54 protein-coding genes and 1 tRNA gene (2 of these 55 only partly in view) are annotated in these 56455 nt (G+C 67.5%); 41 read left to right on the top strand and 14 right to left on the bottom strand.

Annotation, left to right across the window (positions count from 1 at the left end; genetic code table 11):
* The 3 genes from ABE473_RS07135 to ABE473_RS07125 form a co-directional block, all read right to left on the bottom strand.
* Positions 1–996: the 5' portion of a polysaccharide biosynthesis/export family protein gene (locus tag ABE473_RS07135; protein WP_346488965.1), read on the bottom strand. Its footprint begins 111 nt before the window's first position; the window shows 996 of its 1107 coding nt (coding positions 1–996); the start codon lies at positions 994–996; its stop codon lies beyond the left edge, outside the window.
* A 92-nt stretch (positions 997–1088) separates the two neighbouring features.
* Positions 1089–1418 carry a hypothetical protein gene (locus ABE473_RS07130; RefSeq protein ID WP_346488964.1) on the bottom strand — a complete coding sequence of 110 codons (330 nt, stop codon included), beginning with the start codon at positions 1416–1418 and terminating at the stop codon, positions 1089–1091.
* Between the two features lie 116 nt (positions 1419–1534).
* Positions 1535–2137: a phosphatase PAP2 family protein gene (locus ABE473_RS07125; protein WP_346488963.1), complete on the bottom strand. Its 603-nt coding sequence runs from the start codon at positions 2135–2137 to the stop codon at positions 1535–1537.
* Between the two features lie 124 nt (positions 2138–2261).
* Here ABE473_RS07125 and ABE473_RS07120 point away from each other — a divergent pair.
* A tRNA-Arg gene (locus tag ABE473_RS07120) sits at positions 2262–2338 on the top strand.
* A gap of 269 nt (positions 2339–2607) precedes the next feature.
* Here the strand turns inward: ABE473_RS07120 and ABE473_RS07115 are convergent.
* Complete coding sequence (locus tag ABE473_RS07115; RefSeq protein ID WP_346489007.1) at positions 2608–2979, bottom strand: hypothetical protein; 372 nt, start codon at positions 2977–2979, stop codon at positions 2608–2610.
* A gap of 156 nt (positions 2980–3135) precedes the next feature.
* Between ABE473_RS07115 and ABE473_RS07110 the strand changes: the two genes are divergently transcribed.
* The 10 genes from ABE473_RS07110 to ABE473_RS07065 all read left to right on the top strand — a co-directional run bounded on the left by ABE473_RS07110 (position 3136) and on the right by ABE473_RS07065 (position 9680).
* Entirely contained in the window at positions 3136–3624 is a 489-nt protein-coding gene (locus ABE473_RS07110) for a YetF domain-containing protein (protein WP_346478044.1), read from the top strand.
* A gap of 92 nt (positions 3625–3716) precedes the next feature.
* The gene (locus ABE473_RS07105) at positions 3717–3956 is read left to right on the top strand and encodes a hypothetical protein (protein ID WP_346488962.1); all 240 of its coding nucleotides are present in this window, start codon (positions 3717–3719) and stop codon (positions 3954–3956) included.
* Positions 3957–4147: 191 nt separating this feature from the next.
* Positions 4148–5311, top strand: a complete 1164-nt coding sequence (locus ABE473_RS07100) for a zinc-dependent alcohol dehydrogenase (protein ID WP_319207935.1) — start codon at positions 4148–4150, stop codon at positions 5309–5311.
* A gap of 1 nt (position 5312) precedes the next feature.
* Entirely contained in the window at positions 5313–6305 is a 993-nt protein-coding gene (locus tag ABE473_RS07095; RefSeq protein WP_346488961.1) for an acyl-CoA dehydrogenase, read from the top strand.
* A complete protein-coding gene (locus ABE473_RS07090) occupies positions 6293–7051 on the top strand; it encodes a PIG-L family deacetylase (protein ID WP_346488960.1) in 759 nt (252 codons plus the stop codon). The genes ABE473_RS07095 and ABE473_RS07090 overlap by 13 nt, the downstream gene beginning before the upstream one ends.
* Complete coding sequence (locus ABE473_RS07085; protein ID WP_346488959.1) at positions 7048–7635, top strand: class I SAM-dependent methyltransferase; 588 nt, start codon at positions 7048–7050, stop codon at positions 7633–7635. Before ABE473_RS07090 ends, ABE473_RS07085 begins: the two co-directional genes overlap by 4 nt.
* Positions 7632–8345, top strand: a complete 714-nt coding sequence (locus ABE473_RS07080) for a glycosyltransferase (RefSeq protein ID WP_346488958.1) — start codon at positions 7632–7634, stop codon at positions 8343–8345. Before ABE473_RS07085 ends, ABE473_RS07080 begins: the two co-directional genes overlap by 4 nt.
* A complete protein-coding gene (locus ABE473_RS07075) occupies positions 8345–8614 on the top strand; it encodes a PQ-loop domain-containing transporter (RefSeq protein ID WP_179459095.1) in 270 nt (89 codons plus the stop codon). Before ABE473_RS07080 ends, ABE473_RS07075 begins: the two co-directional genes overlap by 1 nt.
* Before the next feature lie 169 nt (positions 8615–8783).
* On the top strand, positions 8784–9233 hold the full coding sequence (locus tag ABE473_RS07070) for a PA2169 family four-helix-bundle protein (RefSeq protein WP_019183020.1): 450 nt from the start codon (positions 8784–8786) through the stop codon (positions 9231–9233).
* Positions 9234–9392: 159 nt separating this feature from the next.
* Positions 9393–9680: a hypothetical protein gene (locus ABE473_RS07065; RefSeq protein WP_046272599.1), complete on the top strand. Its 288-nt coding sequence runs from the start codon at positions 9393–9395 to the stop codon at positions 9678–9680.
* Between the two features lie 54 nt (positions 9681–9734).
* On the opposite strand, the gene ABE473_RS07060 is transcribed toward ABE473_RS07065, so the two are convergent.
* Positions 9735–10223 carry a GNAT family N-acetyltransferase gene (locus ABE473_RS07060; RefSeq protein ID WP_346488957.1) on the bottom strand — a complete coding sequence of 163 codons (489 nt, stop codon included), beginning with the start codon at positions 10221–10223 and terminating at the stop codon, positions 9735–9737.
* Positions 10224–10312: 89 nt separating this feature from the next.
* Here ABE473_RS07060 and ABE473_RS07055 point away from each other — a divergent pair, with 89 nt between their 5' ends.
* On the top strand, positions 10313–11002 hold the full coding sequence (locus ABE473_RS07055) for an AraC family transcriptional regulator (RefSeq protein ID WP_346488956.1): 690 nt from the start codon (positions 10313–10315) through the stop codon (positions 11000–11002).
* 66 nt (positions 11003–11068) lie between these two features.
* On the top strand, positions 11069–12016 hold the full coding sequence (locus tag ABE473_RS07050) for a DMT family transporter (protein WP_346488955.1): 948 nt from the start codon (positions 11069–11071) through the stop codon (positions 12014–12016).
* On the opposite strand, the gene ABE473_RS07045 is transcribed toward ABE473_RS07050, so the two are convergent.
* Entirely contained in the window at positions 12013–12147 is a 135-nt protein-coding gene (locus ABE473_RS07045) for a hypothetical protein (protein ID WP_346488954.1), read from the bottom strand. The two genes, ABE473_RS07050 and ABE473_RS07045, sit on opposite strands and share 4 nt — an antisense overlap.
* A 216-nt stretch (positions 12148–12363) precedes the next feature.
* On the opposite strand from ABE473_RS07045, the gene thrA reads away from it, so the two are divergent.
* From thrA to thrC, 3 genes are read left to right on the top strand one after another with little or no spacing between them, the layout of a single operon-like run.
* Positions 12364–14886, top strand: coding sequence for a bifunctional aspartate kinase/homoserine dehydrogenase I (thrA, locus tag ABE473_RS07040; RefSeq protein ID WP_346488953.1), 2523 nt, complete (start codon positions 12364–12366; stop codon positions 14884–14886).
* Entirely contained in the window at positions 14883–15815 is a 933-nt protein-coding gene (locus tag ABE473_RS07035) for a homoserine kinase (protein WP_346488952.1), read from the top strand. The genes thrA and ABE473_RS07035 overlap by 4 nt, the downstream gene beginning before the upstream one ends.
* 31 nt (positions 15816–15846) lie before the next feature.
* Entirely contained in the window at positions 15847–17139 is a 1293-nt protein-coding gene (thrC, locus tag ABE473_RS07030; protein WP_346488951.1) for a threonine synthase, read from the top strand.
* A 49-nt stretch (positions 17140–17188) separates the two neighbouring features.
* Here the strand turns inward: thrC and ABE473_RS07025 are convergent, their stop codons facing one another.
* Positions 17189–17950 (bottom strand): helix-turn-helix domain-containing protein, encoded by a 762-nt coding sequence (locus ABE473_RS07025; protein WP_346488950.1) that lies wholly within the window; start codon positions 17948–17950, stop codon positions 17189–17191.
* Positions 17951–18091: 141 nt separating this feature from the next.
* On the opposite strand from ABE473_RS07025, the gene hisS reads away from it, so the two are divergent.
* The 15 genes from hisS to ABE473_RS06950 all read left to right on the top strand — a co-directional run bounded on the left by hisS (position 18092) and on the right by ABE473_RS06950 (position 31982).
* Entirely contained in the window at positions 18092–19489 is a 1398-nt protein-coding gene (hisS, locus tag ABE473_RS07020) for a histidine--tRNA ligase (protein ID WP_346488949.1), read from the top strand.
* Positions 19486–19779, top strand: coding sequence for a hypothetical protein (locus ABE473_RS07015; protein WP_346488948.1), 294 nt, complete (start codon positions 19486–19488; stop codon positions 19777–19779). Before hisS ends, ABE473_RS07015 begins: the two co-directional genes overlap by 4 nt.
* A gap of 167 nt (positions 19780–19946) precedes the next feature.
* Entirely contained in the window at positions 19947–20267 is a 321-nt protein-coding gene (locus ABE473_RS07010; RefSeq protein WP_346488947.1) for a YerC/YecD family TrpR-related protein, read from the top strand.
* Between the two features lie 11 nt (positions 20268–20278).
* On the top strand, positions 20279–21190 hold the full coding sequence (gene hisG, locus ABE473_RS07005; RefSeq protein WP_121036643.1) for an ATP phosphoribosyltransferase: 912 nt from the start codon (positions 20279–20281) through the stop codon (positions 21188–21190).
* Entirely contained in the window at positions 21187–22482 is a 1296-nt protein-coding gene (gene hisD / locus ABE473_RS07000) for a histidinol dehydrogenase (protein WP_346488946.1), read from the top strand. Before hisG ends, hisD begins: the two co-directional genes overlap by 4 nt.
* Positions 22479–23567 carry a histidinol-phosphate transaminase gene (gene hisC / locus ABE473_RS06995; RefSeq protein WP_346488945.1) on the top strand — a complete coding sequence of 363 codons (1089 nt, stop codon included), beginning with the start codon at positions 22479–22481 and terminating at the stop codon, positions 23565–23567. The genes hisD and hisC overlap by 4 nt, the downstream gene beginning before the upstream one ends.
* Complete coding sequence (gene hisB / locus ABE473_RS06990) at positions 23564–24637, top strand: bifunctional histidinol-phosphatase/imidazoleglycerol-phosphate dehydratase HisB (protein WP_346488944.1); 1074 nt, start codon at positions 23564–23566, stop codon at positions 24635–24637. The genes hisC and hisB overlap by 4 nt, the downstream gene beginning before the upstream one ends.
* On the top strand, positions 24634–25236 hold the full coding sequence (gene hisH, locus ABE473_RS06985; RefSeq protein WP_176989876.1) for an imidazole glycerol phosphate synthase subunit HisH: 603 nt from the start codon (positions 24634–24636) through the stop codon (positions 25234–25236). The genes hisB and hisH overlap by 4 nt, the downstream gene beginning before the upstream one ends.
* Positions 25233–25967 carry a 1-(5-phosphoribosyl)-5-[(5-phosphoribosylamino)methylideneamino]imidazole-4-carboxamide isomerase gene (gene hisA, locus ABE473_RS06980; RefSeq protein WP_346488943.1) on the top strand — a complete coding sequence of 245 codons (735 nt, stop codon included), beginning with the start codon at positions 25233–25235 and terminating at the stop codon, positions 25965–25967. The genes hisH and hisA overlap by 4 nt, the downstream gene beginning before the upstream one ends.
* A complete protein-coding gene (gene hisF, locus ABE473_RS06975) occupies positions 25961–26737 on the top strand; it encodes an imidazole glycerol phosphate synthase subunit HisF (protein WP_346488942.1) in 777 nt (258 codons plus the stop codon). Before hisA ends, hisF begins: the two co-directional genes overlap by 7 nt.
* Positions 26727–27365, top strand: coding sequence for a bifunctional phosphoribosyl-AMP cyclohydrolase/phosphoribosyl-ATP diphosphatase HisIE (gene hisIE, locus ABE473_RS06970; protein WP_346488941.1), 639 nt, complete (start codon positions 26727–26729; stop codon positions 27363–27365). The genes hisF and hisIE overlap by 11 nt, the downstream gene beginning before the upstream one ends.
* 93 nt (positions 27366–27458) lie before the next feature.
* Positions 27459–29057 carry a calcineurin-like phosphoesterase family protein gene (locus ABE473_RS06965; protein ID WP_346488940.1) on the top strand — a complete coding sequence of 533 codons (1599 nt, stop codon included), beginning with the start codon at positions 27459–27461 and terminating at the stop codon, positions 29055–29057.
* 145 nt (positions 29058–29202) lie between these two features.
* Complete coding sequence (locus ABE473_RS06960; protein ID WP_346488939.1) at positions 29203–30204, top strand: glucokinase; 1002 nt, start codon at positions 29203–29205, stop codon at positions 30202–30204.
* Between the two features lie 33 nt (positions 30205–30237).
* Complete coding sequence (locus ABE473_RS06955; protein WP_346488938.1) at positions 30238–31236, top strand: N(4)-(beta-N-acetylglucosaminyl)-L-asparaginase; 999 nt, start codon at positions 30238–30240, stop codon at positions 31234–31236.
* Complete coding sequence (locus tag ABE473_RS06950; RefSeq protein ID WP_346488937.1) at positions 31233–31982, top strand: copper homeostasis protein CutC; 750 nt, start codon at positions 31233–31235, stop codon at positions 31980–31982. The genes ABE473_RS06955 and ABE473_RS06950 overlap by 4 nt, the downstream gene beginning before the upstream one ends.
* A 134-nt stretch (positions 31983–32116) precedes the next feature.
* Here ABE473_RS06950 and ABE473_RS06945 read toward each other — a convergent pair whose 3' ends face one another.
* On the bottom strand, positions 32117–35185 hold the full coding sequence (locus ABE473_RS06945) for a TonB-dependent receptor (RefSeq protein WP_346488936.1): 3069 nt from the start codon (positions 35183–35185) through the stop codon (positions 32117–32119).
* 654 nt (positions 35186–35839) lie between these two features.
* Here ABE473_RS06945 and ABE473_RS06940 point away from each other — a divergent pair.
* The 6 genes from ABE473_RS06940 (at position 35840) to ABE473_RS06915 (ending at position 45664) form a co-directional block, all read left to right on the top strand.
* A complete protein-coding gene (locus tag ABE473_RS06940) occupies positions 35840–38239 on the top strand; it encodes a GH92 family glycosyl hydrolase (protein WP_346489006.1) in 2400 nt (799 codons plus the stop codon).
* 118 nt (positions 38240–38357) lie between these two features.
* Positions 38358–39401 carry a LacI family DNA-binding transcriptional regulator gene (locus tag ABE473_RS06935; RefSeq protein WP_346489005.1) on the top strand — a complete coding sequence of 348 codons (1044 nt, stop codon included), beginning with the start codon at positions 38358–38360 and terminating at the stop codon, positions 39399–39401.
* Positions 39402–39445: 44 nt separating this feature from the next.
* A complete protein-coding gene (gene fucP, locus ABE473_RS06930; RefSeq protein WP_346478072.1) occupies positions 39446–40756 on the top strand; it encodes an L-fucose:H+ symporter permease in 1311 nt (436 codons plus the stop codon).
* A gap of 7 nt (positions 40757–40763) precedes the next feature.
* The gene (locus ABE473_RS06925; protein WP_346478073.1) at positions 40764–41759 is read left to right on the top strand and encodes a carbohydrate kinase; all 996 of its coding nucleotides are present in this window, start codon (positions 40764–40766) and stop codon (positions 41757–41759) included.
* Complete coding sequence (locus ABE473_RS06920; protein ID WP_346488935.1) at positions 41756–42949, top strand: AGE family epimerase/isomerase; 1194 nt, start codon at positions 41756–41758, stop codon at positions 42947–42949. Before ABE473_RS06925 ends, ABE473_RS06920 begins: the two co-directional genes overlap by 4 nt.
* Before the next feature lie 81 nt (positions 42950–43030).
* Positions 43031–45664, top strand: a complete 2634-nt coding sequence (locus ABE473_RS06915; protein ID WP_346488934.1) for a glycoside hydrolase family 2 protein — start codon at positions 43031–43033, stop codon at positions 45662–45664.
* Positions 45665–45767: 103 nt separating this feature from the next.
* On the opposite strand, the gene mtnC is transcribed toward ABE473_RS06915, so the two are convergent.
* From mtnC to ABE473_RS06890, 5 genes are all read right to left on the bottom strand, one after another.
* Positions 45768–46466 (bottom strand): acireductone synthase, encoded by a 699-nt coding sequence (gene mtnC, locus ABE473_RS06910; protein WP_346488933.1) that lies wholly within the window; start codon positions 46464–46466, stop codon positions 45768–45770.
* 3 nt (positions 46467–46469) lie between these two features.
* On the bottom strand, positions 46470–47033 hold the full coding sequence (locus ABE473_RS06905; protein WP_346488932.1) for an acireductone dioxygenase: 564 nt from the start codon (positions 47031–47033) through the stop codon (positions 46470–46472).
* Positions 47034–47132: 99 nt separating this feature from the next.
* Positions 47133–47792, bottom strand: coding sequence for a methylthioribulose 1-phosphate dehydratase (locus ABE473_RS06900; protein ID WP_346488931.1), 660 nt, complete (start codon positions 47790–47792; stop codon positions 47133–47135).
* Between the two features lie 128 nt (positions 47793–47920).
* Positions 47921–49357 carry an amino acid permease gene (locus tag ABE473_RS06895; protein ID WP_346488930.1) on the bottom strand — a complete coding sequence of 479 codons (1437 nt, stop codon included), beginning with the start codon at positions 49355–49357 and terminating at the stop codon, positions 47921–47923.
* A gap of 68 nt (positions 49358–49425) precedes the next feature.
* Positions 49426–50904, bottom strand: coding sequence for an amino acid permease (locus ABE473_RS06890; protein WP_179459062.1), 1479 nt, complete (start codon positions 50902–50904; stop codon positions 49426–49428).
* A 185-nt stretch (positions 50905–51089) separates the two neighbouring features.
* On the opposite strand from ABE473_RS06890, the gene ABE473_RS06885 reads away from it, so the two are divergent.
* Positions 51090–51671, top strand: coding sequence for an NUDIX hydrolase (locus tag ABE473_RS06885; RefSeq protein WP_346488929.1), 582 nt, complete (start codon positions 51090–51092; stop codon positions 51669–51671).
* A gap of 42 nt (positions 51672–51713) precedes the next feature.
* Here ABE473_RS06885 and serA read toward each other — a convergent pair whose 3' ends face one another.
* The gene (gene serA, locus ABE473_RS06880) at positions 51714–52955 is read right to left on the bottom strand and encodes a phosphoglycerate dehydrogenase (RefSeq protein ID WP_346488928.1); all 1242 of its coding nucleotides are present in this window, start codon (positions 52953–52955) and stop codon (positions 51714–51716) included.
* A gap of 204 nt (positions 52956–53159) precedes the next feature.
* On the opposite strand from serA, the gene ABE473_RS06875 reads away from it, so the two are divergent.
* The 3 genes from ABE473_RS06875 to ABE473_RS06865 form a co-directional block, all read left to right on the top strand.
* The gene (locus ABE473_RS06875) at positions 53160–54548 is read left to right on the top strand and encodes an FAD-binding oxidoreductase (protein WP_346488927.1); all 1389 of its coding nucleotides are present in this window, start codon (positions 53160–53162) and stop codon (positions 54546–54548) included.
* Positions 54549–54609: 61 nt separating this feature from the next.
* Positions 54610–54903: a DUF2388 domain-containing protein gene (locus tag ABE473_RS06870; RefSeq protein ID WP_176989104.1), complete on the top strand. Its 294-nt coding sequence runs from the start codon at positions 54610–54612 to the stop codon at positions 54901–54903.
* Positions 54903–56455 carry the 5' portion of a DUF4105 domain-containing protein gene (locus ABE473_RS06865; protein WP_346488926.1) on the top strand. 265 nt of this gene lie beyond the right edge of the window, so only the first 1553 of its 1818 coding nucleotides appear in the window; its start codon is at positions 54903–54905; the stop codon falls past the right edge of the window. The genes ABE473_RS06870 and ABE473_RS06865 overlap by 1 nt, the downstream gene beginning before the upstream one ends.

Here is a 56455-nt window from a genome sequence, read left to right as displayed (position 1 = left end):
GACCACGTCGCCAGGCAGAAGCTCGAACTGGCTCGCCACGGCAAAGGCCGCCGGGGATTTTGCTTCCAGCTGGAACACGCTGGAGGGAGCACTCTGCAGATCGCTCGAGCCACGAATGACGTACACCGCGTTGCCGTTGGAGGTCGATTGCTGCAGGCCGCGCGCACGGCCAAGCGCTTGGCTCAGGGAAATGTCGCTAGTCTTGAAGCTCATGGCGCCGGGCTGGTTCACTTCGCCGACAACAAAAATCTCCTTGCGATCCAGGTAGGGAACGTAGAGGTGATCGTTAGCCTTGAGGAAGATATTGGTAGCACCACCACCCTGGCGACCCAGGCGGTCGAGGTCGATGGTGTAGGTAACGCCTTCGCGAGTGAGGCGCACGCCCGAGAGATCGGCCTGCGTCGGATCAAGTCCGGATTGGCTGATGGCATCACCCAGTGTCAGCGGGGTAACAGTCAACGGTACGGTGGCCGCTTGGCGGGATGCACCCGTGACCCACACGCGCTGGCTGGCATACGTGAGCATGGAGACATCGACCTGCGGGGCTTCGATGTAACGCGCCAACTTCGATGTGATCTCATCGCGAAGCGCGCCTGGCGTTTTGCCGGCGGCTGGAATCTTGCCGATGTACGGGTAGAACAGTGTGCCGTCGGACTGAACCATGCGACCCGCCGCATTGAGCTGCTGCTGCGGGCCTGCTGGCACGGTCAGCTCAGGGTGGTCCCAGACGGTGATGTACAAAATGTCGCCCGCTCCGATCTGGTAGGGCCCCGGCTCATAGCTGGTGAGCGCGATGGGCAGCGACGGAACGTCGCGCGAGGCGCGATCCATGGCGATCAGCTTCGGCGTGATCTGGATCAGCTCAATCTGGTCGTTGCCAACCGGCTGATCATCGCGCGCCAAAGCGCTGGAGCGCATGTGTTGGCCGGGCGCAAACACGCAGCCAGACAGGGTGAGGGCGAACGCCAGAGTGGCGCCGAGACGCTTGCAGTCCATCGATGATTCTTCCTGGCCCTGTCGGGCAAAACAAAAACCCCCGCCGGACCTGCGCCCGGCGAGGGCGTAATGACCTGATTCCGGTTAGCGGATCAGTTGGTGGTGCCGGTGGTGCCCGTCGTACCGGTGGTGCCGGTCGGCGGCGGGGTGGTGCCAGTGCCATTGTTGTTGCCAGCGTCGTCGCTGCTGCTGCCCGAGCCAACGGCATAGGCGACCGAAGCGACAGCGATGCCCGCGCCAATCACGGCAGCGGTGGTCAAGGCGCCGCTGGCGGCACCGGTAGCAGCGCCGGTACCAGCAACTTCCGAACTGGTGGCAGCAGTAGTGCCTTCAGCACCAGCAGCCTGCTCAACCTGGGCTTCCTGAGCCAGAGCCATCGGGGAGAAAGCCACGAGGGCGAGAGCGGCAAAGATCTTCTTCATAACGGGGTTTCCTACTCCGTGAGGTAAATTTTCGCCGTCATCTTCGCGTTTTAGGCTATTCAGTGTCAAGCCAGTTTGAGTCGATGGAACAGTTTCGCGCGCCGAATATTTGACGGCTATCGCACAAGATGGTGGCGGTTGAAGACGTGTTCGCGGCCGGAGAGTTCGGTGGCAAGACGCATGACCAAGTCGTGGGTGCGGACGGTGGGCATCAGCACAGGTAGGGCCAGCCCGAGCGCCAGCGAGAAGGCAATGATCGGCAGCGGCGTGCGCCATGCCGGGCCGCGGGTCGATAGGACGAAGGCCGTCGCCGCTGTGCCCAAAAGCCATCCGCTCACCACTTCGGATACCGAGTGCGCGTTGAGTGGGAGACGCGAATAGGCAATCGCCGCGGCAAGCAGCGAGCCGAGCAGCGCGAAGAACAACGGCTTTCCAAGCCGGCCATGCACAGCGAGATACAAGGCGACCGGATACACCGCCGCCGTCATGGTCGCGTGGCCACTAAAGCCGGTGAAATCCAGCCGGGCCCAGCCAACCCCCCAGCCCAGGAAAGCCAGCTTCGAGGTCAGGGTCAGCCCGCCGGCGACGGCCAGGCCGACCGCCCAACGAACCCGAAGGGCGCGGCTCTCTTTGGGGCCGAAGAGGATCAGCACCAGGCTCAGTGGCAACAGCCAGCGGCTGTCACCGAGTTGGGAGAGGGTGACCCACAGAGGATGCATCCACGTCGCTCGTCGCAGGGGACGGAGGAGCATAGGGCAGTTGGCGCCGCCGGGGATGAGTGGCGGGCAACCGGCCGGGCGTGGATGAGCACCCTCGTTTGCCTGTATCCTTTACGCCCTCCGTGGCCCCGTAGCTCAGCTGGATAGAGCGTCCCCCTCCTAAGGGGAAGGTCGCCCGTTCGAATCGGGCCGGGGTCACCATCGTCGCCCGTTCAGGGCGGTGCGATGCCGGCGGCGGAAGGCTCGATCGCCCCGGCAGTGAAGTGACCTTCTCAGGCACTCCGGACGTCACACCTTCCCCGGCCGCTCATAATCCTCAGGTGTCGCCCCATGCTCCGCCTCCGGCATGTCCTTGTCCTTCCACCGGGCGTCATCGTTCCTCAGCTTGTCCGGCGTGTGGCTCTTCTGCTGGTCGTCTTCTTTCGTAGCGGTCGCTCGCGGTGCAGTAGTCATGACATGTCCTCGTCTGATCAGTGATCCAGCGTCTGTTTCCCGGCCGTGCCGTGCTGGCCGAAGTTTGGCTGAGTAATCCCGTCGTCCTCTCGCACCCCGTCCGGCTCACCTTCACCGACTTTGCCGCCCTTGCCATGGCCGTGCTGGTTGTAGCCTTCGTTCTCGGCCTTCAGGCGGTCGGCGTCCGGATCATTCGCGTCCTTGTCATCCTTCGGCTGCTTGGCCGCGACGAACGGCGAAATCGGATCACTGGCCGGGAACGTCTCTTCCAGCGCTTCGTCGTGGTTCTCGGAGGTGCGCTTCCTGTCGACCTTGCCTTCCGCCGGCGGCAGGTTGTGCGTGGCGTGGGCATCTTGGGTGGAGGCGGGAGGTGTCTTGTCGTGCTGCATGGTGGAGCTCCTGCGCGAACGGGTAGGGCGGTTATGGCTCGACGCTAGCCCTGCGGCTGTTACGAAGGTGCGGGGGTGCCGTGAAGGGCGGGTGCTCCCACCGGCTTCACTTCGGACTTTCTATCGTCCAGACCTCGCCACACGGAGGCTGCCGCGATGCATGAGATGTTCGAGTTGGGGATGGAATGGTGGGAGTTCGTGGTCCGCGCGGTCGCGGTGTATGTCGTGGTCCTGCTGCTGACCCGGATGAGTGGCAAACGCTCGATGGGGCAGTCCACGCCCTTCGATATCCTGGTGATCGTGCTGCTGGGCACGGCGGTGCAGAACTCGCTGATCGGCGAGGACACCTCGCTGCCTGGTGGGCTTATCCTGGCCGCTACCCTGATCGGGTTGAACTGGTTCGTCGGGTTCGTCGGGGCGCGCAGCAAGCGCCTCAACCAGATCGTGGAGGGCGTGCCGGTGGTGCTGGCGCGGCACGGCACGATCTACTGGGATCAGGTGAAGCGCTGCAATGTCAGCCCGGCCGACCTGGAGGTGGCCATGCGCGCCAATGGCTGCGAAGGCTTCGGACAGGTCGAGCTGGCGGTGCTGGAGACCTCCGGCGAGATCACCGTGAACAAGAGCCGCTCCGAGGGAGATGACTGAGCCAAAGCGTTCGCCCGCCAGTTTCGCCGTCGCTGGATGTTGACGGTACGCCGCGTAGCGTCGAGCGCAGTCCCTCAACAGGAACACGCGCGATGTACATGACACTGGACAGTGAAACGATTGCCTCATTCGATGAAGTGATCGCCCAGGTGCCGGCCCCGACCCCGGAGCCCGTGCCACCCGCGCCGCCGGTGGAAGAACCCGGCCGTGGCGACCCACCGGCACAGGATCCCCCACAGGAAATTCCGCCGGAGGGTGATCCCGCGCCGGTGTCGCCGCCACAGGAACTGCCCCCGGATCCAGAGACGCCTTCAGCGCCTTCCGTGGAGTAAGCGACCCGTGCGGCTGGATCAAGCCGCGCGGTCAGCATGAATGATTCAGTGCTCGCGCAGTCTGAGGCGCCAAGCGCAGCGGGGTTGGCGTGCCCCGGAAGCGGCCGGGTAGACACCCCGCACACGGTGCGGTCACGACGCTGCCACGCCGTACCACGTACCAAAGGGGTACTTGGATAACGGAGTTTGCTATGCGCGCACTGACTTACCACGGCAGCAAGGATGTACGGGTCGATACCGTGCCGGATCCTGCGCTGGCCGCCCCGGACGACATCATCCTGCGGGTGACCGCCACGGCGATCTGCGGCTCGGATCTGCATCTGTACCGCGGCAAGATTCCCGATCTGCACACCGGCGACGTGCTCGGTCATGAATTCATGGGCGTGGTGGAGGAGGTCGGCGCGGGGGTGATGGACCTGCGTCCGGGCGACCGCGTGGTGATTCCCTTCGTGATTGCGTGCGGCGAGTGCTTCCACTGCCGCCTGGCCGAGTTCGCGGCCTGCGAGACCACCAATACCGGCAAGGGCGCCGCGGTGAACCAGAAGGGCATCCGCCCGCCGGCGGCGCTGTTCGGCTACAGCCATCTTTACGGCGGCGTGTCGGGCGGGCAGGCGGAGTTCGTGCGCGTGCCGAAGGCCAACGTCGGGCCGTTGCGCATTCCCGATGCGCTGTCCGATGAGCAGGTGCTGTTCCTGTCCGACATCCTGCCGACCGGTTATCAGGCCGCGATCAATGCCGGCGTGAAGCCCGGCTCCACGGTGGCGATCTTCGGCGCTGGTCCGGTCGGGCTGATGAGTGCGGCGTGCTGCCGCCTGCTGGGCGCGGAGACGATCTTCATGGTCGATCATCTGCCGTATCGCCTCGCCTTTGCGCAGCAGACCTACGGCGTGACCCCGATCGACTTCACCCAGGTTGAGGATCCCGCCGAGTACATCATCACCCAGACCAACGGACGCGGCGTGGACGCCACGATCGAGGCGGTGGGTTTCGAAGCAGAGGGCAGCGCGCTGGAATCGGCGCTGACCACGCTCAAGGTGGAAGGCAGCAGTGGCGTGGCGATCCGGCAGTGCATCGCAGCCACTCGTCGCGGCGGCACGGTGAGCATTCCCGGCGTGTATGCCGGCTTCATCCATGGTTTCCTGCTCGGCGATGCGTTCGACAAGGGCCTCACTTTCAAGATGGGCCAGACCCATGTGCAGAAGCTGATGCCGGAGCTGCTCGACCACATCGGCGAAGGCCGCTTGGACCCCGGCGTGATCGTGACGCATCGCCTGTCGCTCGAAGACGCAGTGCGTGGCTATGAAATCTTCGACCGCAAAGAGGAGGATTGCCGCAAGGTGATCCTGACGCCCTGACATGAGTGCCGTGGCTCCCGTTGCAGTACCGGCCGCTCCGCAGCCGGTGACCGAGACCGATGACCTGCAGGCCCAGGCCCGCGCGTGGATGGAACATCAACCCTCGTTGCCGCGCCCCGGCAGCGGGGACACGCTGTTGCGCTGGCAGGCGCTGGCGCATATCGCGGCACGTGATCTGTGTCTGGCCAAGGTGCTCGAAGCGCATTACGACGCACAGGCGATCCTGGATGAACTGGGCGCGGCGACACCGGACCGGGATCGGCTGGGGGCGGTATGGGCGGCCGAAGGGCCGGCAGCGACCCTGCGCTTTGATCGGGCCAGCGGCACCCTCTCCGGTGACAAACCCTGGTGCTCCGGCGCCGGCTGGGTCGACCACGCATTGGTGACGGTGCGCGATGACGGGCGCTCGCGCCTGTTCCTGGCGCCGGTGCGCCGCGCCAGTGTGAGTTTCCTGCCGCAGACCTGGCAGGCGACAGGGATGGGGCGCGTGCCGAGTGGAACCGCGCGCTTCGATCAGGTGCCGGCCATCGAGGTCGGCGCGGCAGATGCCTACCTGCAGCGCCCCGGGTTCTGGCACGGCGGCGCAGGCATTGCCGCCTGCTGGTTCGGTGGTGCCAGTGCCTTGGCCGAGCCGCTGCTGCACAACGCGCGGGCCGATGAGCCGGGCACGGTGGCCGGCCTGCTGGGTGAGATCGATCTGGCGCTGTCGCCGTGCGCCTCACTGCTGCGCGAGCTGGCCGCGCTGATCGATGCACAGCCCGAGCTGCCTCACCAGAAGGAAATCGTGCGGGCGCGCAGCGCGGTTGAACGGGCTGCCACCCTGACCCTGGACCGGGTGGGGAGGGCGCTCGGTCCAGGGCCGATGTGCATGGATCCGGCCCACGCGCGGCGCTGGGCCGACCTGACCGTCTTCATCCGCCAGAGTCACGCTGACCGCGACTGGCAGCATCTTGGCAACCTGATGCACCGGGAAGGGCGTGCGTGGACGCTGTGAATCGTCAGATCGCAGGCGGCGGCGTGACGGAAGCGCAATGGTCGGCATCGCCTTGGTTGCAGACGCTGCCTGTTGGGTCGCCTGCGGCGTTGTTTGGCACTGCGCGGCGGCTGGTGGTGGTATCGCCGCATCCCGACGATGAAGTGCTTGCCTGCGGCGGGCTGATGGCGCTTGCCCACCAGCAGGGCCTGGAAATCGCGGTGGTTTCGGTAACCGACGGCGAGGCCTGCTATCCCGATCACCCTGCGTGGACGCCGGAACGGCTGCGCGCGGCCCGCGCCGCCGAACTGGATGAGGCGCTTCGTTGCCTGGGTCTGGCGGGTGCCGAGCGGCTCTCCTGGCACATCGACGATGGCGCGGTGACGGCCAGTGAAACGTGGATTGCCGAGCAGCTGGCGGACGTGCTGCAGGCCGATGATCTGGTGCTGGCGCCGTGGCGCTTCGACGGACACCCGGACCATGAAGCGGTCGCCCGCGCGTGTGTGCAGGCCTGCGCCACGCGAGGTGCGGCACTGAAGGAATACCCCGTCTGGGGGTGGCATTGGCTGGACCCGCAGGTGGCGCCGACGGCCTGGGTGTCGGCCACGCGCTATGCGCTGGATGACGCCATCGTGGCGCGCAAGCGCGAGGCCATCCGGCAGTTCTTGACCCAGACCGGTGCGGTGGAGGGGCTGGACTGCGACCCCATCCTGCCTGCCACGGTGCTGCAGCGGTTCGAACGGAATTACGAGGTACTGATCGGATGAGCGATGTCGCCTACTTCAACGCGCTGTACCAAGAAGAGGATCCCTTCCAGTACCGCACCCGCTGGTACGAGCGCCGTAAGCGCGCGCTCACCTTGGCAAGCCTGCCGCGCGCGCGTTTTTCCCGGGGTTGGGAGCTGGGTTGCTCCAACGGCGTCCTGACGGCGGCCCTCGCCGAGCGCTGTGACCAGCTGCTCGCCACCGACCTGAGCGAAGGCGCGGTCGCCGCTGCGCGCGTGATGACGCGGGGCCATGCGCACGTCACCATCGAACAGGCACGACACCCGCAGTCATGGCCGGCCGGGGAGTTCGATCTGATCGTGCTCGGTGAGATGGGTTACTACCTGACCCCGGCAGACATGCAGCAGACCGCCGCGCAGGTGGTCACCTCGCTGGCGCCGCAGGGTGTGGTGGTCGCCTGCCATTGGCGCGTGCCGTTCGAGCAGGCGCGGTGCAGCGCGGCGTTCGTGCACGCGCAGTTGGATGCCTGTCTGCCTCGCCTGTTTTCCTATCGTGACGAGGACATGCTGCTGGAGGGCTGGTCAGCCGACACCACCTCTGTTGCCGAGCGCGAGGGGCTGCGATGATTGCCGTGACCCTTCCCGCGCACAACGAAGAACAACTGATCGCTGCCTGCCTGCAGTCGCTGCAGGTAGCCGCCCTGCATCCGGCCCTGCGCGACGAGCCGGTGGTCATCGTGGTGGCGCTGGATCGCTGTACCGACGCGACCGGCTGGATCTGCCAGCGCATGGGAGTGGAGGTGGTCAGCGTGGAGGCGGGCTGCGTCGGTGTTGCACGCGCGGCTGCCAGCGAGCGGGCGTTGGCGCTCGGTGCCCGCTGGATCGGCTGCACGGATGCGGACAGCGTGGTGCCGCCGGATTGGCTGGCGCGGCAGCTTCACTGCGGCGCGAGTGCTTTCTGCGGCGTGGTGGCGGTAGGCGACTGGCTGGACTATCCGCAGGCCGTGCGCGAGCAGTTCCTGCAGGGTGAGCATGCGGTGGACGGGCATCCGCACGTGCACGGCGCCAACATGGGCTTCAGCGCGACGGCGTATCGGCAATCGGGCGGCTTCGCGCCACTGGCGACCGGTGAGGACGTCGCGCTGATCCAGACCATGCAGGGCGCAGGCATGCGGGTCGCACGCCTGGCCAGTCCGCGCGTGATGACCAGCGCCCGCCGGCAGGCGCGTGCGCCGCATGGCTTCAGCGACTTCCTGCGTCGGCTGGAGCAGCGCGTTGCGCTGGCGACGGATGACGTGATGGGCGACGTTGCGCCGTCGTCGTTGCTGGCGCGCTGATGGAGCCGATCGACCTGCTCGGTTGGGCGGCGACCGCCGTGTTGATCGCCACGCTGTGGCGGCAGATCTGGAAGCAGTGGACGGCCGACGACGCGCAGGCGGTATCGACGTGGTTGTTCGTCGGCCAGATCACCGCCTCCGTGCTGTTCATCGCGTACAGCGCGGCCACCGGATCGATCGTGTTCGTGGTGACCAATTCGCTGATCCTGCTCACTGCGGTTGCGGGGCAATGCCTGTCATGGATCAAGCGGAAAAGGGCTGGGAAGTAACACGCATTTCGCACGCCGACGACGCGCCGTGCACATCGATCACGCAGGGCGTTGAGCTCGCTGAACACTTGTATTTCAGTGTCACGCCGACTTCATGGCCGATGCGGAAAAGTCGACTCACCCCGACAACAACTCACGGGCCAAACCGGACCAACAGGAGTACATCGCAGTGAATACCGAATCGAAGACCGCGCATAACTTGAACGACCTGATCGAAATCGCCCGCGATGGCCAGGAGTTCTACACCGAGGCCGCAGGCAAGGTCGAAGATGCCGAGTTGGCGGCGCTCTTCACCCGTATTGCCGGTGTCAAGAATGAGATCGTCCGCTCGCTGAGCGCCACCGTTGTCGCCGCAGGCGGCAAGCCGGCCGACCATGGCACCTTCGTCGGTTCCATGCAGCAGTTCTACGGCAAGGTGCGCGCCACCCTGGGCGACAAGCAGTACGGCTACGTGGCCGAGCTGGAAGAATCCGAGGATCGCCTGCTGAAGGCGTTCAAGGACACCCTGACCGACGCCGACACCTCGCCGGCCGCGCGTCAGGAAGTGCAGCGCCTGCTGCCGCAGGTGCAGGAATGCCATGCGGTGATGCGCGACCGCAAGCACGCGATGAAGCACTGAGTTCCAGTCGCTTCCTGAAGCGGTACCAGAACAGCCCCGGCACTGCCGGGGCTGTTCGTTTGTGCCCGGGAACCCTGGCGTAGACCAGACCCCGCATGGCACCGAACGGTGGTGCGGGAATTGGTGCATACTCGGGACAAAGAGCCGCTTGGATTTGTTATGGAACACATGCGTTGGCTGACGCTTCGTCTCAGCAACAATCAATCCATCGGCCCGAAGGTGCTGATGGACCTGTGGGCCAACGCGTGCGAGACCAATCAGTCCTCGGTGACCCGCGAAACGCTGCCCGGGAAATCGACCTCGTACGCGCTGCATGCACCGACGTCGCTGGCGTATCCCAAGCGCGCCGAGCTGCGCATGCGCAAGCTGCTGGAAGAAGCCGGTTACACCTTCACCCTCGGCTCGCTGGCCGACCGCCCGGCGCCCCAGCCGGTGCGCTTCCGCTGACGCCGTTCAACGGCGTCGCATTCATCCCTGCGGCCCGCCGCCGCCACGGCGCGTTCAGTCGGCCGGATCGGCGGCCACGCTGCGGACCATGATCCGCACCGGCATCCCTGCGGCATGCGGCACGGACTCCAACGGGGCCCAGCCCAACCGGCGATACAGGCCGCCATCATCGGCTTCGGTCTGCAGGTAGATATCGCGGACGCCGAGCGCCCGGCCGCGCACCACTAGTTCAGCGATGACCTTCTCGGCCAAGCCGCGCCCGCGGTGCGCCGGATCGACATACACGCCGCCCAGCCAATGCAGGCGTTCGGGCCGTTCGGTGCGTTCATGGAACTTGAGCTGCGCGGCAGCGACGGGAACCTCACCGTCCAGCGCGATCAGCAGCAGCGGCAGCTCATCGTCCTGCAGGAAGACCTCCAGCCGTTGCTGCTCATCCAACAGCGCCATTCCGGGAACATGGTGTCCCCATTCCTGGAAATACCACCCGGCCACGAGCGGCAGCAGGTCGGGGCGATCACTCAGCGGAACGATGGTGCAGGCCACGGTAAACGCTCCATGTTGTACGGGTCGGCCGCCATGGTACGCGCATGCGCGGCTTGCGGTGCCCTTTGCCCTGCGCGCAGACTATCGGCATGCCTGCCAGCGCCTGCCACCTGCGGTGTTACGGAGCGTCCAGCGACGTGGACCGGCACGACTTTGCGCAATGGGTGCTACCGCTGCGCGGAGACCTGGATGTTGAGGTCGATACGGTTGGCGGCCGCCTGGATGTGCTGCAGGGGGCTTTCGTGGCGCCCGGCGAGGGACATGCGCAGACCGGCGATGGCGACCACCTGATGCTGATCGTCGACTGCCCGGCCGGGGTGATCGATGACGATACGCTCGACCACCTGCGCCGCCAGCGCTGGCTGGCCCTGCCCAAGAGGTTGCGGCAGCGCCTGACGGGTGCGGCGGCGCACGCCAACGACGATCTGCTGGCAGTGCTGTTGCAGCAGTACGCGCCCGCCGGCAGCGCAGCGCGGCTGCATGCGCTGTGCACCCGGCTGACGGCCCATCCCGGCGCGGACTGGAACGTGGCCCGCATGGCGGCGCTGGTCGGGATCAGCGGCAGCCGCCTGCACGCAGCCTTCGTGCAGGAGTTCGGGGTACCGCCGCAGGCCTGGCTCAGCGCCTGCCGGCTGCGCTGGGCCAAGCATCGGCTGCTCACCAGCACCGACAGCATCGCCACGATCGCAGTGGATGCCGGGTACTCCGAGCACAGTGCGCTGACCCGTGCCCTGCGCCGGGAAACCGGGCTGACCCCGCAGGCGTTCCGGCGGCAGTAGCCTCGGTCAAGACGCCGTCGCCCGCGGCTCCTACACTGCGCGGCCAATGCACAAGCGCGAGCCACAATGAAACGATCGATGGGCGTGGGCATCGCCAATGGCATTGCCGCCGGCGCGCTGTGGGGCGTGGTGTTCCTGGCCCCGGCGATGCTGCACAGCTTCAACGCCGCGCAGCTCTCGGCCGGCCGGTACCTGGTCTATGGCCTGATTGCCGTGGTGCTGCTGGCACCGCGCTGGCGGCAGCTCAAGGACCGGCTCGGCTGGCCTGAGTGGCGGGGCCTGTTGTGGCTGAGCCTGGCCGGCAACCTGGTCTATTTCCTGCTGCTGGCCAACGCGGTGCAGTGGGCCGGCGGTGCCGCCGCTTCGCTGATCGTCGGGTTGATTCCGGTGGTGGTGACCCTGGCCGGCGTGCGCGAGGAAGGCGCCGTGCCGCTGCGACGCCTGGCCCCTGCGCTGCTGCTGTGCCTGCTCGGCGTGGCGCTGGTGGGCTATGAGGCCTTGATGGCCGAACACGCTGAGGGCTCGGCCGGGCGAAGGCTGCTGGGCCTGCTGTGCGCGGTCGGTGCCTTGTTGTCCTGGGCGGTGTATTCGATCGGCAACAGCCGTTGGCTGGCGCGCCGGCCGGACCTGTCCGGGCACGACTGGTCGCTGCTGACCGGCATCACCACCGGCGGGCTCGCCCTGGTGCTGGTGCCCAGCGCCTTCCTGACCAGCACGACGGTGCATCCCCCCGGCGAGTGGCTGACCTTCTGGCTGATCAGCGCAGGCGTTGCCGTGGTCGCCTCGGTGCTCGGCAACGCGTGCTGGAACCGCGCCAGCCGCAACCTGCCGTTGACCCTGACCGGCCAGATGATCGTGTTCGAAACCCTGTTCGCGCTGCTGTATGGCTTCGCCTGGCAGCAGCGCTGGCCGACGCTGATGGAGACGGTGGCGATCATCTGCCTGGTGTCCGGCGTGCTGATGTGCGCGCATGCGCATCGGCCGCCCGCGGCGGTGGCCGAGCACGTTGGCTAGGGCAGCCGTTGTGCCGCCTGGATGGTGTCATTCGCAACTTGTTTGCCGACGATCAGTGCAGATGACGTGCGGCGATCTTTTGCGATGCAGCACTTGACAAGCAGGGCGGCGGCGTAGTTTTCTTGGCCCATGGTCATCACCGTCGCCCACGCCCACCTGCTCGCTCCCGCCTCCGCGGGCGGCCAGGCCGTGTCGACCGGTACCACCATCATTACCTCCGCCACCACTCGCCCGGTGCGGCCCGTCGTCTTCGCGTAATTTCCGAAAACCACGGCCCCGCACCCAGATCAGGTGGCGGGGAAGACTCTCGAACCTGATGTGACGCGGGGCCTCCCATCGAGGTCAGCATGTCTTCTGTCGCCGCTTCCGCTCCACCTTCCGCCCTGCCTGCCGTCTCCGTCGCCTCGCGGGCCGGCGTGGCCACCGTGGTCCACAAGTTCGGCGGCACCTCGGTCGCCGATGCCGAGCGCTATCGCCACGTGGCGCAGCTGCTGCTGGCGCGTGACGAGGCGATGCAGGTCACCGTGGTCTCGGCGATGAAGGGCGTCACGGACGCGCTGATCGCGGTGGCGACGCTGGCGGCCGACGATGGCTCGGCCTGGCGCGAGCAGTGGCATGCGCTGCGGGCGCGCCATCGCGGCGCGGCCGTGGCCCTGCTCGGTGAGCACGCCGGCGCGACGGTGGAGTGGCTGGACCAGCGCTTCGACGCGTTGGCCGAGGTGCTGGGCGCGCTGGCGGTGATCGGTGGCTTGCCCACCGAGGTGCTGGACCGCGTGCAGGGCATGGGCGAGGTGTATTCGGCGCAGCTGCTCGGGAAGTATCTGCAGACGCTGGGCGAAGACTGCGCGGTGCTGGATGCGCGTGATGTGCTGGTGATCGAACGCGGTGAGCTGGGCGTGGACGTGGACTGGGTGCGCAGCGCCGAACGCCTGGCCCAGTGGCGCCTGCAGCACCCGCAGGTGCGCATCGTGGCGACCGGCTTCGTCGCCCGCGACCGCCAGGACCGCATCACCACGCTCGGCCGCAACGGCAGCGACTATTCCGGTGCGATCTTCGCCGCGCTGTTCAACGCCGATGAGCTGCACATCTGGACGGATGTGGACGGCGTGCTCTCGGCCGATCCGCGGGTGGTGCCCGAGGCGGTCCAACTGGAAGCGCTGAGTTACGACGAGGCCTGCGAGCTGGCGTACTTCGGTGCAAAGGTGGTGCACCCGCAGACGATGTCCCCGGCGATCGAGCGTGGCCTGCCGATCATCATCCGCAACACCTTCCATCCGGATCATCCGGGGACGCGCATCACCGCCGAGCGCACCGTTTCCGGCCCGATCAAGGGGCTGACCCTGAGCCCGGACCTGGCCGTGCTCAATCTGGAAGGCACCGGCCTGATCGGCGTGCCGGGCACGGCCGAGCGCGTGTTCGCGGCGTTGCGCAATGCGCATGTGTCGGTGGTGATGATCTCGCAGGGCTCCTCCGAGCATTCGATCTGCTGCGTGGTGAAACAGGCCGAGGCCGTGCGTGCGCGCGAGTCACTGTTGCAGGCCTTCGCCCACGAGTTGAGCCTCGGCCAGGTGCAGCGCGTGCAGCTCACCGACAACGTCAGCGTGCTGGCCGCGGTGGGCGATGGCATGGCCGGGCAGCCCGGCGTGGCCGCGCGCCTGTTCGAATCGCTGGGCCGCGCACAGGTGAACATCCTGGCGATCGCGCAGGGCTCGTCCGAGCGGAACATCTCCGTGGCCGTGGACAGCCGCCACGCCACCAAGGCCCTGCGGGCGGCGCATGCCGGCTTCTGGCTGTCGCCGCAGACGTTCTCGGTCGGTGTGATCGGCCCGGGCAACGTGGGGGCGGCGCTGCTGGACCAGCTGCAGGCGGCGCAGGGGCAGTTGCTCGGCCGCGCCAATGTGGATCTGCGCCTGCGCGCGGTGGCCTCGCGCACGCGGATGGTGCTGGACGAGCGCGGCCTGAAAGGCGACTGGCGCGCAGCGCTGTCCGGTCCTGCGCAGCCGAGCGATCTGGACGCATTCACCGAACACCTGCTCTCCGCACATCTGCCGCACGCGCTGATCATCGACTGCAGCGGCAGCGCCGATGTGGCCGACCGCTATGCCGGCTGGTTGGCGGCGGGCATCCACGTGGTCACCCCGAACAAGCAGGCCGGTGCCGGTCCGCTGGAGCGCTATCACGCAATCCGCGAGGCGGCCGCCGGCAGCGGCGCGCGCTTCCGTTACGAGGCCACGGTGGGCGCCGGCCTGCCGGTGATCACCACGCTGCGCGACCTGGTCGATACCGGCGATGAAGTACTGGCGATCGACGGCATCTTCTCCGGCACGCTGGCATGGCTGTTCAACAAGTACGACGGCCAGGTGCCGTTCTCCGAGCTGGTCAGCCAGGCGCGGGGCATGGGGTATACCGAGCCGGACCCCCGTGATGACCTGTCCGGCGTGGATGTGGCGCGCAAGCTGGTGATCCTGGCGCGTGAGGCGGGCCGTGAGCTCAGCCTGGAGCAGGTGCGCGTGGAGAGTCTGGTACCTGAAACACTGCGCCAGGCCAGCGTGGACGATTTCATGGCCGGCCTGCCGCAGATCGATGCGGTGTTCGCCGAGCGCCTGGCCGTCGCCAAAGCGGACGGCGCGGTGCTGCGCTATGTGGCGCGCCTGACGCCGGACGGCGCTGAAGTCGGCCTGGTCGCGCTGCCGGCCGGGCATGCCTTCGCCAACCTGCGACTGACCGACAACGTGGTGCAGTTCACCACGCGCCGCTACTGCGACAACCCGCTGGTGGTGCAGGGCCCGGGCGCCGGGCCGGAGGTCACCGCCGCCGGCGTGTTCGCCGATGTGCTGCGCGTGGCGGTGGGCGAAGGAGCACGTCTGTGAGTGAGGGCAGGAGGACGGAAGCACGCGCGTTCGCGCCGGCCTCGGTCGGCAATGTGGGGGTGGGATTCGACATCCTCGGCCACGCCATCGAGGGCGTCGGCGATACGGTGACAGTGCGGCCTATCGCGGCGCCCGTGGTTCGCATCCACGCGATCCGCGGCACCACGGTGGATCTGCCGCGGGTCGCCGAGGACAACACCGCCGGCGCCGCGTTGATCGCGCTGCGCGCCGCGCTGGATCTGCCGTTTGGATTCGAGCTGGAGATCGACAAGGGCATCGCGCTGGGCTCGGGGATGGGCGGCTCGGCCGCCTCGTGCGTGGCGGCGCTGGTCGCGGCCAATGCGCTGTTGCCGCAGCCGCTGTCGCGTGAGGCACTGTATCCGTTCGCGTTGACCGGCGAGGCGGTGGCCAGTGGTGGCCGCCATGGTGACAACCTCGGGCCGATGCTGCTGGGTGGCTTGGTCTTGAGTACCGCCGATCGCCTGGTGTCGGTGCCGGTCCCGGCCGCGTGGCACAGCCTGCTGGTGCATCCGGATGCGGTGCTGGAGACGCGTCGCGCACGTGCCGCGCTGCAGGGGCATTACGCGCTCGGCGAATTTGTTGCGCAGAGCGCAAATCTGGCGTTGGTACTCAGTGGCTGCTACACCGCCGATGCCTCGCTGGTCCGCGCCGGCCTGCGTGACGTACTGATCGAACCGCGTCGGGCAGGGCTGATCACCGGGTTTGCCGCCGCGCGCGATGCGGCACTGGATGCCGGGGCGATGGGCGCCAGCATCTCCGGCGCGGGGCCGAGCGTGTTTGCCTGGTTCGAGCAGCGTGATGCGGCGCTTGCTGCGCAGGGCGCGGTCCAGCAGGCGTTCGCGGACGCAGGCTTCGCGAGTCAGGGCTGGGTGTCGCCCTTGAATGCCCCCGCCGCGCGCCTGCTGTGACGCTTCCACTCTTTCTACGTTGGGATATCCGATGAAGTTTGTTTCCACGCGTCACGCTGCACCCGCCGCTTCGCTCAGCCAGGCGCTTGCCGCCGGCCTCGCCCCGGACGGCGGCCTGTATGTTCCCGACCATCGCCCGCAGCTGCAGAGCTGGTCAGCGCAGGGTTCCTTCGCACAGACCGCCGCGGCGGTGCTGGCCCCGTATTTCCATGACGATGCCCTGGAAAAAGTGCTGCCCGAACTGTGCGGGCAGGCCTTCGATTTTGAGGCGCCACTGCGTCCGCTGGCGACGGCCGATGACCATGTCCTCGAGCTCTTCCATGGCCCGACGGCGGCGTTCAAGGATTTCGGTGCGCGCTTCCTGGCTGCATGCCTGGCCCGATTGCAGCAGGGGCGCGAACAACCGCTGACGATCGTGGTCGCCACCTCGGGTGATACCGGGGCGGCGGTTGCTGCGGCCTTCCACCGTCAGCCGGGGATCCGCGTGGTGGTGCTGTACCCGGATGGCCGGGTCTCGCCGCGGCAGGCGCATCAGCTGGGCTGCTTCGGCGACAACATCCAGACGCTGCGGGTGGCCGGTTCCTTCGACGATTGCCAGGCGATGGTGAAGCAGGCGCTGGGCGATCGCGGGCTGCAGGAGCAGGTGCCGTTGAGCTCGGCCAACAGCATCAGCCTGGGCCGCTGGCTGCCACAGATGAGTTACTACGCGCATGCGGCGCTGGTGCACCAGGCGCAGACCGGCCACGTGCTGAACCTGGTGATTCCCACCGGCAACCTCGGCAATGCGATGGCGGCGATCCTGGCGCGCGCGATGGGCCTGCCACTGGGGCAGATCGCGTTGGCCACCAATGCCAACGATGTGCTGCCGCGCTATTTCCACGGCGAGGCCTACCAGGCGCGGACCAGCGTGGCGACGATTGCCAATGCGATGGACGTGGGCGCGCCGAGCAACTTCGAGCGGCTGCGCTGGCTGTGCAACGAAGATGATGTGGCGCTCCGGGCCGCGTTCACTGCCGAGGCGGTGGATGATGCGGCGATCCGCGAACTGATCCGTCGCCGCCATGACCTGTATGGCGAAGTCTTCTGTCCACACACGGCAACGGCAGTGGCGCGCCTGGAGCATCTGCGGGCCGCGGGCGTGCAGGGACATTGGGCGGTCGCGGCGACGGCGCATCCGGCCAAGTTCGAGTCGGTGGTGGAGCCGCTGATCGGGAAGGCGCTGGAGGTGCCGCCGGCACTGGCCGCCTTGCTGGAGCGGCCCGCGACGGCTGAGGCATGTGCCCCGGAGTATGGGGCGCTGCGCGAGGTGCTGTTGCGCGGGTGAGGCGGCTGACGCGCGGAGCGCCCGAGCAGCCGGGCAGCGCCCGGCACGCCTAGTAGGATTCGTCGGCCGAGAGCTTCTGCAGGCCGGCTTCGTCCAGGATCTCGACGGTGTTCAGATGGGGCAGGGCGATCAGGCCCTGCTGGCGCAGCTTGGTGAAGGTGCGGCTGACCGTTTCCATGGTCAGGCCAAGATGGTCGGCGATGTCGCCACGGCCCATCGGCAGGGTCACGCGCAGGCCGGGTTCACCGAGCAGTGCTTCGCGCGCGGCCAGGCGCAGCAGGAAATCGGCGACTTTCTCGGCCGGCTGCAGTCGGCCCAGCGCCATCGCGGCGTCCTGGGCGGCATCCAGCTCCTGGCAGGCGCGCTGCAGCAGCTTGCGTTCCAGGTGCGGGAAGCGCGAGCGCAGGTCCTTCATCTGTGGCAGGGCCACGCGGCAGACGCGGCTGTCGGCGATGGCTTCGATATCGTAACGGTGATGATCGCTACCGCTCAGTCCGAGGAAATCGCCGGGCAGCACGAAGCCGCTGATCTGGCGCCGGCCGTCGGCCAGCGTGCGGACCAGGCGCAACGCACCGGCCGTAATCGTATAGACATGTTGGCGCGGCTCACCGGCACGGGCCAGGGTGGAGCCCAGCGGCAGTGCCAGGGAGACGGTGACCCGTTCCAGTGCCTGCACTTCATCCGGCGACAGCGCCGAGCAGACCGCCAGGTGCCGCACCGAGCAATGCAGGCAGTCGCGCAGGGGCGAGCAGCCGGGGGCGGCGGGGTCTTCAACAGCGGAAAGCGCGTTACCGGGGTGAGGCCGGGTCATGTCAGGTCAGCAAGCGGGGCCTGCCCATGATACTTCATGCCGCCCTTGGCCCGGCCCCGGCGCCCGGATGCGGCTCGTTGCGCCGGCTGCGGCTAGAATATGCCGCTCGCTCATCCCCCCGTTTCCGCAGGAGTCCCGCAAGTGATCAAGCCCCGTACGCCGCCCGGCATCATGGAATTGCTGCCGCGTGAGCAGATCGCGTTCCAGCGCATGCTGGACGTCATCCGCCGCAATTACGAGCGGTTCGGGTTCCTGCCGGTGGAGACGCCGGTGTTCGAGCTGTCCGATGTGCTGCTGACCAAGTCCGGCGGCGAGACCGAGCGCCAGGTGTATTTCGTGCAGTCCACCGGAGCGCTGGCCAACGCCGCCGAAGCGGAAGAGAAAGCGCTGCCGGAACTGGCCCTGCGCTTCGACCTGACCGTGCCGCTGGCACGTTATGTCGCCGAGCACGAACACGACCTGACCTTCCCGTTCCGCCGCTACCAGATGCAGCGCGTGTACCGTGGCGAGCGCGCCCAGCGTGGCCGCTTCCGCGAGTTCTACCAGTGCGACATCGATGTGATCGGCAAGGACACGCTGAGCACCCGCTATGACGCCGAAGTGCTGGCGGTCATCCACGCGGTGTTCGCTGAACTGCGCATCGGCGATTTCTCGGTGCAGCTCAACAACCGCAAGTTGATGCGCGGCTTCTTCGAAAGCCTGGGCGTGGCCGATGGCGAGCGCCAGCTGGCCGTGCTGCGGGAAGTGGACAAGCTGGACAAGCGCGGCGCCGATTACGTGCGCGAGACGCTGGTGGGCGAGGGCTTTGGTATTCCGGCCGAGCAGGTCGAGCGCATCCTGGCGTTCGTGGCCGTGCGCTCGAGCAGCCATGCCGATGCGCTGGCGCAGCTGGATGCGCTGCTGGTTGATGGCGCCGCCAGCGAAACGCTCACGCAGGGCGTGGCCGAACTGCGCGAAGTGCTGCAGCTGGTCAAGGCGCTGGGGGTGCCGGAAACCGCGTACTGCCTGAACTTCTCCATCGCGCGCGGCCTGGATTACTACACCGGCACCGTCTACGAAACCACGCTGACCGACCACCCGCAGATCGGCTCGATCTGCTCGGGCGGCCGTTACGAAGACCTGGCCAGCCACTACAGCAAGTCCAAGCTGCCGGGCGTGGGCATTTCGATCGGCCTGACCCGCCTGTTCTGGCAGCTGCGCGAAGCCGGCCTGATCGCCGGTATCGAGGACAGCAGCGTGCACGCGCTGGTGGCCCTGATGGACGACAACGGCCTGCCCGAGTCGCTGGATATCGCCCGTCGCCTGCGCGTCGGCGGCATCAATGCCGAAGTGCAGATGGAGCCGAAGAAGATCGGCAAGCAGTTCCAGTACGCGGCCAAGGCGGGCATCCGTTTCGTCGTGCTGGCCGGTGAGGATGAGCTGGCGCGTGGCGTGGTCGCGGTCAAGGACCTGCTGCGCGAGCAGCAGTTCGAGGTCGCCCGCGACGAGCTGGCCAGCGCGCTGCAGGTCGAGCTGGAGCAGGCCAAGGCGATGGCATGAAGCAGGCCGCCGCAGGGGCAGTGATGCTGCTCCTGCTCGCCGGCTGCCAGAGCGACCCGCAGCTGCGCAGCAAACGGATCGGCCCCGGGCATTACCGGTTGACCGTCGATCGCTGCCACATGGTTGACCAGCAGCTGTTGGAGCACGACCTGCGCGAGCTGGCCAGCAGCGTGTGCCCCAACGGCGCAGGCCCCCTGGAGGCCTTGGAGCAGCTTCCCAGCCGCCAGGGCAGCCTGTTGGGCGAATGCCTGGGCAGCGGCGCCCTGCGTGCCGAGGTCCGCTGCCGGTAACCGGCCACCGATTGGGCTGTACGCGTCCTTGGAGATCCATCACAACGCCCGCCAATGCGGGCGTTGTTCGTTTCCGGACCCTGAACAAACCGTTTCCGCTCACTGCAGCGGTTTGACCGTGCCCCCTCGTTTGGGCTAATGTAATAGCACGCTATTACATTGATACAATGAAACTACGTCCGATCCCCCGTGAAAAAGATGCCCAGGCCGATCTGGCCTCGCTGGCGCGCGCCTTTGCTGCCCTCTCCGATCCCGGGGCGGTGACCGCGTTCCTGCGCGACCTGTGCACGCCGGCCGAGCTGGAGGCGCTGTCCGACCGCTGGAAGGTCGTGCCGCTGCTGCAGCAGGGCGTGCCGTATCGCGAGATCCATGAGTTGACCGGGGTCAGCGTGACCACCACCGGGCGCGTGGCGCGCTCGCTGGACCACGGCCACGGCGGTTACGCCGCCGCCATCGCCGCCACGCCGACCTCCCCCGAATCCGAGTAGAGACCTCCCCCATGAGTGCAACCCAGACCGCCCCGGCACGCGACCGGCTGCGTATCGCCATCCAGAAGAACGGGCGCCTGGCCGAGCCTGCGCGCAGCCTGCTGACCGCCTGCGGGCTGAGCTGGCGGCAGAGCCGCGACAAGCTGTTCTGCTACGGCGAGTCGTTGCCGGTTGACCTGCTGCTGGTCCGCGATGACGACATTCCCGGCCTGATCGCCGATGGCGTGTGCGATTTCGGCATCGTCGGTCGCAATGAGCTGGACGAGCAGGGCGCTGCGCGCCGCCGGATCGGCCTGCCGGACGCCTACCAGGCGCTGCGCGGCCTCAACTTCGGCCAGTGCCGCTTGATGCTGGCGGTGCCGGAGGAGTGGGAATGGACGGGCGTGGAGCAGCTGGCCGGCAAGCGCATCGCCACCAGCTACCCCGCGATCCTGGCCGACTGGCTGGCCGAGCGCGGCGTGGATGCGCAGGTGGTCGAACTGTCCGGCTCGGTCGAGATCGCCCCGCGGCTGGGCACCGCCGATCTGATCTGCGATCTGGTCTCCAGCGGCGCCACCCTGGCCGCCAACCAGCTCAAGCCGGTCGAAACCCTGCTGGAAAGCGAAGCGGTGCTGGCCGGGCCGGTACGCACGCCCGATGACGCCCGCGCCGGCCTGATGGCGATGCTGCTGCGCCGCCTCGACGGCGTGGTGAAGGTGCAGGACAGCAAGCTGCTGATGTTCCGCGCCGCGCTGGACCGCGTCTCCGAGCTGACCCGCCTGCTGCCCGATGCCGATCCGCTGGTGCAGCTGCCCGATGACGGCGGCCACCTGCGTTTGCAGACCATGTGCCACGGTGCGTTGACCTGGCAGCGGTTGGAGGACCTGGAGCGCGCGGGCGCGCAGGGCTTGATGGTGTTGAGTGTGGAGCGGTCGCTGGCATGAATCGTTTGACGTGGTCCCAATTGGATGCCGGCGCCCAGACGCAGGCGCTGCAACGCCCGGTCCAGGCCGTGGCGGCGCGTACCCGTGAGTCCGTCGCGGCCTTGATCACGGCGGTGCGCGAAGGCGGCGATGCCGCACTGCGTGAGATCACCCTGCGCTTCGACGGGGTGGCACCGGAGAGCTTCGAGATCAGCGAGGCGGAGTTCGCCGCTGCCGAACAGGCCGTCCCGGCCGAACTGCGCCAGGCGATGATCGATGCCGCGGCGCGTATCCGGACCTTCCACCAGGCGGGCATGAGCGAGGGCTATGCGGTCGAGACCGCGCCCGGCGTGCGTTGCGAGCGGGTAGTGCGCCCGATCGGTCGGGTGGGTCTGTATGTGCCGGCCGGCAGCGCGCCGTTGCCGTCGACCGCATTGATGCTGGGCGTGCCCGCACAGCTGGCCGGCTGCCGGGAAGTCGTGCTGTGCACGCCGCCGCGCAAGGACGGCAGTGCCGATCCTGCAGTGCTGGTGGCCGCGCGCCTGACCGGCGTGCACTGCGTGTTCAAGCTGGGCGGCGCGCAGGCGATCGCGGCGATGGCGTACGGCACCGACAGCGTCCCGGCCTGCGACAAGCTGTATGGCCCAGGCAACAGTTACGTGACTGAAGCGAAGCAGCAGGTCGCCCAGGACGGCGCCGCAGCGATCGACATGCCGGCCGGCCCGTCGGAAGTGCTGGTCATTGCGGATGCCGGCGCCAATCCCGCGTTCGTCGCCGCCGATCTGCTCTCGCAGGCCGAGCACGGTCCGGACTCGCAGGTGCTGCTGCTGACCGACGACGCAGGGATGGTTGACCGTGTTGAAGCGGCGGTTGAAGCGCAACTGGCGCAGCTGTCGCGCGCGGAGATCGCCGCGCAGGCGCTGGCGTCCTCGCGCCTGATCCTGGTCGATTCGCTGGACGATGCGTTCGCGATCAGCAACCGGTATGCGCCGGAACACCTGATCCTGGCGCTGCGCGATCCGCGCGCGTGGCTGGAGAAGGTGGAAGCGGCCGGCTCGGTATTCCTCGGCGACTACACCCCCGAAGCATTGGGCGATTACTGCAGCGGCACCAACCACGTGCTGCCGACCGCGGGCGCCGCGCGCGCCTACAGCGGCGTCAGCGTGGCCAGTTTCCAGAACCTGATCAGCGTGCAGTCGGCCACCGCCGCCGGCATCGCCGCCATCGGCGAGTGCGCCCGCGTGCTGGCGCGCGCCGAAGGCCTGGATGCGCACGAGAATGCCGTGACCCTGCGCATGGAGGCGGCGGCATGAGCACCGGCTCCCTTCTGTCGCTGGTCCGCGAGGACCTGCAGGCGTTCACCGGGTACTCCTCGGCGCGCAGCAGCGCGCTGGTCGGCGATGTCTGGCTCAACGCCAACGAATCGGCCTGGGCCAATCCGGCTGACGTCACCGGTGGCGCGCGCCGCTACCCCGATCCGCAGCCGGCCGCCCTGCGCGACCGGCTGGCCGAGCTTTATGGCTGTGCGCCGGAGCAGTTGTTGATCGGCCGGGGCAGCGACGAGGCCATCGATCTGCTGGTGCGCGCGCTGTGCGAGCCCGGCCGGGATGTCGTGGTAACCACGCCGCCGGTGTTCGGCATGTACGCCGTCTGCGCCCGCCTGCAGAACGCGCCGGTGATCGAGGTGCCGCTGGTCGAGCAGGGCGATGCGCTGGTTGCCGATATCGATGCGGTGATCGCCGCTGCGCTGTCGGGCAACGCCAAGCTGGTGTTCCTGTGCTCGCCGTCCAATCCCGCTGGCAGCGTGATCACGCTGGCCGAGATCGAGCGCGTGGCCACCGCATTGCAGGGCAGGGCGCTGGTCGTGGTGGACGAGGCCTACGGTGAGTATGCGGAGCAGGCCTCCGCCAGCACGCTGCTGGGCCGCTACGAGAACATCGCCGTGCTGCGGACGTTGTCCAAGGCGCATGCGCTGGCCGCCGCCCGCATCGGCAGCCTGATCGCCGATGCCGCCCTGATCCAGGTGCTGCGCCGTTGCCAGGCCCCATATCCCGTGCCCGCACCCTGTGCCGAGCTCGCGTTGGCAGGCCTTGACCCCGAGAACCTCGCAGTGACCAGCCAGCGCATCGCACAGATCAAGGCCGAACGCGCGCGGCTGCAGGCCGGCCTTGCCACGCTGCCCGGCGTGCTGCGTGTCTATCCCTCGCAGGGCAACTACCTGCTGGCCCGCTTCGCCGACGCACAGGGCGCGTTCGATGCGCTGCTCGCGGCCGGTGTGGTCGTGCGTGACCAGCGTGCCGCGCCGCAGCTGGGCGATGCACTGCGCATCACCCTCGGCAGTCCGGAACAGAACGACCGCGTACTCGCTGCCCTGACGGCCCGGAGGGCTGCCGCATGACCCCGATTCTGTTCGTCGACCGCGACGGCACCCTGATCGAAGAGCCCGCCGATTTCCAGATCGACGCCTACGAGAAGCTGCGCTTCGTGCGCGATGTGATCCCCGCGATGCTCAAGCTGCGCGATGCCGGCTATCAGTTCGTGATCGTCAGCAACCAGGATGGCCTGGGCACCGAGGGCTATCCGCAGGCCAGCTTCGACGGCCCCAACGACCTGATGCTGCAGATCTTTGCCAGCCAGGGCATTACCTTCCGTGATGTGCTGATCGACGGCACCTGGCCGCAGGACAACGCGCCGACCCGGAAGCCGGGCATCGGCCTGATGCTGCCGTACCTGCAGGACCGCAGCATCGACTGGTCACGCTCGGCGATGGTGGGCGACCGCCTGACCGACATCGAGTTCGCCGAAAACATGAAGATCCGTGGCTTCCAGCTGCGCACCGAACAGTTCGGCGGCGACTGGGACTGGACCTCGATCGCGCACGAGCTGGCCGATGCACCGCGTCGGGCCACCGTGCAGCGCAACACCAAGGAAACCAGGATCCGGGTCGAGGTCGATCTGGATCGCACCGCCGAACCGCAGACCCACACCGGGCTGCCGTTCTTCGATCACATGCTGGAGCAGATCGGCAAGCATGGCGGCTTTGCCCTGAGCGTACAGGCCGAGGGCGACCTGTACATCGACGAGCACCACACGATTGAAGACACCGGCCTGGCGCTGGGCCAGGCCCTGCGCGAGGCGCTCGGCGACAAGCGCGGCATCGGCCGCTACGGCTTCACCCTGCCGATGGATGAAACCCTGGCCAGCGCCGCGCTGGATTTCAGCGGCCGCCCGTATTTCGTGTTCGAAGGCGAGTTCAAGCGCGAGCGCGTAGGTGACATGCCGACCGAGCTGGTGCCGCATTTCTTCCGCTCGCTGTGCGATGCGGCGGGCTTGAACCTGCACCTGAGCGTGCGCGGCGACAATGACCATCACAAGGTCGAAGCCTGTTTCAAGGCGCTGGCCCGCGCGTTGCGCCAGGCCCTGCCACGCCAGGGCACCGCGCTGCCGAGCACCAAGGGGGCGCTGTGACCGAGGTTGCGCTGATCGATGCGGGCGGCGCCAACCTCGGTTCGGTCCGCTATGCGCTGGAGCGGCTGGGCGTGCAGGTGCGGCTGGTCCGCGATGCGCAGGGCCTGGAGGGCGTCTCGCGGGTGATCCTGCCCGGCGTCGGCGCGGCCCCGCACGGCATGGCACGCCTGCATGCACAGGGTCTGGTCCAGCCGCTGCGCGACCTGCAGGTGCCGCTGCTCGGCATCTGCCTGGGCATGCAGTTGCTGTTCGATGGTTCTGAAGAAGGCCATGTCGAATGCCTCGGCCTGTTGCCCGGGGTCGTGCGCCACCTGCGTCCTGCAACCGGCATCCGTGTGCCGCACATGGGCTGGAACCGGTTGCTGCCACTGCGTGAGTCGCCGCTGCTGGCCGGCGTGCCGGCACGGGCGAGTGCCTACTTCGTCCACAGCTACGCCGCGCCGCTGGGCGAAGACACCGTGGCCGCCTGCGATCACGGCGGGCTGTTCGCGGCCGTCGTACAGCGCGGGCGGCACAGTGGTGCCCAGTTCCACCCGGAGCGTTCGGCCGACACCGGCGCGCGCATCCTGCGCAATTTCATCGAGAACGAACCGACATGAGTTTCATCGTCTATCCCGCCCTGGATATCCGCGAAGGCCGCGTGGTGCGCCTGCTGCAGGGCGACTACGCGCAGCAGACCACCTACGGCGATGACCCGCTGCCGCGCGCGCAGGCGTTTGCCGCGGCGGGCGCGAGCTGGATGCATCTGGTGGATCTGGATGCGGCCCGTGCGGGCGGTTACACCCTGGCACCGCTGCTCTCCTCGATCGCGGCGCAGACCGGCCTGCAGGTGCAGACCGGCGGCGGCGTGCGCTCGCGCGATGACGTTGCGCGCATCCTCGACGCCGGTGCCACCCGCGTGGTGGTCGGTTCGGTATCGGTCCGCGAGCCGGACGCGGTGATCGGCTGGCTGGGCGAATTCGGCCCGGAACGGCTGACCATCGCGCTCGACGCGCGCCAGGCCGAGGATGGTCGCTGGCTGCTGCCTGTGCATGGCTGGACCGAGACCGCCGAGGACACCCTGGACGTGCTGGCGCAGCGTTACGCCGAGGCCGGCATGCGGCACCTGCTGTGCACGGATATCGCCCGCGACGGCATGCTTTCGGGGCCTAACATCGCTCTGTACCAGCACTTGGCGCGCCTGCTGCCGGGCGTGGCGGTACAGGCCTCCGGCGGCGTGCGCGATGCCGACGACGTGGCCCAGGCCAAGGCCGTCGGCTGCGGCGGCGCAATCCTCGGCAAGGCGCTGCTGGAAGGGCGCATGACCCTGGAAGGAGCGCTGGCATGCTGAGCCGCCGCCTGATCCCGTGCCTGGACGTGCGCGATGGTCGCGTGGTCAAGGGCGTGCGTTTCCGCGACCACGTGGACATGGGCGACATCGCCGAGCTGGCGATGCGCTATCGCGACCAGGGCGCGGACGAACTCGTGTTCTATGACATCGGCGCCAGTCCGGAGGGGCGCGCCGTGGATGTCGCCTGGATCGAGCGCATCGCGCGTCTGATCGACATCCCGTTCTGCGTGGCCGGCGGCATCAGCGATGTCGAGACCGCGCGGCGCGTGCTGCACGCCGGCGCCGACAAGATTTCGATCAACTCCCCGGCGCTGGGCCGGCCGGAGCTCATTGAAGAACTGGCCGATGCGTTCGGCGTGCAGTGCGTGGTCGTCGGCATCGATTCGGTGCGCGAACCGGATGGCGAATGGCGGGTGCGCCGCTTCAGTGGCGACCCGGACAAGACCCAGGCGGTGGCGGTGCGCACCCTGGACTGGCTGGTGGAGGCGCAGCGCCGGGGTGCCGGCGAAATCGTGCTGAACTGCATGGACAGCGATGGCGTCCGCCGCGGCTACGACGTGGTCCAGCTGCGTCAGGCGCGCGCGCTGTGCCAGGTGCCGTTGATCGCCTCCGGTGGCGCCGGCGAGATGCAGCACTTCGCCGATGTGTTCGACCAGGCCGACGTCGATGGCGCACTTGCCGCCAGTGTCTTCCACAGTGGTGCCATCGCCATTCCCGCGCTCAAGCAGTTCCTGCGTGAGCAGCAGATCGAGGTTCGAGATGTCTATTGAAGTGAATTCCATCGACGTGCGCCCGTCGCGCGCAGCGCTGGCGCAGCTGGACTGGGGCAAGGGCGATGGCCTGCTGCCGGTGGTGGTGCAGGATACGGACACGCTGCGCGTGCTGATGCTCGGCTACGCCAATGCGGCTTCACTGGAGCAGACCCTGGCCACGGGCCATATGACCTTCTACAGCCGCAGCAAGCAGCGGCTGTGGACCAAGGGCGAGTCCTCCGGCAATGTGCTCGCGGTGACGGCCGTGCGGATCGACTGCGACAACGACACCCTGCTGGTCAGTGCGCGCCCGGCCGGGCCGACCTGCCACACCGGCAGCGAAAGCTGCTTCCCGCAGGCGCCGGGCAACTTCCTGGGCCGGCTGGATACCGTGGTGCGCGAACGTGAGCAGCAGCGCCCGGCCGGCAGTTACACCACGTCGTTGTTCGAGGGCGACATCCGCCGCATCGCGCAGAAGGTGGGCGAGGAGGGCGTCGAAACCGCGCTGGCCGGGGTCGTCCAGGACGATCACGCGCTGCTGGGTGAGTCGGCCGATCTGCTGTTCCATCTGACCGTGCTGCTGCGTGCGCGTGGCCTCTCGCTGGATGACGCGGTGGCAGTGCTGGCGGCGCGCCACGCGGGGTAAGCCCGGGCGGCACATCGTTTAACGTCGGTGAAACGCGGTGCAGGCGATGATGTGCGGCTCTACAATCCCCCACCCCCGATCGGACCGCCCTCGATGACCCGTACTGCCGCCTGGCTGGCTTGCCTGCTGTTGATGACTTCGCCTGCCTGGGCTGCCGGCACGACGATTACCGGCAAGGTCTATCAGGAGCGTGACGGCAAGCCGGGGCGCGGGCCGACCGATCCTGGCCTGGCCGGTGTGCAGGTGTCCAACGGCGAAACGATCGTGCGCACCGCCGCCGATGGCAGCTACAGCCTGCCGGTGCGCGAGGGCCAGACCGTGTTCGTGATCAAGCCGGACGAGTACCGCTTCCCGGCCGCCGCCAATGGGCTGCCCTCGTACTGGCGCCACTATGCGCCGCAGGGATCGCCGAAGCTGAAATACGACGGCATCCACGCCACCGGCGGCGCGACCCGCAACTGGGATTTCGCGCTGGAACCGGCCAAGGGCACGGACGCGGCGCGCAACGGCTTCGAGATGCTGGTCTTCACCGATTCGCAGACCGCCAGCCGCCAGGACATCGGCTACTACCAGCGCGCCATCGTCGATCCGATCATCGGCAAGCATCCGGCGCGGCTCGGTACCACCCTGGGCGATATCGTCAACGACGATCTGAGCCTCTACCCGGACATCAACAAGGTCACCGCGCAGCTGCAGGTGCCGTGGTTCCACGTGCCGGGCAACCACGACCTGGACATGGATGCCGGCAACGACGCGCATTCGCTGGACAGCTGGCGCGCCGTGTACGGCCCGGACACCTACGCGGTGGAAGAGGGCGGGGCGAGCTTCGTCTTCCTCGATGACGTGGTCTATGACCCCAAGGCCAAGCCGAGCTACGTCGGCGGCCTGCGCGCGGACCAGTTCACCTTCCTCGGCAACTATCTGAAGGGCCTGCCGCGCGATCGGCTGATCGTGCTCGGCATGCACATCCCGCTGTTCGATGCGGCGCCGGGCCGCGAGACGTTCCGGCATGCGGACCGCGCAAGGCTGTTCGCGCTGCTCAAGGACTTCCCGAACGTGCTGGTCCTCAGCGGTCACAGCCACACCCAGCAGCACTACTACCACGGTGCCGCCGAAGGCTGGCAGGGCAGCAGGCCGCTGCACGAGTACAACGTGGGCGCGGCCTGCGGGGCGTTCTGGTCGGGCGTGAAGGACAGCAACGGTATCCCCGATGCAACCATGAGCGACGGCACCCCGAACGGTTATGCGGTGCTCTCGGTCAAGCCCGGTGGTGACTATGGCCTGCGCTATTACGTGGCGCGCGCACCCGACGATTACCAGATCGCCCTGCACGCGCCGAAGGTGCTGCGCCAGGGCGCGTACCCGGCCTGGGGCGTGTACGCCAACGTGTTCATGGGCCAGGCCGATACGCTGGTGGAGTACCGCGTGGACGACGGCGCATGGCAGCCGATGAAGCGCGTCGAGCAGCCGGATCCGCGCCTGCTGCAGGAAAATGTGGCCGACGATACCGCCGAGCGGCTGCGCGGTTTCGACCGTTCGCCCGAAGCCACGCCGTCACCGCACCTGTGGCGCGGCGCGCTCCCCACCAACCTCTCAGTGGGTGATCACCGGGTGGAGGTGCGCGCGGTGCAGGGCGATGGCCCGACGGCCACGGCCAGCACCAGCTACCGCCTGCAGACCGCCAAGCCCTGATCACGGCGCCGTAGGTTCAGTACGGCGCTGTATGGCGCAGGCGGCTTTGCATTCCCCCGGCGATGCCTGAGAATCGCCGGGATTCAATCGATTCAACCAAGGCAAGCGAGTGAGCGCAGCGGTACCGGTTCCGGCTCAACCTGAGGTGTCGCGGACGGCGGCCCCGCGGGATTCCCACTCTGACACGCTGATCGTGGCCGATGTCGGCGGCACGTTCGCCCGCGTCGCGCTGGCCACTGTGTGCGCGGGCGCTGCGCCACGGCTGAGCGGCCTGCGGCGTTATGCCTGCGCTGATCACCCCGGCCTGGCCGCGATCCTGGCCGACTTCATCGCCAGCCTGCCCGCCGCGCCGGACAGTGCCGTGGTCGCGATCGCCGGGCTGCTGGACGGCGATCATCTGGTCAACACCAATCTGCCGTGGCCGGTGTCGGTCGCGCAGACCCGTCACGATTCGGGGCTGGTGTCGCTGGCGCTGATCAACGATTTCGAAGCGGTCGCCTATGCGATCCCGCACGTGGCGCCGGAAACCATGGTGGCCCTCAACGGCGAATCCGACGTGGGCCCGCGATGGCCGGCATTGGTGCTGGGTCCGGGCACCGGTCTGGGCGCGGCGCTGCGTTTCGAGGGCGGCGAGCGTCCGGTGCTGGCCAGCGAAGCCGGCCACGCCGCGTTGAACGCCTGCAATCCGCTGGAACTGGAGGTGCTCTCGCGCCTGCTGCAGCGCTGGGAGCACGTGGACAACGAGCGCGTGCTGTCCGGGGGCGGCCTGATGAACCTGTATCCCTGCCTGTGCGATATCCGTGGCGCGACACCGCGCTGGACCAGCACGGAGGCCCTGATCGCGGCCGCGCACGAAGGCGACGATCCGGTGGCGGTGGAGACGCTGGAGGTGTTCTGCGCCTGGCTGGGCAGTCTGGCCGGCGATCTGGCCACCACGTTCGGCGCGCGCTCGGTCTATCTGGCCGGCGGCATCTCCACGCGCGTGGACCGCTTCCTGCGCGATGGCCGCTTCCGCGAGCGCTTCCTGGCCAAGGGCGTGATGCACGACGTGCTCCGCCAGGTGCCGATCTGGCGCGTGGACCACGGCGAACTCGGCGTGCTTGGCGCGGCGGTCTGGCACGCGGAGCATCGCTGTATCGTCGCGTAGTTCTTCCATTGTCCGATAGCTGGAGACGTACCCATGACTGACCGCAGGCGATTTCTCCAGGCCAGTGCCCTGGCGGCCGGCGCCCTCGCGCTGCCGACGCTGCAGGCACGCACCGCCACCGGCGCGCGCGTCGTGTCCACCTGGGATTTCGGCGTAGGGGCCAACCAGGTGGCCTGGAAAACGCTGTCGGTCGGCGGTTCCGCGCTTGATGCGGTGGAAGCCGGCGCACGCTGGGCCGAGAGCGACCTGTGCAACCCCACGGTCGGGCGCTGTGGCAATCCGGATCGCGATGGGGTGCTGAGCCTGGACGCCAGCATCATGGACGGCGATGGCCGCTGTGGTTCGGTGGCGGCGCTCAGCGATATCGCGCACCCGGTCTCGGTGGCGCGGCGGGTGATGGAACAGACCCCGCACGTGATGCTGGTGGGCGAGGGCGCGCAGCAGTTCGCGGTGCAGCAGGGCTTCGAACGCAAGAAGCTGCTCACCCCGGAAGCCGAGCAGGCGTGGCGTGAGTGGCTCAAGACCGCGCAGTACACCCCCGAGATCAATGCCGAGCGACGCAGCCGCCCCGGCGACAGCAGCAACCACGACACGCTGGGCATGCTCGCCATCGATGCCCAAGGGCGTCTGGCCGGTGCCTGCACCACCAGTGGCATGGCCTGGAAGATGCACGGCCGCGTGGGCGACAGCCCGATCATCGGTGCGGGCCTGTACGTGGACAACGAGGTGGGCGCGGCGACGGCCTCGGGCGTGGGTGAGGAAATGATCCGCAACGCGGCCTCCTTCCTGGTGGTCGAGCTGATGCGCCAGGGCCGCTCGCCGGCCGAGGCCTGCCGCGAGGCGATCGCCCGGGTGGTGCGCAAGCGCCCTGAGGCAAGCAAGACCCTGCAGGTGTGCTTCCTCGCGTTGAACAAGCGCGGTGAGGTCGGCGCCTACGCGCTGCATCGCGGCTTCGTCTATGCAGTCTGCGACAAGGACCGGCAGGACGATCTGCGCGATTCCGCCGCGGTGTACACGAGCGAGCAGACGTGAGCGCGCGGCGGCGGGTGCTGGAAATCGCCTCGAATTCGGTGGCCTCCGCATTGGCCGCCCAGCAGGGTGGGGCGGATCGGATCGAACTGTTCGACAACCTCGCCGAGGGCGGTACCACGCCGTCGCAGGGCAGCATCGCGATCGCTCGGGACCGCCTGCAGATTCCGTTGTTCGTGCTGATCCGGCCGCGTCCCGGCGATTTTCTTTACACCGGGCTGGAGACCGAGATCATGCTGCGCGATATCGCGCACTGCCGTGCGCTCGGCTGCGATGGCGTGGTGATCGGTGCACTGGATGCCGACGGTGGCATCGACATGGCGTTGTGCCGTGAACTGGTGGCCGCGGCAGGCCCGCTCGGCATCACCTTCCACCGTGCGTTCGATGCCGCGCGTGATCTGCCGGCGGCGCTGGAGCAGATCGTGACGCTGGGTTGCCAGCGCATCCTGAGTTCGGGCGGGCAGGCCAGTGCCCTGGCCGGCGCCGATGTCCTGGGTGGGCTGGTTGCGCAGGCAGGCGATCGGATATCACTGATGGCGGGCGTGGGCATCACTGCGGCCAATGCCATGGAGGTGGCTGACCGCAGTGGGTGCGTTGAACTGCACGCCTCCGCGAAGACGACGCAGCCGTCGGCAATGCGTCACCACAATCCCGCGTTGACCGGGTTGTCGCCGGACTGGACCGTGACCGACACAGCGCACGTCAGAGCGCTGCGGGCGGCTCTTGATAATAGGGACGGAGGTAGTTAATCCGTGACGCATGGCTGCAATTAACTACCTCCGTCCCTGTTAAGAAAAACGCCGTTAAAAAAACGGCAGCTGCCTGTAGAAGCGCAGCTGCCGTGGAGGACCGTTGCCCCGCCCGGAGGCGGGGCGGGTGATGCTTAGAACTTCCAGTTCACGCCGAAGTACAGCTGGCGGCCGGCGTAGATGTTGGACAGCAGGCGGGCTTCGCTGTCACCGCCGATGTAGCTTCGCAGCTCGGACTTGGTGGCGTTCAGCACCGAGGCGGTGACCGTCCAGTCCGGGGTGATGTTGTACGCCACGTTGAGGTCGAGCTGGTCGTAGGGCTTGGTGTAGGTGGTCAGGCCGTTGTTCAGGCCACCCACCACTTCGCCACGGCGGTTGTACGAGGCGCGGGCCAGGATTTTGTCGTTCTCGTAGAAGATCGTGACGTTGGCCTGGTTCTTGGCGCTGCCCACCAGCGGCGACGCACCGATTTCTTCGCCATCCAGCACGATCGAGGCGAGGTTGGTGTCGTTGTAGGTGTAGTTGGCCTGCACGCCGAAGCCCATGTCGAAGGTGTACTGACCGTACACCTCGACACCCTGCGAGACGCCATCACGGCCGTTGGCTTCCGTGCGGTACTTCTGCACGGTGACCGTCTGGCCGCCGACCGTCATCTGCTGGTCGCGCACCACCGGCACGGTGAAGTTGTCCACGTTCTTGCGGAACAGTGCCACGCCCGCAGCGGAGCCCGGCTTGAAGTACCACTCCACGCCGAGATCGAACTGGACCGCCTTGAACGGCTCCAGGTTCTTGTTGCTGCCCGAACCGTACCAGCCCGGGGTGTCAGTACCACCGGCCACGCGGCGGTCGTTGCTGTACTCCTCGCTGATGTAGTTCAGGCCGCCCGGGTAGGCGATGCTGGTATAGCCCGGACGTGCGATGACCTTCGACGCTGCACCGCGCAGCACCAGGCTGTCGGTGATGTCCCAGGCGATGTTGAAGCTCGGCAGGAAGTCGGTATAGGTCTTGTCGAGCGAGCTGAGCGTGTAGACCTTGTCGCGGACCTGGTTGTCCGGCAGGCGCACGAAGCCGCCCTGGCAGCGCAGGGTCGGATCCGCGGCCGGATCATCGCAGCTCATCGGCGAGCCGTTGGCGTTGTCGACGAAGTAATCGTTGAAGCGCTCGACCGAATCGCTGGACTGGGCGAACTGCTCGGTGCGCACCACGCGCACGCCGACGTTGCCGCGCAGGCGTTCGGTACGGAAGTTGGCCTGGAAGTAGCCGGAGTAGATCTTCTCGTTGACGTCGTAGACGAAGTCTTCTTCGGTACGGTTGTGCGAGCCGCCGTAGGTCTGGTTGAGGTAATTGATGTAGGCCGGGTAGTTGATGCCCGGGAACACGTTGGCGTTGAAGCCGCCCGCGATGTTGCTGATCGGATTGGACAGGAAGAAGCCCGGCTGCGCATCGCCGGCGGTCGAATCGCAGCCGGCCTGGTAACGGTTGTTGTCGTAGTCGGACGGGTCCAGACCCTGGCACACCCAGTAGGTGTTGCCGGTGTTGCGGTGGACCTTGCCGTCACGGTACTTGGTGCCGAACTGGATCGAGTCCAGCCAGCCGGTTTCAAACAGCTTGGTGAAGTCGGCCTGGAAGTAGTTCTGTTCGACTTCGGTCTGCATCCACGACGAGTCGGTCGAGCCGGTGTCGACTTCGGCAATGCCGGCCATCAACTGCTGCTGCAGGTCCGGCGAGAACTGGACCGACGGTGTACCGGTCAGGTCCCACGCGGTGTACTGATTGCCCGACAGGTAGTCCGCACCGACCTTGCGGCGCGGCTTGGCCGACATGCGGAAGTTCATCGACGGGCCACCTTCGGACCACGTACGGCCGCCGGTGAACGAGGCCTTCCACAACGGGCTGATATCCCATTCGACCGCCAGGTCGGCGGTCTGCGAAAGCGCCTTCTCCTTGCTGTAGCCACCGGTCAGCTGCGGGGTGGGGAGGGTGCAATCGTCCGGACCCCAGCCGCCCGGCGCCAGGCCGGCCGCTGCGGCCTGTTCTTCGCTGCAGATGTAGGCCTTGCCCGGCAGCTTCTCGAACTGCGCGCCGGTCACGATGCTGCCGCTGGGATCGAAGTCCAGCCCGTTGAGCAGCCGGCCGCCGGCCCAGTTACCGTCGCCGTTGAAGCGGGCCATGCTCCACTCCGGCACCTTGAGCATGTTCTGGGTGTAATCCCCCTGCAGCTCGAAGCGGAAGTAGTTGGCGGTCAGGGTCAGGTTGTCCAGCGGCTTGAACTGGAAGGTCAGCTGGCCGCCCTTGCGCTCGCGCTTCTCTTCCTTCACGGCGAAATTCACCGAGGTCGGCATGAAGAAGTCGCTGTAGTTGCCGCCGGTCTGGTTGTTGAAACCGGACTGCCCCCACCAGTAGTGGATGCCATCCTGCGGCAGCGCATTGCCGTGGGCATCACGCGCGTCGCCGGCGCCATACCACTGATAGTCCTCGGTGCTGGCTTCCATGGTGCGGCTGGTGCGCTTCTGCTGCGTCACGCCCACCAGCACACCGAAGCGTTCGTCCTTGCTGTGCCAGGAGTAGAGCGCCGAGGCCTGCGGATCGATGTCGTGGCTGGTGTCCGACGAGGTGCCTTCCAGGTTCACGTACCCGGAGTTGGCCTCCATGTCGAGCGGACGGCGGGTGTGCAGGATCACCGTGCCGCCGATGCCGCCTTCGTCGATGCGCGCTTCCGGCGATTTGAACAGCTCCGCGCTGGACAGCATGTTCGACGGCAGCAGCGTGTAATTGAACGAACGCGACGCCTCGTTGTTGGTCTCCGAGGTGGCGACGTAATTGCCGTTCAACTGGGTGAGGGTCAGGTCGGGGGCGAGGCCGCGCACGCTGACGCTCTTGCCTTCACCGCCGCTGCGCGTGATCACCACGCCGGGCACGCGCTGCAGCGCATCGGCGACGTTCTTGTCGGGGAACTTGCCCACGTCCTCGGCGGTGATCACTTCGACCACGGCGTTGGCGTCGCGCTTCTGCTGCAGGCTCTTTTCGATGGCGTAGCGGTAGCCGGTGACGGTCACGCTGTCGAGCGTGGTGGCATCAGGGGTACCGGTCGCGGCCGGGGTCGCTTGTTGCGCGAACGCGCTGGCGGGCACGACAGCCGCGGCCAAGGCGCTTGCGATGGCCGCGGACAACGTAACGCGGCGGTGCATGCGTGACATCTTCATTCCACTCTCTCCCTCTCCTGGATTGAAACGGTGGCGATACGAATTCTTTGAATCGATCTAATGTTTGAAGCCCATTTTCCAGAGCGTCGAGTTGCCTGGCGCGTCCCGCATGCATCGCGTGGGGCAGTCCCCCGGCTCCCCACTTCCGGCAATCGTGACCGTTTTAAGTTGGATCGATCTAAACGATTGGCGGGGGATTTTTAGCACGACCGCGCGGGCGAAGCATGCTGCTCCGCAATATGGATTCCCGGGCAGCTTTCGCTTGGCGAGGGCACTATCCCCGGCGGCACAGGCCGGACCGCCCCGGCCCTGTGGGTGGGGCGCTGACCATGAATCGGAGTTCCCACCGGGGTTGCCCCGGGGAGAGTGCGCAACGGCATGGGCAGTGAATGGCCCTCGGGGCAGGGTCATGTTGCAGCGCAGAATGCATCGCCTGAAATTCCCGTGCTTTACTTAAATCGATCTAAATTCACCGGGGTGTGGATTGGGTCGCCCAGTCCAGGGAACCCGCGGCGCCCACCGCCAAAGGTTCGCGCTGCCGCCACGTCCGCCAAGGAGCCCGTGTCCGTGACCCGTTTTTCCAACTGTCCTTCCGTTGTTCCCGCCGCCCATGCCGTCCCGGCCCGCCGCCGCCCGCTGGCCGGCCTGGCCTGCCTGCTGGCGCTGAGCTGCGCGCCGTTGTTGCTGCAGGCCGCGCCCGCTGCACTGGAACGTGAGGTCAACACCTTCATCGGCAGCAAGGACGATGGCAATACGTTCCCGGGTGCCTCGGCGCCGTTCGGCCTGATCCAGGTCAGCCCGATCGGCGAGCACTACGCCGGTTGGCGCTATGACGATCCCAAGATCCGCGGCTTCGGCCACTCCTTCCTGTCGGGTGCCGGCTGCTGGGAGCAGGGCGGCCAGGTGTCGGTCCTGCCGGTGACCGGCAGCATCGGCCCGGGCGGTGACTTCAACACCGACGACGCCAAGAGCTTCGACCACAAGCGCTACGCTTCCAGCTACACCCATGACGGTGAAGTCGGCCAGGCCGGCTACTACAAGGTGCGCCTGACCAATTACGGCGGCATCGATGCCGAGGCCACCGCGCGCACCCGCGCCGCGGCCGAGCGCTACACCTTCGCCGCGGATGCGACGACCGGCCACGTGCTGGTCAACCTTGGCCAGGCCAACGAGCGCCATTCGGTGATCGGCAGCGTGGTCGACGTGGTCGGCGACCGTGCCGTGGAAGGCAAGCTGGTCACCAAGAGCTTCTGCGGTGGGCATCAGTACACCACCTGGTTCCGCATCGAGTTCGATCGCCCGTTCAAGGCGTTCGGTACCTGGGGCGAGGGCGGCGGCCTGCCGGGCGCACGCCATGGCATGGAAGGCGAACTCAAACCCAGCGGCGCTTGGCTCAGCTTCGACCTGGCCAAGGGCCGCGCCGTGACCGCGGTCAGCGCGATCTCGCACGTGGATGCCGAAGGCGCGCGTGCCAACCTGCGCAGCGATGGCATGCAGAGCGAGCGCCTGCTCGGCTTCGATCAGATGCGCCAGATGGCGCAGCAGCAGTGGCGCAAGGAGCTGGCCGCAGTGCGCGTACAGGGCGGCAGCACCGATGACCGCACCGTGCTGTACACCGCGCTGTACCACGCGCTGCTGCAGCCGCTGACCGGCAGTGATGCCGACGGCCGCTACCGTGGCTACGACGACGCCATCCATCGTGCCGAAGGCTGGACCTACTACGAGTACTTCTCGCTGTGGGATACCTACCGCGCACAGAACCAGTGGCTGGCGCTGACCAAGCCGGAGGTCGCGCGCGATATCGGCCGGACCCTGCTGGCCATCGAAGCGCAGGGCGGCTGGCTGCCGCGTTGGGGCTATGCCAACTTCGAAACCAACATCATGACGGGTGATCCGGTCACGCCGTTCCTGGTGGACCTGTGGCGCTTCGGCGCGCTCGCCGGCCGCGAAGGCGAGGCGTACACCGCGTTGCGCAAGAACGCGTTCGAGGTGCCGCCGATGAACTCCCGTCATGCAGGCCGTTCGGGCAATCCGAGCTACCTGGCCAACGGCTACGTGCAGTACGACCGTGCCTTCCCCTCCAAGGGCATGGACGTGGATCCGCACCACGGTGGCTCGGCGACGCTGGAATACGCGCTGGCCGACTGCGCGCTGGCACAGATGGCCGATGGCCTCGGGCATGCCGCCGATGCCGGCGTGCTGCGCGAGCGCGGCCGCAACTGGCACAAGGTGTGGGACCCTTCGGTGCGGGACGAGGAGGGCGACTTCAACGGTTTCCCGCGTCCGCGCATGGAAGATGGCGCGTGGTACCTGCCGGCCGACGGCAAGTACAGCCCGCGCTCGCACCATGGTTTCCATGAAGGCACCGCGTGGCAGTACCAGTGGCTGGCGCAGCAGGACGTGCCCGGCCTGGTCCAGGCCATGCACGGTCGTGAGCAGGCGGCCCGCCGTCTGGATACGTTCTTCGCCTATGACGCACTCGTGAAGTCGCCGCTGACCGCCGCGCGCAAGGAATGGGTGGTCGGGCCGTACAGCTACTACAACCAGTACCGCTACAACCCCAACAACGAACCGGACCTGCACGCGCCGTGGATGTACACGCTGATCGGCCAGCCGTGGAAGACCGCGACCGTGGTGCGTGCCGCGCAGCAGCTGTTCACCAATGCGCCCAACGGCGTGACCGGCAATGATGACCTGGGCACGATGTCGGCCTGGTACCTGTTCAGTGCGCTCGGCCTGTATCCGGCGGTGCCGGGTAGCGGCGAGTTCCTGCTGCATACGCCGCGCTTTTCCCGTGCCGAGATCGATCTGGGCCAGGGCAAGACGTTGACCCTGAAAGCCCCGGGCGCCGATGGCCGACAGCTGCAGTATGTCCAGAACGTCCAGGTCGACGGCCGCGCGCATGCGCCGGTGTGGCTGGACTGGGCGCAGCTGCAGCGCGGTGGCACCATCTCGTTCGCACTGGGCAGCACCGCCCCGGAGAACGGCTGGGGCACGCAGGCCGAGGCGCTGCCGGCCTCGTTCTGCGCCACCCCCGGCGCAGTGCTGGAATGAGCGGCGCACCCGCCTGCGCCGAGGTCGTCCCCCCGGGGCTGACCGCCGGCACGGGCGCGGACCGCTGGCCAATGCGATCGTTTAGGCTTGCACCTTGCTTGAGGAACCCGACGACCCGATGAAAGACAAGGCCACCCCCGCCGGCAAAGGCACGCGCGCGGTCACCGTGACCGACATCGCCGAAGCGATCGGCGTGTCGCGCGCGACCGTGTCGCTGGTGCTGCGTGGCAGTCCCCTGGTGAACGTCGACACCCGTGCCAAGGTGGAGGCCGAACTGCGGCGCCAGCGCTACGTGTACAACCGCGGCGCGGCCAACCTGCGTCGGCGCACGTCCTCGAGCGTGGCCCTGGTCATCAACGACCTGTCCAACCCGTTCTTCGCCGAATTCGCCTCCGGGGTGGACGAAGCGCTGGGCGGCAAGGGCTTCGTGACCCTGCTCGGCAGCACCGGTGAATCGCCGGAACGGCAGCAGGCCGTGCTGACCACCTTGATGGAGCACATGCCGGCCGGGCTGATCCTGTCGCCGGCCGAAGGCAGCGATACCGCGCAGCTGCGGCAGGTGCTCGGCCATGCCAACGTGCTGTTGTTCAACCGCGAACTGCCCGGCGCAGAGTGGGACTTCCTGACCCTGGACAACCAGCAGGGTGCCTACCTGGCCACCCGCCATCTGATCGAACAGGGCCACCGCCGCATCGCGTTCTATGGCGGCCATGCGGTGTCCAGTTCGTGCCATCAGCGTCGTACCGGGTATGCGCAGGCGCTGGTCGAGGCGGGCATGCCGGTGCAGCCGGCGTGGCTGATCGAAACCTCGCCCAGTCGCCTGGATGCAGCCGCGCGGACCGGCGAGCTGTTCGCGCTCGGTGACGTGCCGACCGCGGCGGTCTGCTACAACGACAGCGTCGCACTGGGCCTGATGCTGGGCCTGGCCTCGCGCGGCGTGCAGCCGGGTCGCGACTTCGCGGTGACCGGTTTCGATGATATTTCCGAGGCCTCGGTGGCATCGCCGCCGCTGACCACGCTGACCGTCAACCCGCGCGAGCGCGGGCGGCAGGCAGCCGAACTGCTGTTGCTGCGTCTGGACCATCCCGACGCTGCGCCGGCCCGTACCGTTGCACCGGTCCAGCTCCGCGTTCGCGAGAGCAGTGGCGCGATGACCGTCTGATGGTTCCCCCAATCACCTGCTCGCGCACTGAGGCGCGTACCTGAATGCCCATCTCTCCTACGCCCCGCCTCCCATCCTCATCCTCCGCTGCGCCCGTGGTGAACACGCGTGTCGCGCTGGCCGTGGCGACCACCATCTTCTTCATGTGGGGCTTCCTCACCTGCCTCAACGACATCCTGATCCCGCATCTGAAGGCGGTGTTCGAACTGAACTACGCCCGCGCGATGCTGGTGCAGTTCACCTTCTTCGGTGCGTACTTCCTGATGTCGCTCCCGGCCGGCCGGCTGGTCGCGCATCTGGGCTACAAGAAGGGCATCGTGGCCGGCCTGGCGATTGCCGCGGTCGGTGCGCTGGGCTTCTGGCCGGCCGCCGAACTGCGCGTGTATGAAGCCTTCCTGGGCGCCCTGTTCGTGCTGGCCACCGGCATCACCGTGCTGCAGGTCGCGGCCAACCCGTACGTGGCGCTGCTTGGCCCGGAGCAGACGGCCTCCAGCCGCCTGACCCTGGCCCAGGCGCTGAACTCGCTGGGTACCGCGATCGCGCCGATCTTCGGCGGGCTGCTGATCCTGGGCAACACGGTCAAGAGTGCCGACGAGATCGGCGCGCTGCCGGCCGCCGAGCAGATCGCCTACCGCGTGCAGGAAGCGCAGTCCGTGCAGGGCCCGTACGTGGGCCTGGCCGTGGCGCTGTTCCTGCTGGCGGTGTTCGTCTATCTGTTCCGCCTGCCGGCGCTGACCGAGACCACCGAGCAGGCCGATACCAGCAAGCACACCCTGATGGATGCGCTGCGCCATCGCCACGTGCTGTTCGGCGTGCTGGCGATCTTCTTCTACGTGGGTGCGGAAGTGTCGATCGGCAGCTTCCTGGTCAACTACCTGTCGCTGCCCAACATCGGCGGCTTCACCGAGAAGGAAGCCACCCATTACGTCTCGGCGTACTGGACGCTGGCGATGATCGGTCGTTTCGCCGGCTCGGCGATCATGACCCGGTTCTCGCCGCGCGTGCTGCTCACCCTGTTCGCGGGCATGAACGTCGCACTGCTGGCGCTGACCATGCTCAGCCAGGGGCAGGTCGCGTTGTACTCGATCGTGGCGGTGGGTCTGTTCAATTCCATCATGTTCCCGACCATCTTCGCGCTGAGCATCGAACGCCTGGGCACGCTGACCAACAAGGCCTCCAGCCTGCTGATCATGGCCATCGTCGGTGGCGCGGTGGTGCCGTACCTGCAGGGCCTGCTGGCCGACAGCATCGGGCTGCATGAGTCCTTCATCCTGCCGCTGCTCTGCTACGGCTACATCATCTTCTACGGCCTGTCCGGTTCGCGCCCGGCCGTCGGATTCCGCCAGGGAGCGTGAGGCCACGATGTCCAAGATTGTTTGTTTCGGCGAGATTTTGATCGATCTACTTGCCCAACCGCCGGCCACCCCGGACACCCCGCGTGCCTTCCTGCAGTACGCCGGTGGCGCACCGGCCAACGTCGCGGTAGCGGCTGCAAGGCTCGGTGCGGATACCCATTTCGCCGGCATGCTCGGCCAGGACATGTTCGGCGACTTCCTTGCCGAGAGCCTGGCCAGTGCCGGCGTGGCGACCGACTGCATCGTGCGCACCGACGCGGCCAAGACCGCGCTGGCGTTCGTCGCGCTGGATGCCAGCGGCGAGCGTAGTTTCAGTTTCTACCGCCCGCCGGCGGCCGACCTGCTGTTCCGCAGCGCGCACTTCCACCCGAACTGCTTCGACGGTACGCGCAGCTTCCACGTGTGCTCCAACAGCCTGACCGAGGCCGAGATCGCCGATGCCACGCTGGAGGGCATGCGTCGCGCCCGCCAGGCCGGTGCGATGGTCAGCCTCGATCTCAACCTGCGCCCGGCGCTGTGGCCGACCGGTGTCGACCCGCTGCCGCGGCTGTGGGAAGCGCTGTCGCTGGCCGACCTGGTCAAGCTCTCGCGTGAGGAACTGGAGTACCTGGCGGCCTCGGTGCCGGGCGGTGATGCCGCGGTGGTCGAGCGCCTGCTCGCCGCGCAGGCCCAGGCGGTGGTGATCACCGACGGCGCCGCACCGATCCGCTGGCATACCCGCCACGCCCACGGCGTGCTCACCGGCTTCCGCGTCACCACGGTCGATTCGACCGCGGCCGGCGATGCCTTCGTCGGCGGCCTGCTGTTCGGGATCGGCGAGCGCGGCGGTGACGGCGCCGGTTTCGCCGCGTTCTGCCAGGACCCCGCCGGGTTGGTCGAGGCGATCCGCTTCGGCGCGGCCGTCGGTGCATTGGCCGTGACCCGCAAGGGCGCTTTCGCCGCGATGCCCAGCCTCCATGAAGTCCAGCAACTGCTGCAGCAACAACAGGATGACGCCGCATGACCACGCCGGTTCCGCCAACCCCCGACTTCCGCTCGCCCGCGTTCCTGCGCGCCCACATCGCGCAGACGATGGCGTTCTACCAGCCGCATGAAATCGACCCTAACGGCGGCTTCTTCCATTACTACCGTGACGATGGCAGCGTGTATGACGCCAGCCACCGTCATCTGGTCAGCAGCACCCGCTTCGTGTTCAACCATGCGATGGCTTACCGCGAATTCGGCAAGCCCGAGGACCTGGCGGCGGTCGAGCATGGTCTGCGCTACCTGCGCGAGGTGCATCGCAACCCAGCGACGGGCGGTTATGCGTGGACGCTGCGCGATGGCGTGGTCGAAGATGCCACCAACCACTGCTATGGCGTGGCCTTCGTGCTGCTGGCCTACAGCTGCGCGCTGAAGGCCGGGATCGGCGAAGCGCGTTCGTGGATGGACGAGACCTGGCAGCTGCTGGAAGCGCGCTTCTGGGAACCGGCGTTCGGCCTGTACAAGGACGAAGCCGACGCCGACTGGCACTTCAGCGACTACCGTGGCCAGAACGCCAACATGCATATGTGCGAGGCGATGCTGGCCGCGTTCGAGGCGAGCGGTGAGCAGCGCTATCTCGATCGCGCGCTGCTGCTGGCCGATCACATGACCCGTCGCCAGGCGGCGCAGGGCGATGGCCTGGTGTGGGAGCACTACGACACCCAGTGGCAGATCGACTGGGACTACAACCGCGATGACCCCAAGCACCTGTTCCGCCCGTGGGGCTTCCAGCCGGGTCACCAGACCGAGTGGGCCAAGCTGCTGCTGATCCTGGATCGCCACGTGCAGGCCGACTGGCTGGTACCGACGGCGCGGCATCTGTTCGATGTGGCAGTGGAGCGCAGCTGGGACGCCGGGCGCGGCGGGCTGTATTACGGCTTCGCGCCGGATGGCAGCGTCTGCGATGACGACAAGTATTTCTGGGTGCAGGCCGAATCGCTGGCCACCGCCGCGCTGCTGGCCACGCGCACCGGCGACGCCGTGTACTGGGACTGGTATGACAGGGTGTGGGGCTACGCCTGGCAGCACATGATCGATCATCGCCATGGCGCCTGGTATCGCATCCTGGATGCGGACAACCGCAAGTACAGCGACGAGAAGAGCCCGGCGGGCAAGACCGATTACCACACCATGGGCGCGTGCTACGAAGTGCTCAACGTGGTGCGTTGATCGGCGGATCGCCAGTGGGTGTCTGAACGTGCCGGCCCCGGGCCGGCCGGCATAAGCGGGTCAACAACGAGGCAGGCTGCCATGCGTCATTTCCGTGTCGTCCGTGCGGCCTGCTGGCTGCTGTTGCTGCTGGTGGGATCGTGGGTGCTGCCGGTGACGGCAGCGCCGCTGCAGGCCCAGTGGAGCTTCCGCCTGTTGCCCGGCGATGCCCAGCTGCGCGCCCATCCACAATTGGCCGGCTGGCGCACCGCGCAGGTGCCTGGTGCGGTGCATACCGACCTGCTGGCACAGGGACAGATTCCCGATCCGTACGTTGGCGCCCCCGAGGCCGACCTGCAGTGGATCGGCCTCGCCGACTGGGAATACCGTGCGCAGTTCGATGTGGATGCGGCGACGCTGGCGCGCGCACATGCCGAGCTGGCGTTCGAAGGCCTGGATACGTTCGCGACCGTCACCCTCAACGGCCAGCCGCTGCTGCAGGCGAACAACAGTCATCGCACCTGGCGTGCGCGGGTCGACGGCAGGTTGCGTGCCCGCGGCAATGAACTGCGCATCGTGCTGCGCTCGCCGATCCGCGCGCTGCTGCCGGACGTGCAGGGGATGCCGCACAAGATCGCCGGCAACTACCCCTCGCCCTATGGCGATGAACCCAAAGACGCGATGGTCGGCAATTTCGTGCGCAAGCCGGGCTACCACTTCGGCTGGGATTGGGGCCCGCGTTACGTGACCGCCGGCATCTGGCGGCCGGTGCGGCTGGAGAGCTGGGACGCACAGCGGCTGACCGCGGTGGCCGTGCAGACCCGTGCCCTGGATGCGGCCCGCGCGGACCTCGAGGTCGCGGTCGAGGTGGAGAGTGCGGCGGTGGGCACCGCCGCGGTGCAACTGGAGGTACTCGATCCGGACGGCAAGCGCGTGGCGCGCATCGACCGCAGGGCGATGCTGCAGGCGGGCGACAACCGCATCACGATCCCGGTGGCGCTGCAGAATCCGCGGCGCTGGTGGCCGGTCGGGCAGGGCGAGCAGGCGCGCTATACCGTGCGCGCCACCCTGGCACCGGGGACCGCCGATGCGTCCCGCATCGAGCAGCGCACCGGCCTGCGCACCGTCGAACTGCGGCGGGAGGTGGACCGCAACGGCGGCCAGGGCTTCGCGTTCGTGATCAACGGCGTGCCGATCTTCGCCAAGGGCGCCAACGTGATTCCGTTCGACATGTTCCCGGCGCGCGTGGACGAGGCGCGGATCCGGCGCGAGCTGACCGCGGCACGCGATGCGAACATGAACATGCTGCGCAACTGGGGCGGCGGTTACTACGAAGACGACGTCTTCTTCGACATCGCCGACGAGCTGGGCCTGCTGGTCTGGCAGGACTTCATGTTCGGGGGCGGCATGCAGCCCGGCTACGATCCGGCGTTCCGCGCGAACGTGGTCGACGAAGCGCGCGACAACGTGCGGCGCCTGCGCCATCACCCCAGCGTGGTGCTGTGGTGCGGCAATAACGAAGAAGAGACCGCATGGAAGGACTGGGGCCACGGCCGTGACCTGACGGCGGCGGATCCCGTGTTCGCCGCGAAGGTCTGGCAGGGCTACGTGGACCTGTTCGGCAATGATCTGCGCCAGGTGGTGGCCGAGGAGGGACTGGGCGTGCCGTACTGGTCGAGCTCACCGGGCAACGACCTGGACGAAAAGGCCAACGATTCCACCCGCGGCGACAAGCACTACTGGCAGGTATGGGGCAATCCGGCGCTGCCGGTGACCGCCTACCTGCGCGAAACCCCGCGTTTCATGTCCGAGTACGGGCTGCAGGCCTGGCCGGTGCTGCGCACCCTGGACGGCATCATTCCCGCCGACGAGCAGCGGATCGACAGCTCGATGGTGCGCGCACACCAGAAATTCATGGCGGGCGAGGGTAATCAGCGCCTGCTCAAGTACATCGAGGAGGAGTACGGCACGCCCCGTGATTTCCCGGCATTCGTGTACCTGAGCCAGGTGATGCAGGCCGACGGCATCCAGCTCGCAGCCCTGCATCACCGTGCCTCACGGCCGTACACGATGGGCTCGCTGTATTGGCAGCTCAACGATGTGTGGCCGGGGGCGTCGTGGTCGAGCATCGACTACGCCGGGCGCTGGAAGGCGCTGCATTTCCACGCCCGGCGCTTCTTCGCCGACCACGCGGTCGCGGCGCTGCGCGACGACGGGATGACCCGGGTGAGTCTGCTCAATGATCGCCAGCAGGGTCTGCAGGCGACATGGCGGCTGCGGGTGATCGATCTCGATGGCGCGCTGCGCAGCGAGCAGCGGCATACCGTGGCCCTGCCGCCGTTGTCCGCGCTGGAGGTGGGGCGATTTGCCGATGCCGACCTGTTGAAGGGGGCCGATCCGACCCGCACCGTGGCGGTGGTCGAGCTGTTCGACGGCGGGAAACTGTTGTCGCAGCAGGTGGTGTCTTTCGTGCCGGCCAAGGCCTTGGCGCTGTCACGGCCGGCCATCGACAGCGCATTGCGCGCCGACGGCGACGGCTACGTGTTGACGCTGCGCTCGCCCACGCTGGTGCGTGCGCTGTGGATCGCGTTCGATGGGCTGGATGCCACGCTCGACGACAATGCGCTGGACCTGGTGCCGGGCGAGACGGTGACGATCCGGCTGCGCGCGGATGCGGATCTGGCGACGCTGCGCAGCACATTGCGCCTGCACTCCCTGGCAGACGTCATCCGGTAGAGCCACGCCATGCGTGGCTGGCGCGGTGCTGGGATCGCGCGAACAGCATCCACGCATGGCGTGGATCTACCTCACCAGCGTGCAGGCGCGTGGATGTACCCGGTTACAGCGTGATCTGCTGGAAATTCTCGACGCGGTCGTGGCCGTGCGTGGCCTCACCACTGCGGGGCAGCGGGTAATCGTCCAGGCGGTCGATCAGACGGGTCTGCAGGCCGGCCTCGCGGGCGGCATCCAGCTCTTCCACCACATCGGACAGGAACAGGATCTGCGCGGCCGGCACGCCGATGGCATCCACGATATGGCGGTAGCTGTCCGCCTCGCGCTTGCCGCCGACTTCGGTGTCGAACCAGCCCGAGACCAGCCCCGTCAGGTCACCGGCTTCGCTGAAGCCGAAGAACAGCTTCTGCGACGGGACCGAACCGGAGGAATAGACGTACAGCGGCTTGCCCTCGGCATGCCAGCCCTTCAGCACGGCGGCCACTTCCGGATAGAAGTGCGCCTTGTAATCGCCGTTGCGGTAGCCCGCTTCCCAGATCATGCCCTGCAGCGCCTTGAGCGCGGTGTGCTTGCGGTCCTGGTCGATCCAGCCCTGCAGCGTCTCCACGATCAGGCTGTCCTGGCAGGCGCCGCCGATCTCCACCGCCACCGCGTCCAGCCAGCGGCGCACCTGCGGCTCCTGGCCATGCGCGGCGACAAACGCCGGCAGCGCCTTGCGCGCATACGGGAACAGCACGTTCTTGACGAACGAAACGCTGCTGGTGGTGCCCTCGATATCGGTGAGGATGACGGTCGGATGCGGCATGGATCAGTCGGCCTGGTGCTGTGCGGGGTGGTAACGCGGGAAGGTCTGGGCGATGTCGCTGCCGGTGAAATGGCCGACCCAGCCATCCGGCTCGGTGAAGAAGCGGATCGCCACGAAGCTCGGCTCCTCGCCCATGTCGAACCAGTGGGTGATGCCATCGGGCACGGCGATCAGGTCGTTCTTGACGCACTCGATCTCGTAGACCTTGCCGTCCACGTGCAGGGTGAACAGCCCCGACCCGGCAACGAAGAAGCGGACCTCGTCTTCCTTGTGGAAGTGCTCGTCCAGGAACTTCTTGCGCAGCTCGGCGCGCTTCGGGTTGTCCGGTGCGATCGATGCGACGTCCACGCTCTTGAAGCCGTGCGTGGCAACCAGCCGGTCGATATCGACCTTGTACGCGGCGAAGACCTCGTCCTGGCTGGCACCCGGCGCGACCTCGTGGGCCGCCTGCCAGCGCTCGAAGGTGACGCCGATCGGCTTGAGTTCGGCGGCGATCGCCTCGCCATCCCGGCTGTCGAACAGCGGGACATCCGGGGCGGTGTCATCAAATATGCGGAGTCGGCTCATGGCGGCGGCATCGAGGCGAAGAGGGGAAGGAAAGGGTACCAGTGCGGCGCCGGGGTTGGGGCGACGCACTGATGCCGAAGCGCGGAATACAGATTCTCTTCAGGAATCTGAGCGCGATCCGCCGCGCAGCTTGCGCAGCTCAAGCTCACAGTGCAGCAGGAATTCGAAGGCTTCCATGTGGCGGCGCGCCTCGGCCATGGTGCGGCCCCACGCGTACAGGCCGTGGCCGTCGATCAGATAGCCCCACAGCGGCTGGGTGTCGAGCAGGGCATCGACCTGGGCCGAGAGCACGTCCATGTCCTGGGTGTTGGCGAACACCGGCACATCGACCGCCATCTCGTGGGTGCTGTTGCCGTGGAAGGCCTTCAGCAGCTCGTAGCCTTCCAGCCGGATGTGGCCCTGCGGTGCATACAGCCGCGAGGCGATGGTCTGCACCGGCGAATGGGTATGCAGCACGCAGCCGATCTCCGGGAAACGGCGGTACAGCTGGGTGTGCAGCAGGGTCTCGGCGGAGGGGCGCAGCGGGCGGCCGACGGCCCTGCCGTCGAAATCCACCACCATGATGTCGTCCTCCACCAGCCGGCCCTTGTCCTTGCCGGAGACGGTGATCGCGGCATGGCGGTCATCCAGGCGGTGGGAGAAGTTGCTGCTGGTGGCCGGGGTCCAGCCGGCGTGGGCCAGCTCGCGGACGTTGTCGATCAGCAGCTGGGCCAGTTCGCTCAGGCGCGCGGTGTCGTACGGGAAGGTGGGGGTGCTCATGGGGCTATTTTACGGCGCTTCCATCGATTTCGCGCGCTCGGCGGTAGTGCCGGCCGCTGGCCGGCTCCTCATGAGCGTTTTGGGTGCACGTGGAGCCGGCCAGCGGCCGGCACTACTTGCGCAAGCGGCTATGGCGATAACCGTTTGCGCAAGCGGCTATGGCGATAACCGTAGCTGAAGTAGATCGCGAAACCGCCCAGCGTCCAGAAGCCCATCAGCATCCAGTTGTGCGCCGTCATCGCCGTCAGCAGCGCCACGCAGCTGAGCACGCCCAGACTGCAGATCAGCCATGCCATCGGCATCCGGAACGGACGCGGCAGGTCCGGCTGGGTGCGGCGCAGGATCAGCACGCCCGCGCAGACCGCCGCGAACGCGATCAACGTGCCCATCGAAGTCAGCTCACCGAGGACGTCGAGCGGGAACACCGCCGCCAGCAACGCGATGCCGATGCCCGTGATCACCGTGTTGATGTGCGGCGTGCGGTACTTGGGATGGATCTTGGTGAACAGCGGCGGCAACAGCCCGTCGCGGCCCATGATCATGAAGATGCGCGGCTGCGCGATCACCATCACCAGCACCACCGAGGACAGCCCGATCAGCGCGCCGATTTCCACCACCACGCGCAGCCAACCCAGTTGCGGATGCGCCGCCACCGCGGTCACCACCGGCTCGTCCGTGCCCAGCAGCTGGTACGGCACCAGCCCGGTCATCACCGCCGCCATGGCGATGTACAGCACCGTGCAGATCACCAGCGAGAGCATCATGCCGATCGGCATGTCGCGCTGCGGTTTGTGCGATTCCTGCGCGGCCACCGAGACCGCCTCGAAACCGATGTAGGCGAAGAACACCATCGCCGCACCGCGCAGCACGCCATCGAAGCCGTACTTGCCCGGGCCTTCGTTCTCCGGAATGAACGGCGTCCAGTTGGCCGGATCCACGTACTTCCAGCCCACCACGATCACCAGCAGGATCAGCGCGGTCTTGAGCACCACCATCGCCATGTTCATGGCCGAGGATTTGCTGATGCCCACGTAGCACAGCCAGGTCAGCAGCAGCACCAGCACGGCGGCCGGGATGTTGGCGATGGCGCCGGTCGGGCGCAGCTGGCCATCCAGTGGCGCACTGACCAGCGCGGCCGGTAGATGGATGTCGAAATGGCTGAGCAGGCTCAGGAAATAGCCGGTCCAGCTGACCGCCACTGCCGAGGCGGAGACGCCATATTCCAGCACCAGCATCCAGCCGATGAACCAGGCCGAGAGTTCGCCGAACGTGGCATAGGTATAGGTGTAGGCACTGCCGGAGACCGGCACCATCGCCGCGAACTCGGCATAGGCCATCGCGCAGAACGCGCAGCAGATCGCGGCCAGCACGAACGACAGCATGATCGCCGGGCCGGCATGGTTGGCCGCGGCCTGGCCGGTGATCACGAAGATGCCGCCGCCGATCACCGCGCCGATGCCCAGCGCGGTCAGGCCCCAGGGGCCGAGGGTACGGCGCAGGCTCAGGCCGTTGGCGTCTTCATGGGCGGCGTGCGGATGCTTGGTGGCCCACAGTTGCTTGAACATGGTTTGGAATTCTTCTCAGGCGCGACGTATCAAACGACCGGGCCGGTACTGGACCGGCCCGGCAGCATTCAGGCGTTCTTCTTGTTCAGCTTGCTGTGGCGGATGCCGTAGCCGAAGTAGATGCACAGACCCAGCAGGGTCCACGCCACGAACAGGTGCCAGTGCACCACGAAGGCCTGGTAGAACAGGAACAGACAGGCCAGCGCGCCCAGCGGGCAGATCACCCACACCAGCGGCACGCGGAACGGACGCTCCAGCTCCGGGCGCGTGTAGCGCAGGATCAGCACGCCGATGCAGACCGTGGCGAACGCCAGCAGGGTGCCCATCGAGACCAGCTCGCCGAGCACGTTCAGCGGCACGGTACCGGCCAGGGTGGCGGCGACGGCACCCACCACGATCGTGCTCCAGTACGGCGTGCGGAAGCGCTTGTGCACCTTGCCGAAGATCTTGGGCAGCAGGCCGTCGCGGGAGATCGTGTAGGCGATGCGGGTCTGGCCCATCATCATCACCAGCACCACCGAGGACAGGCCGGCGATCGCACCGATTTCCACCGCAGTCTTGAGCCAGGACAGGGTCGGGTAGGGCTCCAGCGCGGTGGCGACCGGCTTGTCGGTGCCGAGCAGGTGGTACGGCATCATGCCGGTCAGCACGGCGCAGACGATGATGTAGACGATGGTGCACACGGCCAGCGAGCCGAGCAGGCCGATCGGCATGTTGCGCTGCGGGTCCTTGGTTTCGCCGGCAGCAGTGGAGACCGCATCGAAGCCGATGTAGGCAAAGAACACGATGGTCGCCGCACGGAACACACCGCTCCAGCCGAACTCACCCGGCACGCCGGTGTTCTCCGGAATGAACGGGGTCCAGTTGGCCGGGTCCAGATGCGCCGCACCGAAACCGATGAACAGACAGATCACGGTGACCTTGATCGCCACGATGATCGCGTTGACGAAGGCCGACTGGGTCACGCCGACGTACAGCAGGCCGGAAACGGCCGCCACGATCAGCACTGCCGGCAGGTTGAACAGCTTGCCGGAGGCGATGAACTCATGGCCGGTCCAGGCGATGGGCGCGGCGCTCAACGCGTCCGGGAACGGCATGTTGAGCGTGGTGGTGATGAAGCTGATCAGGTACGCCGACCAGCCCACCGCGACCGAGGCCGAGGCGAACAGGTACTCCAGCACCAGGCACCAGCCGATGAACCAGGCCATGCCCTCGCCGAGGGTGGCGTAAGAATAGGAGTAGGCGCTGCCGGAGACCGGCATCATCGCCGCGAACTCCGCGTAGCACAGGCCGGCCAGTGCGCAGGCGAAGCCGGCGAACACGAACGACAGCATCACTGCAGGGCCGGCGTGGTTCGCCGCAGCCTGGCCGGTGAGCACGAAGATGCCGGCACCGATCACCGCACCGATGCCCAGCAGGATGAGGTGTTTCGCTGTGAGGGTCCGTTTCAGTGTGGGCTCGCCGTCCAGGCTGCCTTCGATGGGCTCGCCGGCATCGACGTGCGGTGCCGGTGCGACCGGTTTGACCCTCAACAGAGACTTCAGCATGCAGTGCTTCCCTAAATGAACAAAGGTGAGGCGCGCGGTACATTGCCGCACGCCCTGATGGCGACTGGGCGCCCCAGCGGTGCGGGGCCCGCTGTACCTTAGCCAAAGCTGAAGCCGCTGTACAAGCACAAATGCAGCATGGCCGAGCGATAATCGGCCAAATCCGCACGATGCCCGCGCCTGCCATGTCGTTGAACCCCGAATCCATTGCCATTCCTGACGCTGCCCTGCGCAGTCAGCTTGACGCCTACGCCCGCCGACACCCGGGGGACGCGGCGCTCGCTGACGAATTCAGCACATTGCTTGACGATCCGGAAAACCCGTTCCTGCGCGAGCGCCTGGCCGGGCACTTCACCGGCAGCGCGTGGCTGGTCAGCGCCGACGGGCAGCGCGTGCTGCTGACCCACCACCGCAAGCTGGACCGCTGGCTGCAGCTGGGCGGCCATGCCGACGGCGAGCGCGATCTGGCCCAGGTCGCGCTGAAGGAGGCCGAGGAAGAGTCCGGGCTGACCGCGCTGGTGCTGGAGGATGGCGACCTGTTCGACATCGACAAGCACTGGATCCCCGAACGCAGGGACGTGCCCGGGCATTGGCATTACGACGCCCGCTACGTGGTGCGGGCGCTGGGCAGCGAGCAGTTCGCGGTCAGCGAAGAGTCGCTGGCACTGGCCTGGCGCGATATCCGTGACGTGGCCAACGCGGCGATCGATACCCCGGATGGCGACGATTCCCTCCCGCGCATGGCCAAACGCTGGCTGGCGCGGTGATTTAACGGGGACGGAGGTAGTTATTAACTACCTCCGTCCCCGTTAATAAAGCACACGTGTCCGCAGCGTGCCCGGGATCGCCGCCAGCTCGTCGCGCACGGCGCCGGCCTGGGCTTCGCTGGCGGTGATGTCGATCACCACGTAGCCGACCTTCGGATCGGTGCGCAGGAACTGGCCGTCGATGTTGACGTTGTGGCGCGAGAAGATCTCGTTGACCCTGGACAGCACGCCCGGCACGTTCTGGTGGATGTGCAGCAGGCGCAGGCTCTCGGCGTGTTCGGGCAGGGTCACTTCCGGGAAGTTGACCGCCGACAGGGTGCTGCCGTTGTCGCTGTAGCGGACCAGCTTCGCCGCCACTTCCACGCCGATGTTGTCCTGCGCTTCCAGCGTGCTGCCGCCCACGTGCGGGGTCAGGATCACGTTGTCGTGGGCGGTCAGCGGGGAAACGAAGGCATCGCCGTTGCCCTTGGGCTCGACCGGGAACACGTCCAGCGCCGCGCCGCCGAGATGGCCCGAGCGCAGCGCCGCATCCAGCGCGTCGATGTCGACCACGGTGCCGCGTGCCGCGTTGATCAGGTGCGCGCCGGGGCGCATCCGCGCCAGTTCATCGGCGCCGATCATCCACTGCGTGGCCGGGGTTTCGGGCACGTGCACGGTCACGATGTCGGCGCGCGCCAGCAGGCCGTCCAGGCTGATCGCCGCACGGGCATTGCCCAGCGAGAGCTTGGTTTCCACATCGTGGAAGATCACCTGCATGCCCATCGCCTCGGCCATCACGCCGACCTGGGTGCCGATGTGGCCATAGCCGATGATGCCCAGCGTCTTGCCGCGCACCTCGTGGCTGCCCGCCGCTGATTTGGACCAGCCACCGCGATGGCACTCGGCGTTCTTCTGCGGGATGCCGCGGGTCAGCATGATCGCCTCGGCGATCACCAGCTCGGCCACGCTGCGGGTATTGGAGTAGGGCGCGTTGAACACCGGGATGCCGGCCAGTTCCGCCGCCTCCAGGTCGACCTGGTTGGTGCCGATGCAGAAACAGCCGACCGCCATCAGGCGCTTGGCATGCACCAGCACATCCGCGCTCAGCTGGGTGCGCGAGCGGATGCCGACGATGTGGGCCTCGGCGATCCGGGCCTTGAGTTCGTCTTCGGGCAGCGCCTTGCTGTGCAGTTCGATCTGCGAATAGCCGGCCGCGGTGAACACGTCGATCGCGGTCTGGCTGACCCCCTCGAGCAACAGTACGCGGATATCCTGCTTCGGGAACGAGGTCTTTTTCGGCGACATGGGCGGCGTGCGACGTGTGGCGGCGGGAGCCCCCAACTATGCCAGAAGCCGGCGTCGATGGTGCGGTGCGCCAATCGCTGGCCAGACAGTTTCAGATGCACCTATTTAGGTAGGGCTGGCGCGGGCGATCGACGCACCGGCGACTGGACGCGGCCGGTAGCGGCTGGCAGGCTTGCGGGCTCCCCCGGCACTGCCAGACGCCCCATGACCGATCCGCGCCTTGATTCGCTGTTGCACGATTGCCCCGGGCTGCGCCTGAAGACCGATCCGGCCGATCTGGAGCACTACGGCCGCGACTGGACCCGCCGCTGGACGCCGGCGCCACTGGCGATCGCGCTGCCGGGTACGGTCGAGGAGGTGCAGACGATCCTGCGCTGGGCCAGTGCCCGCAACGTGGCGGTAGTGCCTTCCGGCGGCCGCACCGGCCTGTCCGGTGGCGCGGTGGCGGCCCATGGGGAACTGGTGCTCAGCCTGGAACGGATGAACAAGCCGCTGGCCTTCGATGCCGTCGACCGCACCCTGACCGTGCAGGCGGGCATGCCGCTGGAAGCAGTGCACAACGCGGCGCTCGAGCACGGGCTGATCTACCCGGTGGATTTCGCCGCGCGCGGGTCGTGCTCGATCGGCGGCAACATCGCCACCAACGCCGGCGGCATCCGCGTGATCCGTTACGGCAATACCCGTGAGTGGATCGCCGGCCTGACGGTGGTGACCATGGCCGGGGAGCGGGTCGAGCTCAACAAGGGCCTGATCAAGAATTCCAGCGGCTACGACTTCCGCCAGCTGCTGATCGGCTCGGAAGGCACGCTGGGCGTCATCGTGGAAGCGACGCTGAAGCTCACCGACCCGCCGCCGGCGAGCAACGTGATGCTGCTGGCACTGCCCTCGTTCGAGGTGCTGATGCAGGTGTTTGCCGCATTCCGCGAACGTCTGCAGCTGCAGGCGTTCGAATTCTTCACCGACCGCGCGCTCGAGCACGTGCTGGCGCACGGTGCGCAGGCGCCGTTCGATGAGGTCCATCCGTATTACGTGGTGACCGAGTTCGCTGCCGGCGATGACGCCGAGGAAGCCGCCGCGATGGCCGCCTTCGAAGACTGCATGACGCACGGCTGGGTCAGCGATGGTGTGGTCAGCCAGAGCGATGCGCAGGCCGCGCAGCTGTGGCGGTTGCGCGAAGGCATCACCGAGGCGGTGGCGCGCTACAAACCCTACAAGAACGACGTTTCGGTGCGGATCTCGGCGATGCCGGCGTTTCTCGCCGAAACCCAGGCGTTGATCGGGCAGGCGTACCCGCAGTTCGACGTGGTCTGGTTCGGACACATCGGCGACGGCAACCTGCACATCAACGTGCTCAAGCCGGACGGCACCGCGGATGCCGAGTTCCTGACCCAGTGCGAGCATGTCACCAAGCTCCTGGCCGGCGTGCTGAGCCGGTTCGACGGCAGCATTTCGGCCGAGCACGGGATCGGCCTGGTCAAGAAGGGCTATCTGGACAGCACCCGCAGCGCGGCGGAAATCGCCTTGATGAAGGCGGTCAAACGCGCGTTTGATCCCCAAGCGCTGCTGAATCCCGGCAAGGTCTTCGACCTCTGAGACGAGACAGGATTTCACGCAGCCTATACGCTCTGTGCTTTCCACCACGAACGACACCCTGATGATGCGTCCGATCCTGCTTCTTGCCGTGCTTGCCCTGCCGCTGTCTGCGATGGCGTCCAGTTTTGCCGGCAGCTCCGCCGGCTCCGCATCCGGCGCGTCCTCGGCCGGTTCGTCCAGCTCGGGCGATGACAAGATCGTGCTCGATGCGCGTGACGACGCCGCGGCCTTCGTGGCCAGCGACGGCGCCATCCGCGGCGCACGCCTGGAAGCGGCGCTGCTGCACCTGCGCGAGCAGGGTGCAGCGCAGCAGGCCAGTGACATGGCGCTGGCCAGGACCCTGCTGGCACGCTGATGCAAGCCGCCGGTCAGGTCCGCCGCTGGCGCTGGGCGGTCCTGATCGCGTGGCTGGCCGCGCCTTGGGCGCACGCCGCGCTGCAGCTGGAACTGCAGCCGCAGGGATTGAACACGGCGCAGATCGTCGCCGCCGAGCGCGCCCTGCAGCAGGTGCGCACGCGCCTTCCTTCCGGGTGGCAGGCACGGTTCCAGCAGCCGGTCCTGGTCCGCTGGTCGGACGCGCTGCCGGCCCATGTGCACGGCCGTGCCCGCAACGGCACGATCACCCTGCAGCGCGCACTGCTCGACAGCGTGCAGGAGGATCAACCATTGCCGCGCCCGCTCGAGGCGGCACTGATCCATGAACTGACCCACGTGCTGGACCGTTCGTCGCAGGGCGGTTGGTCACGCGACGTGCGGCTGCGCGATCTGGCCGGCTGGCAACGACGCCCGTGGAAACTCGGCCGCACCGGCAACGCCTTCAGCGGGCGCAGCCCCGATGATTACGAGCGTGCCAGCCCGGCCGAGTTCCTGGCGGTCAACGCCGAGCATCTGCTGCTCGATCCCGAGTACGCCTGCCGTCGACCGGCCGTCGCCGCGTGGTTCGCCGAGCACCTGGGGCCGATCGCGCACGCGGTCGACTGCGACACCCGTCTGCCGTTGATGCAGGCCGAAGAGGAGGCAGGCGCTGCGACGCTGCTCGAGCTGGATCCAGCGCGGGTTTACGGCGTCGACTACCTGCTCGCCGAGGGCAATGACCAGCTGATGAGCCGCTGGGGCCACAGCATGCTGCGGCTGGTGATCTGCGCGCCGGGGCGGCCACGCGGGCCGGCCTGCCGGATGGACCTGTCCCATCACCGCGTGCTGTCCTACCGCGCCTTCGTCGGCGATGTGCAGATCTCCAGCTGGCGCGGGCTGACCGGCGCCTATCCCTCGCGTCTGTTCGTGCTGCCGCTCAACCAGGTCATCAACGAATACACCCAGCTCGAGCTGCGGGGGCTGTCCTCGGTGCCCTTGGCGATGGATGAGCAGGACATCGCCAGCCTGCTCGAGCGTGTCGCGCAGGTGCACTGGAGCTACGACGGGCGCTATCTGTTCGTCAGCAACAACTGCGCGGTGGAAACCGGCAAGCTGCTGCAGGAAGGCGTGCCGCGCCTGGCGTCGCCCGGTCTGAACCGGCTCACCCCGCGCGGCCTGCTGACCCGTCTGGAGCGCCTGGGCGTGGCGGATGCCAGCGTGATGGCCGATCGCGGGCAGGCGACCCGGCAGGGTTATTACTTCGCGTCGGCGGAAGCGCATTACCAGCAGCTGTTCGATGTCGCCCGCCGGCAGCTGCCGCTGGGCACGGCGAACGTCGGCGACTGGTTGCGGCAGCCGGCCAGTGAGCGGGCACGCTGGGTGGAGCAGGGCGATCTGCGCGCCACGGCGGCCCTGTTGTTGCTGGAACAGGCGGCACTGCGCCGCGAGGAACTGCGTGCGCGCGATGTCCTGAAGCGGCTGCTCGGCGATCCGGACGCGGGCGATGCCGCGGCGCGCGACACGCTGCGCGCGTTGCTCGAGGACACCGGCCA

The organism is Stenotrophomonas sp. TWI700, assembly GCF_039673645.1.
Taxonomy (GTDB): domain Bacteria; phylum Pseudomonadota; class Gammaproteobacteria; order Xanthomonadales; family Xanthomonadaceae; genus Stenotrophomonas; species Stenotrophomonas maltophilia_AA.
This window is presented reverse-complemented; position numbering and strand designations above follow the sequence as displayed.

Bases quoted from the DNA above. Each gene is read 5' to 3' on its own strand.
- hisIE (WP_346488941.1), top strand. From the start codon at position 26,727: ATGTCTATTGAAGTGAATTCCATCGACGTGCGCCCGTCGCGCGCAGCG.
- ABE473_RS07045 (WP_346488954.1), bottom strand. From the start codon at position 12,147: ATGGGCCAAGAAAACTACGCCGCCGCCCTGCTTGTCAAGTGCTGCATC.
- ABE473_RS07055 (WP_346488956.1), top strand. From the start codon at position 10,313: ATGCCTGCCAGCGCCTGCCACCTGCGGTGTTACGGAGCGTCCAGCGAC.
- ABE473_RS06965 (WP_346488940.1), top strand. From the start codon at position 27,459: ATGACCCGTACTGCCGCCTGGCTGGCTTGCCTGCTGTTGATGACTTCG.
- hisF (WP_346488942.1), top strand. From the start codon at position 25,961: ATGCTGAGCCGCCGCCTGATCCCGTGCCTGGACGTGCGCGATGGTCGC.
- ABE473_RS06890 (WP_179459062.1), bottom strand. From the start codon at position 50,904: ATGCTGAAGTCTCTGTTGAGGGTCAAACCGGTCGCACCGGCACCGCAC.
- mtnC (WP_346488933.1), bottom strand. From the start codon at position 46,466: ATGCCGCATCCGACCGTCATCCTCACCGATATCGAGGGCACCACCAGC.
- ABE473_RS07130 (WP_346488964.1), bottom strand. From the start codon at position 1,418: ATGAAGAAGATCTTTGCCGCTCTCGCCCTCGTGGCTTTCTCCCCGATG.
- serA (WP_346488928.1), bottom strand. From the start codon at position 52,955: ATGTCGCCGAAAAAGACCTCGTTCCCGAAGCAGGATATCCGCGTACTG.
- ABE473_RS06905 (WP_346488932.1), bottom strand. From the start codon at position 47,033: ATGAGCCGACTCCGCATATTTGATGACACCGCCCCGGATGTCCCGCTG.
- ABE473_RS07080 (WP_346488958.1), top strand. From the start codon at position 7,632: ATGATTGCCGTGACCCTTCCCGCGCACAACGAAGAACAACTGATCGCT.
- ABE473_RS06895 (WP_346488930.1), bottom strand. From the start codon at position 49,357: ATGTTCAAGCAACTGTGGGCCACCAAGCATCCGCACGCCGCCCATGAA.
- ABE473_RS06885 (WP_346488929.1), top strand. From the start codon at position 51,090: ATGTCGTTGAACCCCGAATCCATTGCCATTCCTGACGCTGCCCTGCGC.
- ABE473_RS07085 (WP_346488959.1), top strand. From the start codon at position 7,048: ATGAGCGATGTCGCCTACTTCAACGCGCTGTACCAAGAAGAGGATCCC.
- hisA (WP_346488943.1), top strand. From the start codon at position 25,233: ATGAGTTTCATCGTCTATCCCGCCCTGGATATCCGCGAAGGCCGCGTG.
- thrA (WP_346488953.1), top strand. From the start codon at position 12,364: ATGTCTTCTGTCGCCGCTTCCGCTCCACCTTCCGCCCTGCCTGCCGTC.
- ABE473_RS06870 (WP_176989104.1), top strand. From the start codon at position 54,610: ATGATGCGTCCGATCCTGCTTCTTGCCGTGCTTGCCCTGCCGCTGTCT.
- hisC (WP_346488945.1), top strand. From the start codon at position 22,479: ATGAGCACCGGCTCCCTTCTGTCGCTGGTCCGCGAGGACCTGCAGGCG.
- ABE473_RS06900 (WP_346488931.1), bottom strand. From the start codon at position 47,792: ATGAGCACCCCCACCTTCCCGTACGACACCGCGCGCCTGAGCGAACTG.
- ABE473_RS07100 (WP_319207935.1), top strand. From the start codon at position 4,148: ATGCGCGCACTGACTTACCACGGCAGCAAGGATGTACGGGTCGATACC.
- hisG (WP_121036643.1), top strand. From the start codon at position 20,279: ATGAGTGCAACCCAGACCGCCCCGGCACGCGACCGGCTGCGTATCGCC.
- ABE473_RS07095 (WP_346488961.1), top strand. From the start codon at position 5,313: ATGAGTGCCGTGGCTCCCGTTGCAGTACCGGCCGCTCCGCAGCCGGTG.
- ABE473_RS07010 (WP_346488947.1), top strand. From the start codon at position 19,947: ATGAAACTACGTCCGATCCCCCGTGAAAAAGATGCCCAGGCCGATCTG.
- ABE473_RS07075 (WP_179459095.1), top strand. From the start codon at position 8,345: ATGGAGCCGATCGACCTGCTCGGTTGGGCGGCGACCGCCGTGTTGATC.
- ABE473_RS06925 (WP_346478073.1), top strand. From the start codon at position 40,764: ATGTCCAAGATTGTTTGTTTCGGCGAGATTTTGATCGATCTACTTGCC.
- fucP (WP_346478072.1), top strand. From the start codon at position 39,446: ATGCCCATCTCTCCTACGCCCCGCCTCCCATCCTCATCCTCCGCTGCG.
- ABE473_RS06935 (WP_346489005.1), top strand. From the start codon at position 38,358: ATGAAAGACAAGGCCACCCCCGCCGGCAAAGGCACGCGCGCGGTCACC.
- ABE473_RS07115 (WP_346489007.1), bottom strand. From the start codon at position 2,979: ATGCAGCACGACAAGACACCTCCCGCCTCCACCCAAGATGCCCACGCC.
- thrC (WP_346488951.1), top strand. From the start codon at position 15,847: ATGAAGTTTGTTTCCACGCGTCACGCTGCACCCGCCGCTTCGCTCAGC.
- ABE473_RS07110 (WP_346478044.1), top strand. From the start codon at position 3,136: ATGCATGAGATGTTCGAGTTGGGGATGGAATGGTGGGAGTTCGTGGTC.
- ABE473_RS07025 (WP_346488950.1), bottom strand. From the start codon at position 17,950: ATGACCCGGCCTCACCCCGGTAACGCGCTTTCCGCTGTTGAAGACCCC.
- hisB (WP_346488944.1), top strand. From the start codon at position 23,564: ATGACCCCGATTCTGTTCGTCGACCGCGACGGCACCCTGATCGAAGAG.
- ABE473_RS07015 (WP_346488948.1), top strand. From the start codon at position 19,486: ATGAAGCAGGCCGCCGCAGGGGCAGTGATGCTGCTCCTGCTCGCCGGC.
- hisD (WP_346488946.1), top strand. From the start codon at position 21,187: ATGAATCGTTTGACGTGGTCCCAATTGGATGCCGGCGCCCAGACGCAG.
- ABE473_RS07065 (WP_046272599.1), top strand. From the start codon at position 9,393: ATGGAACACATGCGTTGGCTGACGCTTCGTCTCAGCAACAATCAATCC.
- ABE473_RS07105 (WP_346488962.1), top strand. From the start codon at position 3,717: ATGTACATGACACTGGACAGTGAAACGATTGCCTCATTCGATGAAGTG.
- ABE473_RS06915 (WP_346488934.1), top strand. From the start codon at position 43,031: ATGCGTCATTTCCGTGTCGTCCGTGCGGCCTGCTGGCTGCTGTTGCTG.
- ABE473_RS06920 (WP_346488935.1), top strand. From the start codon at position 41,756: ATGACCACGCCGGTTCCGCCAACCCCCGACTTCCGCTCGCCCGCGTTC.
- ABE473_RS06875 (WP_346488927.1), top strand. From the start codon at position 53,160: ATGACCGATCCGCGCCTTGATTCGCTGTTGCACGATTGCCCCGGGCTG.
- ABE473_RS06955 (WP_346488938.1), top strand. From the start codon at position 30,238: ATGACTGACCGCAGGCGATTTCTCCAGGCCAGTGCCCTGGCGGCCGGC.
- ABE473_RS07125 (WP_346488963.1), bottom strand. From the start codon at position 2,137: ATGCATCCTCTGTGGGTCACCCTCTCCCAACTCGGTGACAGCCGCTGG.
- ABE473_RS07050 (WP_346488955.1), top strand. From the start codon at position 11,069: ATGAAACGATCGATGGGCGTGGGCATCGCCAATGGCATTGCCGCCGGC.
- ABE473_RS06945 (WP_346488936.1), bottom strand. From the start codon at position 35,185: ATGAAGATGTCACGCATGCACCGCCGCGTTACGTTGTCCGCGGCCATC.